The following is a 51,430-nucleotide window of genomic DNA, read 5'->3' on the forward strand; positions in this document are numbered from 1 at the left end:
ACCCGGCCCTCGCCCGGGCCGTGCGCCGCGCCGCCTTCCAGGTCCACACCGGGGGGAGCTGAGCCCTCAGCCGCCGGTCCCCGGGACGTAGGTGCCGAAGCTCCACACGTTGCCCTCCAGGTCCCGGGCCATGTAGTCCCGGCCGCCGTAGTCCTGGTCCGTCGGAGGCATCAGGATCTCCGCGCCGTGCTCCACGGCCCGCCGGTGGTGTGCGTCGACGTCGTCCACGACGACGTACACCCCGGCCGGGCCCGCGCCCTCCATCACCCGGTCGAAGGCGCTGCCGGTGCCCTTCGAGCCCAGCATCACCACGCCGCCGCCCTGCGCCAGTTCGGCGTGCGCGACCTTGCCGTCCTCGCCCTCGTACACGGCCAGTTCCGTGAAGCCGAACGCCTCCGTCAGCTGCCGGACCGCCGCCTTGGCGTCCCCGTACAGCAGCGTCGGGCTGAGACCCGGACGCCCACCGCTCGTGCCTGCCATGCCGTCACCCTTTCGTGCGCCTGCGACCTCGGGCGGCCGTCGCCGCCGCCGGTGTGATGCATGACCCGCCCCGGGTCGTCCGAACCCGGAAAAACTGTTTGCACGGCCCCGTTAGACTGGCCCCATGGCCATTCTCCTCGCGCATTAGACGGCGGGACTGTCCTCAGCCGCCCATACCGCCACCTAGCCCCGCCCTGGAGTCTGACCGTGATCTCCGCCACCGGTATCGAGCTGCGCGCCGGCGCGCGCGTCCTCATCGAGTCCGCGACCTTCCGTGTCGCCAAGGGCGACCGCATCGGCCTCGTCGGCCGCAACGGCGCGGGCAAGACGACCCTCACCAAGTGCCTGGCCGGCGAGGGCATCCCGGCCGGCGGACAGATCACCCGCTCGGGCGAGGTCGGCTACCTCCCGCAGGACCCCCGCACCGGCGACCTCGACGTCCTCGCCCGCGACCGCATCCTCTCCGCGCGCGGCCTCGACGTGCTGATCCGCAAGATGCGCGACAACGAGCAGCGCATCGCCAACGGCAAGGGCGCCACCCGCGAGAAGGCCCTCAAGCAGTACGAGCGCCAGGAGACGGAGTTCCTCACCAAGGGCGGCTACTCCGCCGAGGCCGAGGCCGCCACCATCGCCGCCGCGCTCAACCTGCCCGACCGGGTGCTCGGCCAGCCGCTGCACACCCTCTCCGGCGGTCAGCGCCGCCGTATCGAGCTCGCCCGCATCCTCTTCTCGGACGCGGACACGCTGCTCCTCGACGAGCCGACCAACCACCTCGACGCCGACTCGATCGTCTGGCTGCGCGACTACCTGAAGACCTACCGCGGCGGCTTCATCGTGATCTCCCACGACGTCGACCTGGTCGAGACGGTCGTGAACAAGGTGTTCTACCTGGACGCCAACCGCGCCCAGATCGACGTCTACAACATGGGCTGGAAGCTCTACCAGCAGCAGCGCGAGGCCGACGAGAAGCGCCGCAAGCGCGAGCGCCAGAACGCCGAGAAGAAGGCCGCCGCGCTCAACGCCCAGGCCGACAAGATGCGCGCCAAGGCCACCAAGACGGTCGCCGCCCAGAACATGGCCCGCCGCGCCGAGCGCCTGCTGTCCGGACTGGAGGAGGTCCGCCAGTCCGACAAGGTCGCCAAGCTGCGGTTCCCCGAGCCCGCCCCCTGCGGCAAGACCCCGCTCACCGCCGAGGGCCTGTCGAAGTCGTACGGCTCCCTGGAGATCTTCACCGACGTCGACCTGGCCATCGACAAGGGCTCCCGCGTCGTCATCCTCGGCCTCAACGGCGCCGGCAAGACCACGCTGCTGCGGCTGCTCGCCGGGGTGGAGCAGCCTGACACCGGCGCGGTCATCCCCGGCCACGGCCTCAAGATCGGCTACTACGCCCAGGAGCACGAGACCCTGGACCCCGGGCGCACCGTCCTGGAGAACATGCGCTCGGCGGCCCCCGACATGGACCTCGTCGAGGTCCGCAAGGTGCTCGGCTCGTTCCTGTTCTCCGGCGACGACGTCGACAAGCCGGCCGGCGTCCTCTCCGGCGGCGAGAAGACCCGTCTGGCCCTCGCCACCCTGGTCGTCTCCTCGGCGAACGTCCTGCTGCTCGACGAGCCCACCAACAACCTGGACCCGGCCAGCCGCGAGGAGATCCTCGGCGCGCTGCGCACCTACAAGGGCGCGGTCGTCCTCGTCACCCACGACGAGGGCGCCGTCGAGGCGCTCCAGCCGGAGCGGATCATCCTGCTGCCCGACGGTGTCGAGGACCTGTGGGGCGCCGGCTACGCGGATCTCGTCGCCCTCGCTTGATCGAATGCGTGATCCACGGGCTATGGATCATTCGGCCCACGGGTGATCCACCATCTGTGTGAGATCTCCTCGTACCGAGGTGTGTAGTACATCGATTTCGCGCCCCCGTCGGTTATCGGCGGGGGCGCGCGCATGCCAGGACGCTGACCTGGGAATTCACAAATGAACCCGTTCGGCTGTACGGACGCGAGCCGTCGGAATTCTCTATTCCGCATGTGGGGACGCACTCCTGTCGTCACAACCATGTCTCACGGACCTTGCCGAATGGGTGGCCATGTGGCCCCGGAGGGGTGATCATGAGGAGACCAGAGCGCACTTCCCATGAGGAGGCACGGGTGGCCGAGACTCTGAAGAAGGGCAGCCGGGTGACCGGCGCCGCGCGCGACAAGCTCGCGGCAGACCTGAAGAAAAAGTACGACTCCGGTGCGAGCATCCGGGCACTGGCCGAGGAGACCGGCCGCTCGTATGGCTTCGTCCACCGGATGCTCAGCGAATCGGGCGTCACGCTCCGTGGGCGTGGCGGGGCGACGCGAGGCAAGAAGGCCGCGTCGTCCTGACCCGGGCGGTCCATCGTCTTCGATGGTGACCACCCGGCCGGTCCTCCGCTGAGCCCTTGAGGGGCCCGGCGGGACTCCGGATCGACCGGGTGGTTACTGTGCAGTCACTTAGTGGGTGCCTCCTCGGCATCCGCAGGCTGACCGCACGCATCGGAGGCACCCATGGCTTCGCCCGCCCAGGACATCGCTCCCCTGCTCGACAAGGACCACGTCCGGCTCACCGTCGACGGCGCGATCGCGACGGTGACCCTGACCAACCCGGCCAAGCGCAACGCGCAGAGCCCCGCCATGTGGCGGACGCTCGCCGAGGCCGGGCGGGTCCTGCCGGGCAGCGTGCGCGTCGTCGTGCTGCGCGGAGAGGGCCAGTCCTTCTCCGCCGGACTCGACCGCACGATGTTCACGCCCGAGGGGATCGAGGGCGAACCCTCCTTCATCGACCTCGCGCGCAGCAGCGACGGCGAGCTCGACTCCGCGATCGCGGAGTACCAGGAGGCGTTCACCTGGTGGCGGCGCAACGACCTGGTCTCCATCGCCGCCGTGCAGGGCCACGCCATCGGGGCGGGCTTCCAGCTCGCGCTCGCCTGTGACGTGCGCGTCGTCGCCGACGACGTGCAGTTCGCCATGCGCGAGACCAGCCTCGGGCTGGTGCCGGACCTGACCGGCACGCATCCGCTCGTCGGGCTCGTCGGCTACGGCCGCGCGCTGGAGATCTGTGTGACGGGCCGCTTCGTGTCGGCCGAGGAGGCCGTGACGAGCGGGCTCGCCAACCTCGCCGTGCCCGCGGACCAGCTCGACGACGCCGTACGGGATCTGGCCGGGGCGATCGTCGCCGCGCCGCGGGACGCCGTCGTGGAGACCAAGGCGCTGCTGCGCGGTGCCACCGACCGCACCTACGACGAGCAGCGTGGCGCCGAGCGGGCCGCGCAGGCGCGGCGTCTGCGGGACCTGGCCGGCCTCGGCGAGTGAGCCGCGCGCGGATCAACCGACGGACGTGACCACCACGGCCACCGTCGGCCGGTCCGCGAGGGCCCGGCCCACCCGCTCGCGCACCTCCCGGGCCACCTCCACGGCCCGGTGGTCCGCGGCGACCGCGAGCTCGACCCGCACATGCCGGTGCGGCAGGGCGGCCCCGTCCTGCCGCGTCTCCACATGCACCGAGCGGCCGGAACCGCCCAGCGCGCCGGTCAGCGCGGTGACCCCGGGGACCGCCAGGGAGACGGCCGTGACGCGCTCCTCGTCGGGGTTCGCGGGCCGCGCCGGGGGCACCGGCCCGGACGCCCGGGCGGGCGCGGGGCTCCCGTCGCCGCCGTCCTCGTCGAACAGGGCCGTCACCCGCAGATCCACCTCGGTCACCGTCAGACCGAGTTGATCCGAGGCGGCCGACAGCGCCGCGCGCAGCCGGCCCGCCGTGACCGGCAGCGGTTCGGCGCCCGCCGCCGCGCACTCCGCCGTGATCCGCAGCGGCCCCGGCGGCAGCGCGCTCGGCGGGCGCGGCACGACCGGCTCGCCGGTGCCGTCCGGATCGGCCGGCCCGATCCGGAGCGCGCCCAGCCGGGCACCGCGCACGGGTTTCGCCGCGCGCCGCAGCACCGCCTCGGCCGCCGTCTCGAAGATCCACGCGCCGTCACGCGCGCCGCCCAGCGGCAGCAGCCGCCCGAGCCCGATCTGCTGTCGCACCGCCCGCTGCCACCGGTCCGCCGTCGTCATTCCTCCAGCCTGCCGTATCCATGGCGCGGTATCGCGTAACCGTGCTTACGGTGGTCGAGGGACGACCACCGAAAAGGACGGACGGCCATGAGCGAGATGACGGAACAGAAGATCCAGGGGGCCGGGCGCGGCGGCACGGACACCGGTGCCCGGGGCAGGACCACGATCGCCGACGGCGTCGTGGAGAAGATCGCCGGAATGGCCACCCGCGACGTCGAGGGCGTGCACGCGATGGGCAGCGGCCTGTCGCGGACCTTCGGCGCGATGCGGGACCGGGTCCCCGGCGGCGGGACGGCTTCGGTCACCCGCGGCGTCAAGGCCGAAGTCGGCGAGAAGCAGGCGGCGCTCGACCTGGAGATCGTGGTCGAGTACGGCGTGTCGATCGCCGACGTCGCCCGCGACGTGCGCGAGAACGTGATCACCGCGGTCGAGCGGATGACCGGCCTCGAGGTCGTCGAGGTCAACATCGCGGTGTCCGACGTGAAGCTCCCGGACGAGGAGGAAGAGGAACCGGAGCGTCGCATCCAGTGATCCGCCGAGGGCCGTACGACCGGAAGCGTGAAGGGCGCCGAGAAGCTGAGGAGCGCAGGATGAGCATGGCCGTGGTCGGCCTGATCGCCGGCATGGCACTGGCCTTCGCCGGATACTTCGGCGGATTCGGCGCCTTTGTGCTGGTGGCGGCCCTGGGTGCCGTCGGGTTCGCCGTGGGATGGTTCCTGGAAGGGGACTGGGAGCTCGGCGACTTCTTCCGGCACCGCGACGAACGGCGGCGGTGACGGCCGTGAGCGGCGGGACGGCGGAGGTCCGCAGACCCCCGGCCGAGATCGCGCCGGGGGAGCGCGGCTCCCTCCGGATCGCCGACCGGGTCGTCGCGAAGATCGCCTCGCAGTGCGCCCGGGAGGCCGTCGGGCCGCCGGTCCCGGGCGCCCAACGCCCCCACGCCAACGTCGTCGTCGCGCACGACACCGTCCGGGCCCGGGTCCACGTCGAGCTCGACCACCCCACCGACATCGGCGCGCGCTGCGCGACCGTGCGTCGCCATGTCACCGAACGGGTAGGCGCGTTGGTGGGCATGGAGGTGACGGAGGTCGCCGTGCACGTCGAGCGGCTGCACCCGGCGTCCGTACGGGACGCCGCACAGGGGAGGACGCGATGAGCGAGTCCCGGGGACCGGACGGCGCCACCGAGCGGCTGCCGGTCCTGGAGAAGGACACCGGGTCCGGCGACTACGGCCAGTCGTCGTCGGCGGCCGACTACGAGCCCCCGCCCCCGGCCGGCCGCGCGGGCCGCTTCTGGTCGCTGCGCCGCGTGCCCGCCGCGCTCACCGCGCTGGTGCTGTTCGCCGGCGCCGGCATCTTCCTGTACGACATCGTGTCCGTGCGCGCCGGCCGGCCCGCCATGCGCTGGCGCCGCGAACTCGCCGACCAGCTGGCGCACCGCCCCCTCGACGACACCTGGGTGCTCGTCGGCGCGGGGCTGGTCGCCGTCCTCGGCCTATGGCTGCTGCTCCTCGCGCTCACGCCGGGCCTGCGGCGGATCCTGCCGATGCGGCGCACCCATGCCGACGTCCGCGCCGGGCTGCACCGCGACCTCGCCGCGCTGGTCCTGCGGGACCGGGCGATGGAGGTCTCCGGCGTGCAGTCGGTGCGGGTCCGCATGCGCCGCTCCAAGGCCGACGTCCGTGCCGTCTCGCACTTCCGCGACCTGGACGACGTACGCGCCGAGCTGGACGCCACGCTCGCCGAGACCGTGCGGGGGCTGGGGCTGGCCCGGCGGCCCGCCCTGTCCGTGCGGGTGCGGCGCCTCGGAAGGAAGGGGTGAGGGCCGTGCTCAGGACCGTGAACCGGGTGTTCACCGGGCTCGTCGGACTGGTGCTGCTCGTGATCGGCGGCTCGGTGTTCGCCGTGGGGCTCGGCGCGCCCGCGCCCTCCTGGTGGATCCACGACGACCGGCACGACGTGCTGCTCAGCGACGCCGAGCGGACCCGCTGGCGGGACGACGGCTGGTGGTGGCCCACCGTCATCGCCGTCCTCGCGGTGCTGGTCCTGCTCGCCCTGTGGTGGCTGACGGCGAACCTGCGCCGGCGCCGCCTCACCGAGGTCCTCGTCGACACCGGCGACGGCGAGGGCGCGCTGCTGCGGGGCCGCGCCCTGGCGGACGCCCTCGCGAGCGAGACCGCCGCCCAGGAGGGCGTGCAGCGCGCCCGCGTCCATCTGCGGGGCAGGCGCACCGCGCCCGAGGCCCGCGTACGGCTGCTGCTGGAGCCGCACGTGGACCCCGGGGCGGCCCTGGACGAGTTCACCGACGGGGCCCTGGCGCACGCCCGCACCTCGGCGGGGCTGGCGTCCCTGCCCGTGGAGGTCCGCATGAAGGGCGTCAAGCACGGCGCGGAACGGGTCAGTTGACGGCCCGCGCCCGCACGCCGCTCGGAAGCCGTGGCGCGCCCGTACGGCGCTCAGAAGCCGCCCCGCGCCCGCACGCCGCTCAGAACCCGTGCCGCATCCCGCCGTCCACCGGCAGCATGATCCCCGTCAGATAGGACGCGGCCGGCGACAGCAGGAACGCCGCCGCCCGCCCGAACTCCTCCGGACGGCCGTAGCGGCGCATCGGGATGCGGGACTCGTTCGCCGCCCGGGTGGCCTCCGGGTCGGCGGACAGGGCGTCCAGCTCCCGCACCCGGTCGGTGTCGATCCGCGCCGGCAGCAGCCCCACCACGCGGATGCCGCGCGGCCCCAGCTCGTCGGAGAGGGACTTCGCGAATCCGGCGAGACCCGGCCGCAGCCCGTTGGAGATGGTCAGCCCCGGGATCGGCTCGTGCACCGAGCCCGACAGCACGAACCCGATGACCCCGCCCTCGTCGAGCTCGGCCGCCGCCGCGCGCGCCAGCCGGACCGCGCCCAGGAACACCGACTCGAACGCCGCCTGCCACTGCTCGTCCGTGTTGTCCGCGACGAACCCGGCGGGCGGGCCGCCGACGCTCACGAGGACGCCGTCGAAGCGGCCGAACGCCTCGCGCGCGGCGGCGACGAGCCGTTCCGGAGCGCCGGGGTCGGCGTTGTCCACGGCCACGCCGACCGCGTTGGGCCCCAGTTCGGCGGCGGCCGCGGCGACCCGCTCCTCGTCCCGGCCGGTCAGGACGACCTTCGCCCCGTCGGCCACGAGCTCCCGTGCCGTCGCGTTGCCCAGGCCGCGCGTGGCACCCGTGACGACGTACACCCGGTCCTTCAGTCCAAGATCCATGGTCCCTATCCTGCCCCGCCGTCCCCGGACAGGGCGAGGGCGGTGTTCACCAGACCGATGTGACTGAAGGCCTGCGGGAAGTTGCCCAGCTGGTGCCCGGCGACCGGGTCGTACTCCTCGGCCAGCAGGCCCACGTCGTTGGCGAGGCCCACCAGATGGTCGAACAGCTCGCGCGCCTCCTTGGCGCGGCCCGCCATGTGCAGCGCCTCCGCCAGCCAGAACGAGCAGGCGAGGAACGCGCCCTCGCCGCCGGGCAGCCCGTCGACCGACTGTCCCTCGGTGCCGTAGCGGCGCAGCAGCCCGTCGTGGCTCAGCTCGGCGCGGACCGCGTCGATGGTGCCGATGACCCGCGGATCGTCCGGCGGAAGGAAGCCCACGCGCGGGATGAGCAGCACGGCGGCGTCCAGCTCCCGGGAGCCGTAGGACTGGGTGAAGGTGTTGCGTTCGGCGTCGTAGCCCCGCTCGCACACCTCCCGGTGCACCTCGTCGCGGAACGCGCGCCAGCCCTCCAGGTCGCCATGGAGGCTCGGGTTGTGCTCCAGGGTGCGCACCGCCCGGTCCGCGGCCACCCACACCATCACCTTGGAGTGCACGAAGTGCCGGCGGCCGCCCCGCACCTCCCACAACCCCTCGTCGGGCTGCCGCCAGTGCTCGCGCAGCCACTCCACCAGGGCCACCTGGATCGCCCACATGTGCGGCTCGGTGGGCAGTCCCGCCTTACGGGCCAGCGCCAGGGTGTCCATGACCTCGCCGTACACGTCGAGCTGGAGCTGGTTGACCGCCTCGTTGCCGATGCGTACGGGCGCGGAGCCCTGGAAGCCGGACAGCCAGGGCACCTCGAACTCGGGCAGCCGCCGCTCACCGGCCAGGCCGTACATGATCTGCAGGTCGGCCGGATCGCCGGCGACCGCCCGCAGCAGCCAGTCGCGCCAGGCCTCGGCCTCCTCCCGGTAGCCCGCCGACAGGCCGACGTTCAGCGTGAGGGTGGAGTCGCGCAGCCAGCAGTAGCGGTAGTCCCAGTTGCGCACCCCGCCCATCTCCTCCGGCAGCGAGGTCGTGGCGGCGGCGACGATCCCGCCGGTGGGCCGGTAGGTGAGGGCCTTCAGCGTGATCAGGGAGCGGACCACGGCCTCGCGGTAGGGGCCGTCGTAGTGGCACTGCTCCACCCAGGCGCGCCAGTCCCGGACGCTGGCCTCCAGCGCCTCGTACGGGTCGACGAGCGCCGGGCGCGGCTGGTGCGAGGGGTGCCAGGTCAGGACGAACGCGACCTTCTCCCCCTCCTCGACGGTGAACTCCGCGTGGGTGCCGAAGTCCTCGCCCCAGGTGCGCACCTGCGGTTCGCTGCGCAGCCAGGCCGAGTCCGGGCCGGCGACGGCCACCCGGTGCCCGTGCGACTCGCGCACCCAGGGCATCACGGCGCCGTAGTCGAAGCGCAGCCGCAGGGTGCTGTGCACGGTGACCCGGCCGCGCAGCCCCTCGACGATGCGCACGACGTCGGGAGCCTCGTCACGCTGGGGCATCAGGTCGGTGACCCGGATCGCGCCGTCGGCGGTCTCCCACTCGGTGTCCAGCACCAGGGTGTCCTGGCGGTAGGCGCGGCGGGTGCAGGGGCCGTCGACGCCCTTCGGGGCGATCCGCCAGTGGCCGTTGTCCTCGTCGCCGAGCAGCTTGGCGAAGCAGGCGGCCGAGTCGAACCGGGGCAGACACAGCCAGTCGACCGAACCGTCCCTGCCGACCAGGGCCGCCGTCTGCTCGTCGCCGATCAGGGCGTAGTCCTCGATGCGGGGGTGCACGCAAGTGCGGATTCCCCGGGGATCACACCGCCAATCAGGCGGGAGCCCCGGGAGTGACCGGCGCCACAGCCGGCGGCCGGGCCGTCAGGCCGTCGGTGCCGCGGCGACCGGCTCCGCCTCGGCCGGCTCCGCCGCGCCCGCCGCCCGTTCCCGCGCCTCACGGCGGGCCAGGACGAACCAGCCCAGCGGGACGCCCGCGGCGAACAGCCACCACTGCAGGGCGTACGCGTAGTTCAGCGCGGCGTTCTCGTCGCCGGGCGGGCCGACCGGCTCGGGGCGGTCGCCCTGCGGCTCGGGCGCCGTCTGCACGATGTAGCCGCCGAGCACCCGGGCGTCCAGGCGCCGGGCCTCCTGCTCGCTGCTGATCAGCATGATCTGGCGGTCGGGCAGGCCCTTGAGGTCCTTGATGCCGCTGGCCTCGGTCGTCTCGTCGGGCATCAGCCGGCCCGAGACGGTGATGCGGCCGCCCGGCGGAGCGGGGATCTTCGGGAAGGCCGTCTGGCTGGGGCCGTCGGCCGGGATCCAGCCGCGGTTGACCAGCAGCACCCGGCCGTCGGTCAGCACGAACGGGGTCAGGACGTGGAAGCCGACCTTGTCGTCGGAGTTGACGCGCCGCCGGACGACCACCTCGTGGCCGGGGTCGAAGCGGCCCACGGCGGTCACGGTGCGGTAGCGCTGCCCGGTGGTCACGGAGTGCCCCGGTGAGGTCAGCCGCTCCACCGGCACCGGCTTCGCGTCGAGGGCGGCGGCGACCAGGTCGTTGCGGGCGGCGCGCTCCTCGTAGCGGTGCATCTGCCAGAAGCCCAGCCTGATCATCGTGGGGATGAGGAGCAGGGCGATCAGCGTGAGGATCACCCACTGCCGGGACAACAGGAAGCGGTACACCCCACGACCGTACAACTCGGTCGAGGGGTGCTTTCACGCGGGTACCGGGTCACACCTTGTCGACGATGCCCGCCTTTCCCTCCGCGCGGGCGCAGTGCGCGCCGCAGTACCAGTTGCCGTCGACCTCGACCCCCTGCCCGATGATCTGCACACGGCAGTGCTCGCAGATGGGTGCCATGCGGTGGATCGCACAGGAGAAGCAGTCGAAGACGTGCACCGCGCCCTGCGCGTGCACCTCGAAGGTCATGCCGTAGTCGTTTCCGCACACTTCACATGTCGCCATGGGCCACAGGGTGGGCCCCCGCCGCGGCGCGGGCGAGAGGGCTCCGGGCGAGTCGCGCGTCAATCACCCGTCCGTACGGTCACCCCTCCGTGGCCGGTTCCACGTCCTCCAGGAGCTGACCGAACGCCGCCTCGTCCACCACCGGCGTCCCGTACTGCCGCGCTTTGAGCACCTTCGAGGTGCCCGAGTCCGGGTCGTTCGTGACGAGCAGGCTGGTGAGCCGGGACAGGCTCGTCGACACATGGAGCCCGGCGTCGACCGCCCGGTCCTCCAGCAGGTCGCGCTCGGTCGACGTGTCCCCGGAGAAGGCGACCCGCATCCCCTGCTTGAGGCGCCCGCCCTCCTGGTAGCGCCCCGGGTTCGGGTGGGGGCAGGCGGGCCGCTTGCGGGACGGACGCCAGCTCGTCGGGCGGTAGCCGGCGGAGCCGCCCGGCTGCCGGCCGATCCGGGGCACCGCCGTGTCCCGCCACTCCGTCAGCGGCAGGCACTCCTGGAGCGGCAGCCGCACGCTGCCCGCCGCCGCGGCCCGCAGGCTCGGCCGGAACGCCTCCGCCAGCACCCGCGCGTCGTCCAGCGCGTGGTGCGCCCGGCGCTGCACGACGCCGAAGTGCGCGGCCAGCGTCGCCAGCTTGTGGTTGGGCAGGGGCAGGCCCAGCTCCTTGGACAGCGCGATGGTGCACAGCCGCTGCCGGACCGGCGCCCGCCGCTCGGCGCGCGCGTACTCCCGGGCGATCATCTGCCAGTCGAAGACGGCGTTGTGCGCGACGAGCACCCGCCCGTCGAGCCGGGCCGCGAACTCCTCGGCTATGTCCGCGAAGAGAGGGGCGCCCTCCAGGGTCTCGCTCGTCAGACCGTGGATCCAGACGGGCCCCGGGTCCCGCTCCGGATTGACCAGCGTGTACCAGTGGTCCTCGACCTCGCCGAGCGCGTCCAGCCGGTAGACGGCCGCGGAGATGATCCGGTCGTCCCGGGCGAGGCCGGTGGTCTCCACGTCAACGACCGCGTATCCCTGCGGATACGCGGCCGGCCACGCAGCGGGGGAGGACGCTGTGGTCGTCGGGTCTTCGAGCATGGTCACTGAGGATACGGCCCGGGACTGACACCGCCGGCCCTCAGGTGCCCTGCCCCGCCCGCCTGTTCGGGCCCGGCGAACAGACGGGCGCCAACCGGACGGCACGGACACGGTGTTGGCTGGCCCCGGCGACCCGCCGGCCACCCCTGGAGCGTCGGTACGTCCCCGATGTCCCCGGCGGTGCGATCCTCCCCATATGACCGAAGCGAAGCGCGACCAGGCCCACCGGGGCGCCCTGGGGGAGCGGTTGAACTGGCTGCGCGCGGCCGTCCTCGGTGCCAACGACGGCATCGTGTCCACGGCCGGCCTCGTCGTCGGCGTGGCCGGTGTGACCGACACCCGCCCGGCCCTGCTCACGGCGGGCCTCGCCGGACTCCTCGCCGGATCGATGTCCATGGCGGCGGGGGAGTACGTGTCCGTCTCCACCCAGCGCGACTCGGAGCGGGCCGCGCTCGCCCAGGAGCGGCGCGAGCTGAAAGAGCGTCCGCAGGAGGAACTGGAGGCGCTGGCGGACCTCCTGCGGCGCCGGGGGCTGTCGCACGAGGTGGCGCGCGAGGCCGCGGTCCAGCTGACGGAGCGGGACGCCCTGCGGGCCCACGCGCGCGTGGCGCTCGGCATCGACCCGGACGCGCTGACCAACCCCTGGCACGCGGCGTGGGCGAGCTTCCTGGCGTTCACGGCCGGCGCGCTGCTGCCGCTGCTGGCGATGGTGCTGCCCCCGGCCGACACCCGGCTGGCCGTCACCGTCGCCTCCGTCCTGGCCGCCCTCACCCTGACCGGCTGGAGCAGCGCCCGCCTCGGCGCCGCCGCCCCCGGCCGGGCCGTCCTGCGGAACATGGCGGGCGGCGCCCTGGCGATGGCCGTCACCTACGCGGCGGGCAGCGCGCTGGACGTCGCCGGGGTGTAGACGACCAGGTGACGGCACGTCGGGAGTCGCTCCCCGAAGCGCGCCGGCCGGTGACCGGGACGTACGGTGAGATGCGCGCCCGGTCATCCCGGGCGCCCACCCCGGACACGCGACGCCCCCACGAGAAGGACCCTCGTCATGCGAGCCACCACGATCCACGCCCCCTTCGACATGCGGGTCCAGGACGTGCCCGACGCCGCCGTGCAGGAGCCCACGGACGCCGTGGTCCGGGTGCTGCGCGCCTGCATCTGCGGCAGCGACCTGTGGGCCTACCGGGGCGAGTCGGCCCGCCGGCCGGGGCAGCGCATCGGCCACGAGTTCCTCGGCCTCGTCGAGGAGACCGGTTCCGAGGTGAGCGGGCTGCGGCGCGGCGACCTCGTCGTCGCCCCCTTCATGTGGTCCGACGGCGTCTGCGACTACTGCCGCGAGGGCCTCACCACCTCCTGCGAGCACGGCGGCTTCTGGGGCTCCGTCGGCTCCGACGGCGGCCAGGGCGAGGCCGTCCGGGTGCCGTTCGCCGACGCCACCCTCGTCCGGCTGCCCGGGGACGCGGCCTCCGACGACCGCCTGCTCTCGGCCCTGCTGACCCTCTCCGACGTCCTCGGCACCGGCCACCACGCCGCCCTGGGCGCGGGCGCCCGGCCGGGCGCCACGGTCGCCGTCGTCGGCGACGGCGCCGTCGGTCTGTGCGCGGTGCTCGCCGCCCGCCGGCTCGGCGCCGAACGGATCATCGCCCTCGGCCGGCACCCCGTCCGCACCGACATCGCCCGCCGCTTCGGCGCCACCGACGTCGTCGCCGAGCGCGGCGACGCGGCGGTCGAGGCCGTCCGCGAACTCACCCGCGGCCAGGGCGCGCACGCCGTCGTCGAGGCCGTCGGCACCGAGCAGTCCATGCGGACCGCCGTCGGCGTCACCCGCGACGGCGGCGCCATCGGGTTCGTCGGCGTGCCGCACGGCAGCGGCACCGGCCTCGACCTCAGTGTCATGTTCGACGGCAACATCGCCCTGCGCGGCGGTGTCGCCCCGGTGCGCACCTACATCCCGGAGCTGCTGCCCGACGTCCTGGACGGCACGATCGACCCGTCGCCCGTCTTCGACCTGACCGTCGGCCTGGACGGCGTCCCGGACGGCTACCGGGCGATGGACGAGCGCACCGCCCTGAAGGTCATGGTCACGCCCTGACGCTCACCAGCGGATCGGCACCGGCAGCGCCGTCAGCAGCCCCGACAGCGCGACCACCCCGGCCAGCGCGACGACCTCGGCACGCGCGGGCGTGCACGCCGTCAGCGGATCGGCGGCGCGGCGCAGCCGGATCCGGGCCCACAGCGCCAGCCCGGCGACGACGACCATCAGGATCACCTTCGCCAGCAGGGCCCGCCCGTAGGCCGTCTCCGTGAGCTGCGTCAGGATCGTCTCCGCCGGCATCCGGCGCAGCGAACTGCACACCCCGGTGGCCGTCAGGGCGACGAGCAGCGCGGCCGCCACGCGCGCGTACAGCCCGAGCAGGGCAGCGCCCGCATCCCCGGCACCCCGGCCGCGCAGCGTCCGCAGGACGTACAGCAGCCCACCCACCCACAGCGAGGCGCAGGTCAGATGGACCAGCGTCAGCGCGGAGCCGAGCAGCGGGTCGTACTCGGTGGTGGGGTGGGCGCGCAGCGCCTCGGCGACCACCAGCGCGCCCAGCGGCCACACCTGGGTGCCGGGCCGGCCCGACACCGCGCACAGCCCGGCCACCACGAACGCGTTGACCTCCAGGAGCGCGAGTTTGCCGTCACGCGTGGCGTAGAGCCCGCCCACGTCGAGGTCGGCGGGGCTGTGCGGCACCAGGTTCCCGGTGGAGACGACCGATGCCAGCCCGAGGGCCGCGACGAAACCCACGGCGGCGGCGTACGGCGCCCAGCTCCTCGGCAGGGCCGGCGGCGTCCCCGGCACCGACCGCACCAGCCGCCGTACGAACAGCTCGCCCAGCGGGGCGCACAGCGCCGCGAACAGCACCGTGCGCAGCAGCCCGATCCCGGCCGTGCCGGGCGCTGCCGCCTCCCCGGTGCCGTGCAGCGCGGCGGACGGCCCGAGCAGCGGGACGCCCGCGGCCGCGGCGACCAGGACCAGTACGGCGACGGCCCGGCCCACGCCGGGGCGGGGCCGGGGTCCGCCCCCCTCGGGTATGCCGGTCGAGGATCTCGTCAACGTCACCTCGAGATCTTCACAAAACATCGCAGAGGCGCACAAGCGCCGGAAAAGAACTGACGGAAGACCATTCCGCCGTTCCGTCCCCGGTGTTCACAGCCACCTGGCCGGATCGGCGCCCCACACCCCCGCAGGCCGCGCCCAGTCGCGCGGACCGCCCTCGAAGGAGAGCGGCGGCAGGGCGTACCGCAGCCGCCCCAGCGGGCTGTCCCGCTCGGCGAGCCAGGCGTCCGCGGAGTCGTACACCGTGTCCCCGGCCGGGCCCGGACCCAGCTCATGGGTCAGCCAGTGTGCCGTACGGGCCAGCGACAGGCTCAGGCGGGAGCCGTACCCGTCCTCGCCCCGGTCGGTCAGCGCCCGCAGCACGGCCGCCGCCAGCAGATAGCCCGTGCCGTGGTCGAGGGCCTGCGCCGGCAGGGCGCCCGGCCGCTCGGCCGACCCCTCGGTCACCGCGATCCCGGTGGCGACCTGGACGAGGCTGTCGAACCCGCGCCGCCCGCCCCAGGGGCCGTACGCGCCCCACGCCGACAGCTCCGCCACCACCAGTCCCGGCCAGCGCTCGGCCAGCGCCCGCGCCGACAGCCCGAGCCGGTCCAGGGCGCCGGGCCGGTACCCGGTGACGACCACGTCCGCCGCCGACAGCAGCTCCTCCAGGGCGCCCCGGTCCACCGCCGCGTCCAGCAGCGCCGAGCGTTTGCCGAAGCCCGTGTCGGTGTGCTGGTCGGCCAGTTCGGGAAGCCGCGGCGCGTCCAGGCGCAGGACGTCGGCGCCGAGCAGCGCGAGGGTGCGGGTCGCGACCGGTCCCGCGATGACCCGCGTCAGGTCCAGGACCCGCACCCCGGCGGCGGGCAGCAGGGGAGTGCCGTCGAGCGGCGGGAGGGCACGCGCGCGTGCCGGGGTCGTCCGCTCCCGTCCGACCAGCGGGCGCCGGGCCACCTCGGCCGCCTGCTCGTGCGCCGCCCACTCCGCCGGCGTGCGCAGCGCCACCGCGAGACCGCCGGCGGCGTACACGGCGTCCTCCACCTCGCGCGCGGGCCGCTCGGCGACGGCCGCGGCCACGGCGTCCGGGTCCTCCCCGGAGACGCCCAGCGCGGCCGTCAGAGCGGCCCGGTGGTGCGGATAGTTGGCGTGGGTGCGCACCCAGCCGTCGGCGGCCGGCCAGAACCTGGACAGCGGCGCGAACCAGACCGGCGCGCGCCCGTCGACCAGCAGATGCCGTTCGCTGACGAACGCCGTGGCGATCGCGCCGTCGTCCAGCCGTACGGCGGGCACCCCGGCGAGACCGGCCCGCCGGGCCCCCGCCTCCGCGGCGGCCAGGGCGCACGCGCCCACACAGGCGCGCGCCGCCTCCCGCACGGGAAGGCGCGCGGTGAGCGCGCCCTCCCGCACCACGGCCGTGACGCGTTCGAGCAGGGCGGCGTCGCCGCCCACCGCCGACCAGGCGGATTCCAGTGCGGTCATGACCGCACTATGCGCCATACGGCTCAGTCGACGGCGTCCAGGGCGTCGACGATGCCGGCTCCGTAGAAGCCGTTGAGCCGCTTGCCGCCCTCGCACAGCGCGTCCTGGGTGCCGTTGCCGTCCTGGTCGTACGACGCCGGGCAGCCCGGGTTGTCCGCCTGGGCCTTCAGCAGGGCCCTCAGCTGGGCCGGAGTCGCCTTCGGGTAGCGGGACTTCAGCAGTGCGGCGACGCCCGCGGTGTGCGGGGAGGCCATCGAGGTGCCCTGGAGGTAGCCGTAGCCGCCCTCCGGCAGCGTGGACAGGATGCGCCCGTTCTTCGACGGGGTGTCCGGCACCTGGTAGCGGCCGTCACCGCCGGGCGCGGCCACGTCGACGACCCGGTGGCCGTAGGACGAGTAGTACGACTTGAGGTTCTGGACGCCGGTCGCGCTGACCGTCACGACACCCGGCAGCTGCGTCGGGATGTCGAGGCACACCGACGGGTCGACGGTGCGCGGGCCCGGGGTGGTGTCGTTGGGGCTGGAGGTGTCCTCGATGGCGTCCGAGGCCAGGTCGTGGTTGCTGTTGCCCGCCGAGGCGACGTGCAGGGTGCCCTTGTGCTGGGCGTACAGCTGGGCGCGGTTCACCGCGTCCACGATGGCCCTCTGGTCCGGGTCGGCCTTGCAGTTGTACATCCACGGGTCGACGTAGTAGCTGTTGTTCGTGATCTCCACGCCGTGGTCGGCGGCGAACACGAAGGCGCAGACGACGTTCTCCGGGTAGAACAGCCCGCTGGCCGGGTCGCTCACCTTGATGCCGGCCACCTTGACGCCGGGCGCCACACCGGCCACGCCGACTCCGTTGCGGGCGGCGGCGATCTCACCGGCCACATGGGTGCCGTGGTAGTCCCCGCTGGTGTACGGCCGCCAGGCGCCCTCGCTGGTGTCCGCCTTGCCGCCGACGCAGTTGGCCGACTGGGAGGCGGAGAAGTTCGGGGCGAGGTCCGGGTGGGTGTCGTCGACGCCGGTGTCGATCACGGCGACGGTCACCTTGCGGCTGCCCGGGTTGATGAGCGCGGCCTTGTCGGCGCCGATCGCCCGCAGGTCCCACTGGTCCGCCTCCAGCGGCTCCGGGGTGCCCTCGGCGCCGCTCGTGGTCGTCTTGGCGGTGCCCGCGATCTTCGCGGCCTGCTGCTTCGTCAGGGGCTCGACCGGCCCCTCGTCCGTCGTGCCGGCGGCGGTCAGCGGCGCCGTACGGGTGGCTCCCGCGGACTGCACGCCGCGCACCGCCCGTATCGTGCGGGCGAATTCGGGATTCGCCGAGTGGACGACGATGACACCGATCCGGTCGTACGCGGCGACCACGGTGCCGTCCGCCGCCCGGATCGCCTTCTTCACGGACTCGATCGTGCGGTGGTCCGTCCTGGTGTTGACGACATACGCCAGGGAGGACGCGTCCGCGGCCTGAGCGGTGGGCTCCGCCTGCGGGGCCGCGGACGACGCCGTCGGCAGGAAGCCGAGCGTGGCGGTCAGCGAGAGGACCAGCGGGACCGCGAGGCCGAGACGGCGTCTGGACCGCAGATGAGTCATGGGATCTCCACATCATCCGGAACGGAACGGCCCGGGACACGGATGACGCCCGGGCAGGTACATGACGAGTGGTGCAGCCCGAAGCTATCCCCGAACTCCCTGGCCAGCAATCCGGACGCGGCATCTTCGGAAAGAAGCAGCGGGAGTTGAACCGGTCCTCACGCGGCGCCGTGACCTTGGGCAGGAGGCGCGAGCCCGGTCGTGCCCCCTTTTGGATCACTCGCCGTGGCCCTACCATCGCCAGCCGGTCACGTGATCCATGTCACTGCGAAAGACAGAGCCGTCATGTCCGAACCCACGCCGCCCCCGACGCCCGAACCGCCCCCGTCCACCGCCGCACCAGCGCCCGCAACGCGAGGAGACTCCGTGGCCACCGACGCACCGCCCCCCTCGAAAGAGACCCATCGGCTCCCCACCACCGAGGAGTTCACCGAGGTGCAGCAGAGTGCGGAGTTCGCCGAACTGCGCAGCTCCTACCGCTCCTTCGCCTTTCCGCTGACGGTCGCCTTCATCGTCTGGTACCTGCTGTACGTCCTGCTGTCCAACTACGCGGGCGGCTTCATGGGCACCAAGCTGGTCGGCAACATCAACGTCGCGTTCGTCTTCGGAATCGCCCAGTTCGTCACCACGTTCCTCATCGCCTGGTGGTACGCGCGGCACGCGAACGCCAAGCTCGACCCCAAGGCCGAGGCCATCAAGACACGTATGGAGGGCGGCGCATGAGCCCCGCGATGACCCTCGCGGCCAACGAGGCCAGCGAGCACCGGACGCTGATCATCACCCTGTTCGCGCTCTTCGTGGTCGCGACCCTCTTCATCACCGTCTGGGCCGGCCGCCAGACCAAGGACGCCGCCGACTTCTACGCCGGCGGCCGGTCGTTCAGCGCCTTCCAGAACGGCCTCGCCGTCTCCGGCGACTACATGTCCGCCGCGTCCTTCCTCGGCATCGCCGGCGCCATCGCGATCTTCGGCTACGACGGCTTCCTCTACTCCATCGGCTTCCTGGTGGCCTGGCTGGTCGCGCTGCTCCTGGTGGCGGAGCCGCTCAGGAACTCCGGCCGCTACACGATGGGTGACGTGCTCGCGTACCGGATGCGCCAGCGGCCCGTCCGCACCGCCGCCGGCACCTCCACGATCGTCGTGTCGATCTTCTACCTGCTGGCGCAGATGGCCGGCGCCGGCGTGCTGGTCTCGCTGCTGCTCGGCATCACCTCCGACGCGGGCAAGATCCTCATCGTCGCCCTCGTCGGCCTGCTGATGATCGTCTACGTCTCCATCGGCGGCATGAAGGGCACGACCTGGGTCCAGATGGTGAAGGCCGTGCTGCTCATCGGCGGCACCATCCTGATCACCTTCCTGGTGCTGCTGAAGTTCGACTTCAACATCTCCGACCTGCTGGGCAAGGCCGCCGACAACAGCGGCAAGGGCGCCGCCTTCCTGGAGCCCGGCCTGCAGTACGGCGCCAACGGCACCTCCAAGCTGGACTTCCTCTCCCTGGGCATCGCCCTGGTCCTCGGCACCGCGGGTCTGCCGCACATCCTGATCCGCTTCTACACGGTGCCCAACGCCAAGGCCGCCCGTAAGTCCGTGAACTGGGCCATCGGCATCATCGGCGTCTTCTACCTGATGACCATCGCCCTCGGCTTCGGCGCGGCCGCGCTGATCTCCCAGGACGAGATCATCGCGTCCAACCCGTCCGGCAACACGGCGGCCCCGCTGCTCGCGCTGCATCTGGGCGGCGTCGACTCGGCCTGGGGTGCCATCCTGCTCGCCACCATCTCGGCGGTCGCCTTCGCGACGATCCTCGCGGTGGTCGCCGGCCTCACCCTGGCGTCGTCCTCGTCGTTCGCGCACGACATCTACGCGAACGTCATCAAGAAGGGCACCGCCACGGAGAAGGAGGAGGTCAGGGCCGCCCGCCTCGCCACCATCGGCATCGGCGCCGTCTCCATCCTGCTCGGCGCCCTGGCCCGCGACCTCAACGTCGCCGGCCTGGTCGCCCTGGCCTTCGCGGTCGCGGCCTCCGCCAACCTCCCGACGATCCTCTACAGCCTGTTCTGGAAGAGGTTCACCACCCAGGGCGCCCTGTGGTCGATCTACGGCGGTCTGATCGTCGCCGTCGGCCTGGTGCTCTTCTCACCCGTCGTCTCCGGCGACCCGAAGGCGATGTTCCCGGACGTCGACTTCGCCTGGTTCCCGCTGAAGAACCCCGGCATCATCTCCATCCCGTTCGGCTTCCTGATGGGCTGGCTCGGCACGATCCTCTCCAAGGAGGAACCGGACGCCGGCAAGTACGCGGAACTGGAAGTCCGCTCCCTGACGGGCACGGGCGCCCACTGATCCTGTTCCCCCTGGGCGGCCACGTCGCATGATGTGCGGCGTGGCCGCTCGGCGTGCCGGAGATGAGTGGAAGCAGGGAAGCCGTGAGTTCAGGACATGCCCTGGGGGCGGGTGAGTGGCGGGCCCTGGCGGCAGCCGAGCAGGACCGTCTGGTGGGTCCGGGACGACGACGGCAGTCCGATTCCGGTCTCGAGTTCCGGGCGGCCCACCTTCCCCTACTGGTCGTCGGAGGCCCGCGCGCAGCGCGCCGCCCAGCTGTGGGGGCCCGCGTTCCGGGCTGTCCCGATGCCGCTCGACCACTGGCGGGGCGCCGCCCTGCCGGATCTCGCCGAGGACGACCTGAGGGTGGGGATCAACTGGAGCGGGCCGCGCCTGACCGGATGGGACTTCACCGTCGCCGACGTGGTCGACCGGCTCGCGCACGCCCTCGCCGAGCCGCCGTACGACGGGTAGCGGCCCGCCGTCCGGCACCGCCTCGTACGTCCCTACCACCCGCCCCGTCCCACGTCGTGGGATCGGACCCGTGTCACTGTCCGTGCGGTCACGTAGGCTCGCAGGAGACGGACGTACGTCGAGAACTGGTCATGACCAGGAGGGGGCCCACGTGCTCATCGACACCTACGGCCGGGTGGCCACCGACCTGAGGGTCTCGCTGACCGACCGCTGCAATCTGCGGTGCACGTACTGCATGCCCGAGGAGGGCCTGCAGTGGCTGGCCAAGCCCGATCTGCTGACCGACGACGAGATCGTGCGGCTCATCGACATCGCCGTCACCTCGCTCGGCATAGAGGAGGTCCGCTTCACCGGCGGTGAGCCCCTCCTGCGCCCCGGACTCGTCGGCATCGTGGAGCGGGTCGCCGCCCTGGACGCCCGCCCCCGGATGTCCCTGACGACGAACGGCATCGGTCTCAAGCGCACCGCCCCCGCCCTGAAGGCCGCCGGTCTCGACCGGGTCAACGTCTCCCTCGACACCCTGCGCCCCGACGTCTTCAAGACCCTCACCCGCCGGGACCGCCACAAGGACGTCCTGGAGGGCCTGTACGCCGCCCGCGAGGCCGGCCTCACCCCGGTCAAGGTCAACTCCGTGCTGATGCCGGGCCTGAACGACGACGAGGCCCCCGACCTGCTCGCCTGGGCCGTCGAGCACGACTACGAGCTGCGCTTCATCGAGCAGATGCCCCTGGACGCCCAGCATGGCTGGAAGCGCGACGGCATGATCACCGCCGGGGACATCCTCACCTCCCTGCGCACCCGCTTCGAGCTGACCGAGGAGGGCGCGGAGAAGCGGGGCTCGGCCCCCGCCGAGCGGTGGATCGTGGACGGCGGGCCGCACGTCGTCGGCGTGATCGCCTCCGTCACCCGCCCCTTCTGCTCGGCCTGCGACCGCACCCGCCTCACCGCCGACGGCCAGGTCCGCACCTGCCTCTTCGCCCGCGAGGAGACCGACCTGCGCGCGGCCCTGCGCTCCGGGGCGCCGGACGAGGAGATCGCCCGGATCTGGCGGCTGGCGATGTGGGGCAAGAAGGCGGGCGCGGGCCTCGACGACCCGTCGTTCGTGCAGCCGGACCGGCCGATGTCCGCCATCGGGGGATAGGGGCCCTCGGGCGTCCGGGCAGAGGCCCAGGCGCGGACAGGGGCGCAGGCGCGGACCGGGGCTCAGGCCCCCCGCGCCTCCCACTCCTCCAGCGGCACGACGTCCTTCAGGAACCCCCGCACCCCGAGGAACTGCGACAGATGCTCGCGATGCTCCTCGCACGCCAGCCACGTCTTGCGCCGCTCCGGCGCGTGGATCTTCGGGTTGTTCCACGCGAGCACCCACAGGGCGTCGGCACGGCAGCCCTTGGCGGAACAGACAGGGGTCTCGAAGGTCTCGTCACTCACGATTTCGTCTCACCGATTTGCGCACAAAAAGGCGACGCCGAGCAGCCACGGGGGGAGCTGCCCGGCGTCGGTCCGTCGCTCCGACGGGGGATGCGGAGCGCCTACGAAGTATGTCACGGGTAACCCGCCGCCCGGCACCTGAACAACAGTATCGATCTGAGGTTTTACTGAGGTTGGCGCACCCCGGTCTTCCGGAGTGCAACGCTCCGCGACATCACGTCCGGTCGCGCGGTTCGCTTTGTCCGCCGGGCCCAGCGGCGCCCGCCACATCTTCCGGAGACGGTTCCGCGAAACCGTCATTCGTCCGCGACGGATCGATCATGGGACGCGTCGGCATGGCCACGAAGGTCGACGGGAGCGACGGCGCGTTCTCCCGTCCCGCGTTGGCGATCACCACGGCGATGTACGGCAGGACCAGCCCGAGCACCAACGCCACGATGGCGACGTGCCGTTCGACGTTCCACAGCGACGCCGCGAGGATCACCGACAGGGTGCGGACCGACATGGAGATGACATAGCGGCGTTGGCGACCGCGCACGTCCTCCTGCAGCCCGGTCCGGGCTCCGGTGATCCGGAACACCTCGGCGTTGCCGCCCGCATGCAGCTTCCGCATCAGATTCCACCATCCGCCCGCATCGGACCCTCCCCCTGCTCTCACACGTCCACCGCCGGTCGGGGGGCCGGACCGGGACAACTCCCACCGTACGCCTCGCCTGCGCCGCCTACGAGACCGGGTCTCCCGGTGCCCGGACCGGACGGTCTGCGTCCTCACACGTACGGTCGTGCCCGGCATGCGGCGTACCCCGACCGGCCCAAGACTGGCCGTACTGCTCCACCCGAGCCGTACAAGGAGGCAGCCATGGGCTGGTTGTGGGCGATCATCGTGGGATTCGTGCTGGGCCTGCTGGCCAAGGCACTGATCCCGGGCAAGCAGCACAGCCCGCTCTGGCTGACCACGATCTTCGGCATCCTCGGCGCGATCGTCGGCAACTCCGTGGCCCGGGCGTTCGGCGTCGAGTCGACGCGCGGCATCGACTGGAGCCGGCACATCTTCCAGATCGTCGCCGCGGTGATCATCGTGTACGTGGGCGACATGCTCTACATGGCGACGCTGGGCAAACGCAAAGGCAGAGAGCGGGCCTGAGACCCGACACGACGAGGGGCCCCCGCGGAAACGGAGGCCCCTCGTCGCAGTAACTCGTCGCTCAGACGCCCGTGACCTCGACCGCCGCCAGGTTCTTCTTGCCGCGCCGCAGCACCAGCCACCGCCCGTGCAGCAGGTCCTCCTTCGCGGGGACCGCGTCCTCGCCGGCCACCTTCACGTTGTTCACGTAGGCGCCGCCCTCCTTCACGGTGCGCCGCGCGGCCGACTTGCTGGCCACCAGACCCACCTCGGCGAACAGGTCGACCACCGGGCCGAGCTGCTCGACCTGGATGTGCGGCACCTCGGAGAGCGCCGCCGCCAGCGTCCGGTCGTCCAGGTCCGCCAGCTCGCCCTGACCGAAGAGCGCCTTCGACGCGGCGATCACGGCGGCCGTCTGGTCTGCACCGTGCACCAGCGTCGTCAGCTCCTCGGCCAGCGCACGCTGCGCCGCCCGGGCCTGCGGCCGCTCCTCGGTCTGCCGCTCCAGCTCCTCCAGCTCCTCACGGGACCGGAAGGACAGGATGCGCAGGTACGTGGAGACGTCCCGGTCGTCCGCGTTCAGCCAGAACTGGTAGAACGCGTACGGCGTCGTCATCTCCGGGTCGAGCCAGATGGCGCCGCCCTCGGTCTTGCCGAACTTGGTGCCGTCCGCCTTGGTCATCAGCGGTGTCGCCAGCGCGTGGACCTGCGCGTGCGGCTCCAGCCGGTGGATCAGGTCCAGGCCCGCCGTGAGGTTGCCCCACTGGTCGCTGCCGCCCTGCTGGAGCGTGCAGCCGTACCGCCGGTACAGCTCCAGGAAGTCCATGCCCTGCAGCAGCTGGTAGGAGAACTCCGTGTAGCTGATGCCCTCCTCCGACTGGAGCCGGCGGGCGACCGAGTCCTTGGTGAGCATCTTGTTGACGCGGAAGTGCTTGCCGATGTCCCGCAGGAACTCGATGGCGGACAGGCCGGCCGTCCAGTCCAGGTTGTTCACCATCGTCGCCGCGTTGTCCCCCTCGAAGGAGAGGAACGGCTCGATCTGGGCGCGCAGCCGGTTCACCCAGTTCGCGACGGTCTGCGGGTCGTTCAGCGTGCGCTCGGCCGTCGGGCGGGGGTCGCCGATCTGGCCGGTGGCGCCCCCGACGAGCGCCAGCGGGCGCAGGCCCGCCTGCTGGAGTCGGCGCATCGTGAGCACCTGGACGAGGTGGCCGACGTGCAGGCTGGCCGCGGTCGGGTCGAAGCCGCAATAGAACGTGACGGGACCGTCCGCGAGCGCCTTGCGCAAGGCGTCCTCGTCGGTGGACAGGGCGATCACGCCGCGCCACTTCAGCTCGTCGACGATGTCCGTCACGGTTCTCGTGTCTCCTTGATGGTCTCGGGCAGTCGAGTGACAGCCGCCTACGAGGTTATACGCCCTGACTGACAGAGCTCATGTTGAAGTCGGGGACGCGCAGCGCCGGCATGGCCGCCCTGGTGAACCAGTCGCTCCACTCCCTGGGCAGGGTCTTCTCGGTGCGGCCCGCCTCGGTGGCGCGGCCCAGCAGATCCACCGGCGACTCGTTGAACCGGAAGTTGTTGACCTCGCCCGCCACCTCGCCGTTCTCGACCAGGTACACGCCGTCCCGGGTCAGGCCGGTCAGCAGCAGCGTCGCCGGGTCGACCTCGCGGATGTACCACAGGCAGGTCAGCAGCAGACCGCGCTCGGTGTTCGCGACCATCTCCTCCAGCGAGCGGTCCTCGCCGCCGTCGAGGATCAGGTTGTCGATGCCCGGCGCGACCGGCAGCCCGGTCAGCCCGGCGCTGTGCCGGCTGGTCGTGAGGTTCCGCAGCTCGCCCCGGTGCATCCAGTCGGTCGCGGTCAGCGGCAGCCCGTTGTCGAACACGGACTGGTCCCCGCCCGAGGAGTGGGCGATCACGAAGGGCGCGGACTCCAGGCCCGGCTCGTTCGGGTCGCTGCGCAGGCTCAGCGGCAGCTCCGTCAGCCGCTCGCCCACGCGCGTACGGCCGCCGGGCTGGGAGAAGACCGTACGGCCCTCCACCGCGTCCCGCCCCGACGCCGACCACAGCTGGTAGATCAGCAGGTCGGCCACGGCCGTCGGCGGCAGCAGCGTCTCGTACCGGCCCGCCGGCAGCTCCAGGCGCCGCTCGGCCCAGCCCAGGCGCACCGCGAGTTCGGCGTCCATGGCGGTGGGGTCGACGTCCTTGAAGTCACGGGTGGAGCGGCCCGCCCACGCCGAGCGGGTACGGTCCGGCGACTTGGCGTTCACCTCCAGCGTGCCGTTCGGCTGGTCGTGCCGCAGCCGCAGCCCGGTGGAGGTGCCCAGGTACGTCGACACGAGCTCGTGGTTGGCGAAGCCGTACAGCTCCCGGCCGCCCGCACGCGCGCGTGCGAACGCCTCGCCGAGCGCCGGGGCGAAGTCGGCGAACACGGTGGACGACGTCTCCGCCGGCGCGTCGGTGAAGTCCGGCGACGCCGGTACGTCCGTCACCAGCGGCTGCGCGTCCTCGGCGGGGCCCGCGGCGCGCGCGGCGGCCTCGGCGGCCCGCACCAGCGGCTCCAGCTCGTCCACGGTCACCGCGGCCCGGGAGACGACACCGGAGGCGGTGCCCTCCTTGCCGTCGACGGTCGCGACGACGGTGAGCGTGCGCCCGCGCGTGACGCCGTTCGTGGTGAGGGCGTTGCCGGCCCAGCGCAGGTTCGCCGTGGACTGCTCGTCGGCGATCACGACACAGCCGTCCGCCCGGGACAGCTCCAGGGCCCGCTCGACGATCTCGTGCGGCTTGTGGGTACGGGCGCTCATCGGCCGGCCTCCTGCGTGGTGTTCAGAATGTTGACGCCCTTGAAGAGGGCCGACGGGCAGCCGTGCGACACCGCCGCGACCTGCCCGGGCTGGGCCTTGCCGCAGTTGAAGGCGCCGCCGAGGACATAGGTCTGGGGGCCGCCGACGGCCGCCATGGAGCCCCAGAAGTCCGTGGTGGTCGCCTGGTAGGCGACGTCCCGCAGCTGCCCGGTGATCCGGCCGTTCTCGATCCGGAAGAAGCGCTGCCCGGTGAACTGGAAGTTGTAGCGCTGCATGTCGATCGACCAGGACCGGTCGCCGACCACGTAGATCCCGCGGTCCACGCTGCCGATCAGGTCCTCCGTCGACATCCCCGCCGGATCGGGCTGGAGCGACACGTTGGCCATGCGCTGCACCGGCACCCGGCCGGGGGAGTCGGCGAACGCGCACCCGTTGGAGCGCTCGAACCCGGTGAGCTTCGCGATGCGCCGGTCCAGCTGGTAGCCGACCAGGGTGCCGTTGCGCACCAGGTCCCAGGACTGGCCGGCGACGCCCTCGTCGTCGTACCCGATGGTCGCGAGGCCGTGCTCGGCGGTGCGGTCACCGGTGACGTTCATCAGATCGGAGCCGTACCGCAGCTTGCCGAGCTGGTCGAAGGTGGCGAAGGAGGTGCCGGCGTAGGCGGCCTCGTAGCCGAGGGCGCGGTCCAGCTCGGTGGCGTGCCCGATGGACTCGTGGATGGTCAGCCACAGGTTCGACGGATCGACGACGAGGTTGTACGACCCGGCCTCCACGCTCGGCGCGCGCATCTTCTCGGCGAGCAGCTCGGGGATCTGCGCCAGCTCGGACTCCCAGTCCCAGCCGGTGCCGGTCAGGTACTCCCAGCCACGTCCGACGGGCGGCGCGATGGTGCGCATGGAGTCGAACTCGCCGCTGGACTCGTCCACCGAGACGGCCGTCAGCTGCGGGTGCAGCCGTACGCGCTGCTGGGTGGTGACGGTGCCGGCCGTGTCGGCGTAGAACTTGTTCTCGTGGACGGTGAGCAGCGAGGCGTCCACGTGGTTGACGCCGTTCGCCGCGAGCAGCCGCCCGCTCCACTCGGCGAGCAGCCCCGACTTCTCCTCGTCGGGCACGGTGAACGGATCGATCTCGTACGACGAGACCCAGGTCTTCTCGCTGTGCACCGGCTCGTCGGCGAGCTCCACCCGCTCCTCGGAGCCGGCCGCCTTGATCACCTGCGCGGACAGCTTCGCCATCGCCACGGCCTGCGAGGCGACCTTGGCGGCGGCGTCCAGGCTGAGGTCGACACCGGACGCGAAGCCCCAGGTGCCGCCGTGCACGACCCGCACCGCGTACCCGAGGTCGGTGGTGTCGGACGACCCGGCGAGCCGGGCGTCCCGCAGCCGCCACGAGGCGCTGCGCACCCGCTCGAACCGGAAGTCCGCGTGCTCGGCGCCCAGCGCACGCGCGCGTGCCAGGGCCGCGTCGGCCAACGCGCGGAGCGGAAGCGCCGTGAAGGCTTCGTCGATGGTATGGGGCACGGGGGTCTCCCTGCTGTCGTGACCTGTCGGCACCGATCATGTCGCGCGGGCGGCGCCCGGGACCACACGTTTGCGGCTCGACCCGGCGACTTTCTGTAGAGACCCGACAGTGACTCACCCGAGCCACTGTCGGTGCCCGAATGTCGTCCGCGCAGGCACGACCGATAGGTTTTCGGAGAAGCCGCCTGTCATCCAGCTGTCCGGGCGGATCTGTCAGACCCCTATCGAAAGGGTGATCCGTTGAGCCGCTCGGTTCTCGTCACCGGAGGCAACCGGGGCATCGGCCTCGCCATCGCCCGCATGTTCGCCGAAGCCGGCGACAAGGTCGCCATCACATACCGCTCGGGTGAGCCGCCGGCCGCCCTGACGGACCTCGGCTGCCTCGCCGTCAGGTGCGACATCACCGACACCGAGCAGGTGGAGCAGGCCTACAAGGAGATCGAGGACGCGCACGGGCCCGTCGAGGTGCTCGTCGCCAACGCCGGCATCACCAAGGACCAGCTCCTGATGCGGATGTCCGAGGAGGACTTCACCTCGGTCGTCGACACCAACCTCACGGGCACCTTCCGGGTCGTCAAGCGCGCCAACCGCGGCATGCTGCGCGCCAAGAAGGGCCGCGTCGTGCTGATCTCCTCGGTCGTCGGCCTCCTCGGCGGTCCCGGCCAGGCCAACTACGCCGCCTCCAAGGCCGGCCTGGTCGGCTTCGCGCGCTCCCTCGCCCGTGAGCTGGGCTCGCGCAGCATCACCTTCAACGTCGTCGCGCCCGGCTTCGTCGACACCGACATGACCAAGGTGCTCACCGACGAGCAGCGCGCGAACATCGTGTCGCAGGTCCCGCTCGGCCGTTACGCGCAGCCGGAGGAGATCGCCGCGACGGTGCGGTTCCTCGCCTCGGACGACGCCTCGTACATCACTGGAGCCGTCATCCCCGTTGACGGCGGACTGGGAATGGGTCACTGATCACCATGAGCGGAATTCTCGAGGGCAAGCGCGTCCTGATCACCGGTGTGCTGATGGAGTCCTCCATCGCCTTCCACGCCGCCAAGCTGGCCCAGGAGCAGGGCGCCGAGATCATCCTCACCGCGTTCCCGCGGCCCACGCTGACCGAGCGCATCGCCAGGAAGCTCCCCAAGCCCACCAAGGTCATCGAGCTCGACGTCACCAACGACGAGCACCTGGGCCGCCTGGCCGACCTCGTCGGCGAGGAGCTCGGCGGCCTCGACGGCGTCGTGCACTCCATCGGCTTCGCCCCGCAGGACGCCCTCGGCGGCAACTTCCTGAACACGCCGTTCGAGTCGGTCGCCACCGCCATGCACGTCTCCGCGTACTCGCTGAAGTCGCTGACGATGGCCTGCATGCCGCTGATGCAGAACGGCGGCTCGGTCGTCGGCCTGACATTCGACGCGCAGTACGCCTGGCCGCAGTACGACTGGATGGGCCCCGCCAAGGCCGCCCTGGAGGCCACCAGCCGCTACATGGCCCGTGACCTGGGCAAGCAGAACATCCGCTGCAACCTGATCTCCGCGGGCCCGATCGGCTCCATGGCCGCCAAGTCCATCCCGGGCTTCGGCGAGCTGGCCTCCGTGTGGGACACCCGCTCCCCGCTGGAGTGGGACCTGAAGGACCCGGAGCCGGCCGGCCGCGGCATCGTCGCCCTGCTGAGCGACTGGTTCCCGAAGACCACGGGCGAGATCATCCACGTGGACGGCGGCCTGCACGCCATCGGCGCCTGATCCTCCGGCAGTCCCCGACGCCCCGTTCCCCCGCCGCGCGCGGGGGGCGGGGCGTCACCCGTTCGGCCCACCCGGCCGGGCGGGGGAGACCGGCCGGCGGGCACCCTGGAGTACGCGTTCACCACGCGAACCCCTCACCCGCAACGGCCGAGGAGGTCCCCTTGTGCGCTTGTCCCGCCGCTTGGCCTCAACGACCGTCGCCGTCGCTCTCGTGCTTCCCCTGTCGTACGGGTCGGCGGCCCACGCCCACACACGTGTGCCGGCCGGCACGGAGCCGTTCGGTGCCGAGTGCCGCATACGGGTCACCGGTTCCGAGGTGACCGCGTCGTGCCACAACCCCTATCCGAGGACGGACCGCGTGAGTCTGCACGTGGAGTGCGCCCGCTGGTGGGACCTCGACGCCGACGGCCGTCCGGTACGGGCCGAGCCCGCGCAGACCGTCCGTCTGGCCGGCCGCTGCTGGAAAGAGGTGGACTCGGCCTGGATCAGTCACCGCCGGGACCGCTGAGGCGCCCCGGCCGGCACAGGAACGGATAGCTCGCCGCCTCGGCCGCGGCTGCCTCGGCGTCGCCCGTGCGGATCGCGTCCACGAGCCGGGCGTGGTCCATGTGCGTCTCCGGGGTCAGCCGCGGTCCGATGTCGTCGCGCAGCCAGTCCCGCAGCACCTCGCCGAGGTCCGCGTACATCGCGCTCATGACGTCGTTGTGGGAGGCCGCCACGACCGCGAGGTGGAAGGTGGCGTCGGCCGTCACGAAGGCCTCCGCGTCGCCCGACTCCCACGCCTTCTCGCGCCGCACCAGCAGCGCGTCCAGCTGCTTGAGGTCCTTCTCGGTACGCCGCTCGGCGGCCAGCTTCGCCGCGGACGACTCCAGCGTGGAGCGCAGCTCCGCGATGTGCCGGGGGTCGGCGCCGGCGAAGCGGCGGTGCATCACTCCGGCCAGCTCGCTGGTCGCCGCCACATAGGTGCCGGAGCCCTGGCGGATGTCCAGCAGCCCGTTGTGCGCGAGCGCCCGGACCGCCTCACGGACGGTGTTGCGGGCGACCCCCAGCTGCTCGACGAGTTCCGGCTCGGTCGGGATGCGGGAGCCGACCGGCCATTCGCCCGAGGTGATCTGGTTGCGCAGGGCCTGGATGACCTGCTCGGACAGGGCCGAGCGGCGGGGGTGGCTCAGGGGCATGACACACCTTCGCACGACAGGGGCGGGACCGGTGAGCCCCAGGGTGGACAACCAATCATCCCATGATTCTATGATGGCTCCCATGGCACGCGAGGAGAATCGGGCGACGACGTCCACACGGATACGCACCCCCGAGACCCCCACCCCGGCGAAGCCTGCCCCGCGCGCGTGGACGACCCGTCTGCTCATCGCCGGCATCGTCCTCACCGCGCTCAACCTGCGCCCCGCCATCACCAGCCTCGGCGCACTCCTCGAAGAGGTCCGTGACGCGCTCGGCATGAGCGGCAGCGTCGCCGGGCTGCTGACCTCCGTGCCCCCGCTCTGCTTCGCCGTCTTCGGCGTCACCGCCCCCCGCCTGGCCCGCCGCTTCGGCCCCGGCGCCGTGGTCTGCGCCGGCATGGTCGCCATCACCGCCGGCCTGCTCATCCGGCCCTACGCCGGCGGCACCGCCGGCTTCCTGGCCGCCAGCGCCCTCACCCTCATGGGCATCGCCGTCAGCAACGTCCTGATGCCCGTCATCGTCAAGCGCTGGTTCCCCGACCGGGTCGGCTCCATGACCGGCCTGTACTCCATGGCCCTCGCCCTCGGCACCGCCTCCGCCGCCGCCGTCACCGTCCCCATGACCGAGGCGCTCGGCGGCAGTTGGCAGATCGGCCTCGCCGTCTGGGGAGCCCTCGGCGCGGCTGCCGTCCTGCCCTGGCTGCCCTTCGTACGGGACCGGGGCACCGCGCCCGCCGAGGACCCGCACGCGCGCGTGGACGCCCCCCGGCTGCGCGTCACCCGCAGCCGCACCGCCTGGGCCCTCGCCGTCTACTTCGGCCTCCAGGCCACCGGCGCCTACATCACCATGGGCTGGATGGCGCAGATCTTCCGGGACTCCGGCGTGCACGCCGGCACGGCCGGGCTGCTGCTCGCCGTCACCATGGTCATGGGCGTGCCCCTCGCCTTCGTCATCCCGCGCCTGGCCACCCGCCTGCCCCACCAGGGCCCCATCGTGCTCGCGCTGGGTGCCTGCGGCCTCGCCGGCTACGCCGGCCTGTACCTCGCGCCCGCCGGCGGCTCCTGGCTCTGGGCCCTGCTGCTCGGCATCTCGAACTGCTCGTTCCCGCTGGCCCTGACCATGGTCGGCATGCGCGCCAGGACCAGCGCGGGCGTGGCCCAGCTCTCCGGCTTCGCCCAGAGCACCGGCTATCTGATCTCCATCCCCGGGCCGCTCCTCGTGGGCGTCCTCTACCAGCACAGCGGCGGCTGGGGCCTGCCCATCGCCCTGATGGCGGGCCTCATGATCCCGCAGATGGCCGTGGGCGTCCTCGCCGGACGCGACCGTACGGTGGAGGCCGAGGCGACGCGCTGAGCGCACCCCCGCCGGGGGCGGGGGAGCAGAGGGTGCGAGACTGGCCGTATGCCCGTGCTCGACCCGAACCCCCAGAACGGCCAGAAGAAGCTGCTGCTGGTCCTCGGCGCGTTCCTCGCCATCTTCGTGATCATCGGAATCATCGCGACGATCGCCTCCCCCTGACCCGGCCGCCCCGCCGAACCCCACCCGCCCCCTCGGCACCTCCGGGGGTGGGGGTAGCCCCCCTGTCCCCTAGGGGGTGAGTGTCAGGGTCAACTGGGTGGATCACCGGATGGGTTGGCGGCCCCGCGCTCCGTACCTTCGAGATGTGCCCGCCCGAAGGCGGCCACGGAGGACCGAGGACCCACGGAGGCAGCATGTCGGCCCCTACGCACACCCCGCCCCGACCGGCGGCCACGGGCCGTGCCGACACCCGGCTGCCCTGGTGGGCCCTGGCCCTGCCGACGCTCGCCTTCGTGACGCTCCTGCTGCTCATCCTGAACCCGTCCGAGGCGCAGGCCGCCCAGGCCGAGCCCGGCATCAGCCTGCTCCTCGAGCGCGTCCAGCAGCTGGTCACCCGCTGAGCACCACCCGAGGCGCCCGGTCAACTCCCTGCGCCCCGTGGCCTGTTTCATGCGAAGCTGGATCTCATGAGCGTCGCAGAACCCCGCAGGATTGTGATCTTCCGGCATGCGAAAGCCGACTGGCCCCAGGTGACGGACCACGAGCGTCCCCTCGCCGAGCGGGGCCGCCTGGACGCGGCCGAGGCCGGGCGCAGGCTGGCGGACACCGCCATCCCGTTCGACCTGGCCCTGTGCTCCACCGCGGTCCGCACCCGTGAGACCTGGAAACTCGCCGTCCACGAGTTCGAGCACCGGCCGAAAACGGTCTACGAGGAGCGGATCTACGAGGCCTCGCCCGGCGAGCTGATCGCCGTGCTCAACGAGACCCCCGACGACGCGCAGAACCTCCTGCTGATCGGCCACAACCCCGGCGTCCAGGGCCTCACCGAGGTCCTCGCGGGCTCCGCCGAGGGCGACGCCCGCGACCGGATGAACCGCCGCGGCTTCCCGGCCGCCGCCTACGCGGTCCTCACCTTCACCGGCACCTGGAAGGCCCTGGAGCCGGGCGTCGCCACCCTGGTCGACTACTGGGCGCCCTCCGAGTGACCGACGCGCACGCGAAGGGCCCGGCGCCGTCACGGCGCCGGGCCCTCGTACGTCCGGCCCCCTCCAGCTGCCCGGCCCGCGTCACGGACACGGGCGCGGGGCGTCACTCCCCGTCGACGATGTCCGCCGCCTCGACCTCTTCGCGGGTGACGCCCAGCAGATACAGGACGGTGTCCAGGAAGGGCACGTTCACCGCCGTGTGCGCGGCCTCGCGGACCACCGGCTTGGCGTTGAAGGCGACACCGAGCCCGGCCGCGTTCAGCATGTCCAGGTCGTTGGCGCCGTCACCGATCGCCACCGTCTGTGCCAGGGGGACACCGGCCTCGGCCGCGAAGCGGCGCAGCAGCCGGGCCTTGCCCGCGCGGTCCACGATCTCGCCCGTGACGCGGCCCGTGAGCCGGCCGTCGACGATCTCCAGCGTGTTCGCCTGGGCGAAGTCCAGCCCGAGGCGCTCCTTCAGGTCGTCGGTGACCTGCGTGAACCCACCCGACACCACGCCCACTTGGTAGCCGAGCCGCTTCAGGGTCCGGATCAGCGTGCGCGCGCCCGGCGTCAGCCGCACCTCGCTGCGCACCTTGTCCACCACCGAGGCGTCCAGCCCCTTCAGCAGCGCCACGCGCGCGTGCAGCGACTGCTCGAAGTCCAGCTCCCCGCGCATCGCGGCCGCCGTGACCTCGGCGACCTCGTCCTCGCAGCCGGCGTGCGCCGCGAACAGCTCGATGACCTCGTCCTGGATGAGCGTCGAGTCGACGTCCATGACCACCAGGCGCTGGGCACGGCGGTGCAGGCCCGCCGCGACGACGGCGATGTCCACGCCGAGGGCCGCCGCGTCCGGCGCGAGAGCGGTGCGCAGCGGTTCCGTAGCGGCCCCGGAGACGGCGAACTCCACCGCCGTCACCGGGTACTTGGCGAGCCGGAAGATGCGGTCGATGTTGGCGCCGGACCCGGTGATCCGGGAGGCGATCGCGGCCGTCGCCTCCGCGGTGAGCGGGTGCCCGAGCACGGTCACCAGGGAGCGTCCGACGCCGCGCGGACGGTTGTCGCCCAGGCCGGAGATGATCTCCGCCTGCATCTTCATCGACTCCGCCCAGCTGTGGACGGTCGCCCGCAGATCCCCCTCGAGCCCGGCCGGCGGCTCGGTCACGAGCGCGCACAGGGTGATCCGGCCACGGGTGACGACCTGCTCGATGTCGACCACGTCGACCGCGTAGGCCGCCAGCGTGTCGAAGAGTCCGGCCGTGATGCCCGGCCTGTCCTTCCCGAAGATCTTGACGAGAAGGGTGGGGAGGTCTGGGGTCTGCGAAGCGCTCATGGTGCCTCCACCGTATCCGGCACTCCGTGCCGAGCGCCCCCGAGGTCCGCCTGACGGACACCGGACTCTCCGTGACACGCGGAGGACGCGATCCCGGCGCCCCGCCCCCGGGCGGCCTCTACCGCCTGCCCTTCGGCGTGCCCGGCGGCGGGGGAGGAGGCGGCGGCCCGTCGTCTCTCCCGGAGGGGCCCCGCCCCCGCCGCCGCGGCGGCTCGATCGGCCGTACGACCGTGGGGGCGCCGTAGACGTCCCCGACCCGGGGCGGCGGGGGCTCGCCGGGAGGCTGCGCCTCGCCTGGCTCCTGCGCCCCGCCGGGCTCCTGCGTCTCTCCGGGCCTCCGCGTCTCTCCGGGCTCCCGCGCCCCCTCGTCCGGCTCCCTGCTTCCAAAGGTCCCGGGCGCCCGTCCCCCTCCGGGCCCTTGCGCCTCCCGGGGCTCCCGTACCCCTCCGGGCCTTCGCGCCTCCCATGGCCCCCGCGCCTCGTCGGACGACCACGCCTCGTCAGACGACCACGCCGCGTCGGACAACCGCGCGCCCCCGTCAGGCTCCGCGCTTCCGGACGCTCGGGGTGCTCCGGGCGGCCGGGCGTCCTCGGGCTCGCGCAGCGCCTCCGGCACCCGCAGATACGGATTGGTCGCCGGATTCGGCGGCCGGTACGGCGTACCCGGCGTGTACGGGCCCGATGGTCCCGCGCCGCTCCCGGACCCCGGCCCGCCGTCCGAGCCCGCCCGCGCCAGGGGTGCCGTCCGCACCCCCGCCGTCCCCGCCAGGCACGCCGCCAGCGCCCCCACGGCACCGGCACCGGCACCCCAGGCGGCTCCCAGCAGCAGCGCCATGGCCAGGCTGCCGCGCAGCTCCACACTCGCACCGAAGGCGTCGAAGCCCAGCACCGACAAGGACGCGTCCGCTGACAACGCGGTGAGCCGGACGAGCAGGGCCAGGGCGAGCGCCGTAGCGGTCCCCAGCCGCAGCGCGCACCGCCCGGCGAACCGCACCGCCCCCGGATCCCGTACGTCCCCGGGACCCGTCACCGGGGTCCGGACCGCCGTGAGCACCCCGGCGAGCAGCATCATCAGCGCCGCCGCCACCCCCAGCAGCCACACCCGTCCGTCCAGCTCGGCCAGCCGGCCCAGCGTCACGGACCGCTCGTCGCCGCCGGCCAGCAGGTCGTCCAGCGGGTCGGGGAGCAGCCGGGTCAGCGGGCCCGTCGCCCGGCCGTCGAAGGGGACGAACAGGCCGAGCGGCACCCCGAGCCACACCCCGTTCGGGGCGCCGAGCAGCGCGGCCCCCGCGATCCGCTTCGGGTGGGCGTCGCCGACCGCCGCGTAGGCGGCCGCCGCGAGCCCGGCCGCGACCGCGACCAGCAACACGGTGACCAGGGCGGACACGGCGGGCCGTACGACGCGGTGCACGGCCTCCCAGCCGCGCGGCAGCGGCGTCCGGCGCGAGGCCAGCAGGGCGATCAGCAGCACACCGGCACACCAGACCAGACCGCCGAGCAGGGTCGGTGCCGTGTCCACCGTGAAGCCGACCGCGGCCTTCGCGCCGACGAGGTCGCCGATCCGGTCGGGCAGCAAGCCCCCGATGTCCCCGAGCCCCGGCACCTCGACGCTCCCGCCGCCCCCGGGCACGTCGTCGAGGCCCAGCTCACCGCCGTCGATCGTGACGACGTCGTGGCCCGCCCAGGACAGTACGCCCAGCATCGCCACGAACAGGGCGGCCACCGTGCCCACGCGCGCGAGGAGTTCGGACGGCGCGACCACCTCTCCCGCGGTCCGCAGGGACCGCAGGAACAGCCACGCCAGCAGCAGCGCGCCGACCAGGCCGACGCCCAGTGGCGCGATGTCGATGGCCGTCGCCGCCTGCGCACTGCTCAGCCCGAAGGCGGACACGTCTCCGGACGGGGTGACCGAACCACCCGCCCCGAGCGCCACCACCGCAGCGGACATCGGGCCCAGCGAGGCCGTCGCGTCCGCGCCCAGCAGATGCAGCCCGAGGGCGGCGGTGCCCGCCATCCCGATCAGCGCCCAGCTCACGGACACGACCGCGGACAGCAGGACGTCGCCCCACGGTGGCCCGGTTCCCGGCCCCGAGGTCCCGACGTTCGTGGACGCGCTCATGGCAGACCCCCCGATCCGCGGCGCGGACGGTCGCCGCGCATGTCCCCCTCGCGTGGATTACCACTCTCCGGACTGATTTCCACCCCGTCAACGGAACCAGCGGAACCGCATACGCGTGCTCCTCACAAGGTCCGACTTTCGGTCAGGGGGCGGAGCCTGAAATAGTTCCCGACGATGTTCGACATCCCTAGACTCCCTGCGACGGGGGTAACTCGGGGGACTACTCAGTGGGGCATGGAGTGCCGGAACTCGTACTGGAATTGAATGGAAGGACCTGGACGCTCGACCCGTCCAGGCCCTACACCCTGGGACGCGATCCCCAGGGAGACATCGTGCTCGACGACGCCAGGGTCTCCTGGCGGCACGCCACGATCAGCTGGAGCGGCCGCAGTTGGGTCATCGAGGACCACGGCAGCACCAACGGCACGTTCGTGCAGGGCCACCGCATCCACCACCTGGAGATCGGCCCCGGTTCGGCCGTGCACCTGGGCAACGCGACCGACGGACCGCAGCTGACCCTGTCCGGCGCGGCGGCCTCCGCCGCGCCCCAGCAGGCCCAGCCGCAGCAGCAGCCGTACGCCGCGCAGGGCGCGCAGCCCGGCTGGGGCCAGGCGCCCGCACAGCCCGCGCCGCAGCAGCAACAGGGCGGGCAGGCCGGGTGGCAGCAGCCCGAGCAGCGGGACGCGCACATCCCGCAGCAGCAGGGTGCCGGCGGTGGCGCGGGGGCGCCGCCGGTGTACGGCGACCGCAGCCCCACCACGTTCCACCAGTTCTCCATCGGCCGTGTGATGCGCATCGGCCGTGCGCTGGACAACGACCTGGTCGTCTCCGACCTCCAGGTCTCCCGGCATCACGCCGAGTTCCACTCGACACCCGACGGCCGCATGGAGATCCGCGACCTCGGCGCCCACAACGGCACCTACGTCAACGGCCAGCCGATCGGCAAGGGCGGCTCGCAGCTGCTCGGACCGACCGACATCGTCGGCGTCGGCCACTCCACGTTCCGTATCGTCGGCGACCGCCTCGAGGAGTTCGTCGACACCGGTGAGGTGTCGTTCTCGGCCCGCCACCTGACCGTCACGGTCGACGGCGGCAAGCAGATCCTCAAGGACGTCTCCTTCGGCGTCCCCGAGAAGTCCCTCATCGCGGTCATCGGCCCGTCCGGCTCCGGCAAGTCGACGCTGCTCAAGGCGCTCACCGGCTACCGGCCCGCCAACCAGGGCGACGTCCTCTACGACAACCGCAACCTCTACAAGCAGTTCGCCGAGCTGCGCCAGCGCATCGGTCTGGTCCCGCAGGACGACATCCTGCACAAGGAGCTGACCGTCAAGAAGGCCCTCAAGTACGCGGCCAAGCTGCGCTTCCCCGCCGACACCACGACCGCCGAGCGCGAGGCGCGGATCGACGAGGTGCTGCGCGAGCTGAAGCTGGACATCCACAAGGAGAAGAAGGTCACCTCCCTCTCCGGCGGCCAGCGCAAGCGCGTCTCGGTGGCCCTGGAGCTGCTGACCAAGCCGTCGCTGATCTTCCTCGACGAGCCGACCTCTGGCCTCGACCCGGGCATGGACCGCGATGTGATGCAGCTGCTGCGCGGCCTGGCCGACGACGGACGTACGGTCCTCGTCGTCACGCACTCCGTGGCCGAGCTGGCGCTGTGCGACAAGCTGCTGGTGATGGCGCCGGGCGGCGCGGTCGCCTACTTCGGCCCGCCCGAGGAGGCGCTGAACTTCTTCGGCTACGACACCTGGGCCGACGTCTTCTCCGCCTTCGAGAACTACCGCGACTACGACTGGGCGGGACGCTGGAAGGGCTCGCAGCACTACCAGATGTACGCCGCGGACATCGACGCGATAGCCCCGCAGTCCGTACAGATGCCGCCGATGCAGGCCATGAGGCCGCCGAAGCCGCAGGGCTGGATGTCGCAGTTCGTCACGCTGGTGCGGCGCTATGTGTCGGTGATCGTCTCCGACAAGGGCTTCCTCGCGCTCATGGTGATCCTGCCGGGCGTCCTCGGCGCGGTGAGCCTGCTGATCGACTCCGGCAAGGGACTGCTGCCGAACCCGGCCAACCCGCAGACCGGGCGGATCATCCCGAACGGCACGGCCACGACCGTCCTGCTGATCCTCGCCGTAGGCGCCTGCTTCGCCGGCGCCGCGAACTCGGTGCGTGAGCTGATCAAGGAGCGGGTCATCTACGAGCGGGAGCGCGCGACCGGCCTGTCGCGGTCCGCGTACCTGATGTCCAAGGTGTTCGTGCTCGGCTTCATCACCGTGCTCCAGGGCCTCATGGTCGGCGTCATCGGCTTCTCCAGCCGGGAGATCCCCGAGGAGGGGCTGGTCCTGGGGAACCTGACGCTGCTGGAGCTGTCGGTGCCGATCATGGCGCTGGGCTTCACCTCGATGATGTTCGGCCTGATCATCTCGGCCCTGGTGAAGACCGCCGAGAAGACCATGCCGCTGCTGGTCATGTTCGCGATCATCCAGGTGGTGTTCACCGGCTGCCTCTTCGCGCTCAACGGCTCGATCGGCGCGAACCAGATCTCGTTCCTGATGCCGTCGCGCTGGGCGGTGGGCGCGGCCGGCGCCACGCTGGACTTCAACAAGATCAGCCCGCCCGACAAGGGCGAGAGCGGTGATCCGCTGTGGGAGCACACCGTCGGCGCCTGGACCATGGACATGCTGGCCCTGATCGCCCTCGGCGTGATCTGCGGCATCTTCGTGGCCCGCTTCCTGCGGCGCCACGAGCCGGAGGTCATGCGGAAGTAGTCCGCGAGCGGCGGGGGCCGGTCCCGCGAGGCGAAGCGCGGCACCCCCGCCGGGGTGCCGCGCTTCGGCGTGTCGCTGAGACGGAGAGGTCCGCCGAGTGCCTCAGTACGCGCTGTTGACGTTGTCGATCGAACCGTAGCGGTGCGCCGCGTAGTTGGCGGCGGCGGTCAGGTTCGCGACCGGGTCGTACTGGCTCCAGGCGGTGCCCGGGACGTGGTAGGTGTCGAAGGTCGGCTTGATGACCTGCAGCAGGCCGATCGACGGGACGCCGTTGATGGCGTTGATGTCCCAGTCGTTGATGGCGTTCGGGTTGCCCGAGGACTCGCGCATGATGTTCTTGTGCAGGCCGTGGTAGGTGCCCGGGATGTCGTGCTTCTTCATGATGTCCAGGGCCTCACGGATCCAGCCGTCGAGGTTGTTCGGGTAGGTCTTGGCGGCGACCTGCTTGACCTCGACCCGCTTCGCGGACCGGCTGGCGGCCTCCTTCGCCTTGCGGGCGGCCTCGGCCTTCTTCGCCGCGGCGGCCTTCTTGGCGGCGGCCTCGGCGGCCGCCTTCTTCTTGGCCGCGGTCTCGGCGGCGGCCTTCTTCTTCGCGGCGGCGTCCGCGGCGGCCTTCTTCGCGGCGATCTCCTGGGCCTTCACCGACTTCGAGGCGAGCTGGTCGGTGACGCTGCCCTTGACGTCCTTGATCTGCTTGTCGCTGTACGCCACCTTGCCCGTGGGGGCCTCGGCCGTGGTCGACTCGGCGTTGCCGGGGACGGCGGCGGAGACGGCGATGGCGGCGGCACCGAGCGTGGTGACTCCGGCCATGGCGATCTTGTGGCGCTTGGTGATCGGGCGACTGAGGATGCGGTTCTTGGTGTTCTTGAGCATGGCAGTGGGGACCTCTCTGAGTTGCGGGAGGTCGCTCGCTGTCCGGCGGGGACACGGGTGCTTCCTGCACAAACGCCGCGGGCTGACCCACGGCGCTGAGCGACGAGAGCAATTCTTAGCGGCCGCAAAATCGCGTGGCAAAGGTGTGACGTACGATCCTCGATAGGAGACCCAGGAGGGGCAAAATAGGACAGTCAGGACTGTCTGGGCCGCTCAAAAGGGACACCGCTACCTACTACGGACTTTCGTACGTGACCTGCACCCTATGTGCGGGCTCACACGGCGACCGCCCCCGTCTTACGCGCAGTTGCTGCCGCAACGCTCTGCGTGAGGCCCTTCCGGGGGCAGCAGGAGATGGACGTCCCCGAACTCGTGCCACAGGTACCGCCCGTGCAGCGCCTGCGCGTAACCGCACTCGATCGCGGCCCGTCCCGCGACCGCCTCCAGCATCAGCAGATGCGACGCCTCCGGCTCGTGCAGCCCGGTCAGCAGACCGTCCACCACCCGCACCCCCCGCTCCGGGGTCACCACGAGGTCCGTCCACCCCTCACGCGCGCGGACGACGCCGTCCGCGTCCACCGCCGACTCCACGGCCCGCACGGCCGTCGTCCCCACCGCGACCACCCGGCCGGACCCCGCCCGCGCCGCCCGGATCAGCCGCGCCGAGGCCTCCGGCACCCGGAACCGCTCCGGATACGGCGGCTCGTGCGCCTCCGCCGACGCCACCCCGGTGTGCAGCGCGACCGGCGCGAACTGCACCCCCCGGCTCACCAGCTCCGTCACCATCCCCGCCGTGAAGGGCCGCGCCGCACTCGGCATCTCCGCACTGCCCGCGCCATCGGCCGACGGCAGCGCGAACACGGTCCGGTACACGGACAGCGGCTGGTCCCGCTCCGTATAGGCGTAGCGGATGGGCCGCCCGTGGGCCCGCATCACCTCCAGCACCCGCCCCGGCCCGGCCGCCTCGCCGCCCGGCGGAACGCCCTCCGCCACAGGCCGCGCCCACCACAGCCGCCCGCCCGCCCGGTCCAGGGGCTCCTCCAGCAGCAGCCGCAGGCCGCCGGGCAGACGCACCTCCGTACCCGCGGGCCCGCCCGGACGCGCGTGCGTGGTGCCCCGCCCGTCGGGATCGCGCAGCTCGACCGCCCAGCGGCCGTCGTCCCCGCACGTGGAGAAGTGCACCACCACGCGCTTGGGCCCGATCCGGCCGTCCACCGCGGCCGGCAGCGTCTCGGACGTGTTGACGACCAGCACGTCCCCGGCCCGCAGCAGCCCCGGCAGCTCACGGAAGGAGTGATGGCCCACCTCCGTGCCCCGGGACACCAGCAGCCGTACGGAGTCCCGGTCCAGCCCCGGCCCCCGCTGCTCGGCCGGCACCCGCGCCGACAGCTCCGACGGCACCCGCACCATGAGCCTCACCGCCGGCCTCCCACCAGCTCGGACGCCGCGTACCGCCCGCCGGGCGGCCGCTCGTCCAGCAACCGCAGGAACCCCGGCACCACCGCGTCCGGCTCCGGGCGCGGCTCGCCGTCGTCCGGTACGGCCGCCGCGTACAGGTCCGTGGCCATGTCCCCTGGGTCCACCGCCCACACCCGCAACCCCGGCTCCTCGACGCCGAGCACCGCCGCCAGCTGGTCCAGCGCCGCCTTCGACGCCCCGTACCCGCCCCAGGTCCCGTACGCCTCCACGGCCGCGTCCGAGCTGACCGTGACCACCGCGCCCGCCGTGGACGCCCGCAGCAGCGGCAGCGCCTCCTGGACGAGCGCCAGCGCGGCGACCACGTTCACCTCCAGCGCCCGCCGCAGCCCCTCGAGCGGCAGCGCGTCCAGCCGGACCAGCGGCTCGGCCCCCAGCGCGCTGGCGTTGCTCACCAGCAGATCGACGCCGCCCAGCCGCCGGGCCGCCCCGACCAGCGCCGCCCGGTGCTCCGCGAGCGTCACGTCCCCCGGCACCGCCGTCACGCGCGTGCCGTGCCGCCGAAGCGCGGCCGCCGTCCGCTCCAGCGCCCCGGCCGTCCGCGCGTCCAGGACCAGATCCCAGCCCCGCCCGGCCAGGCCCTCGGCGAGCGCCCGCCCCAGCCCCTTCGACGCCCCTGTGATGATCGCTACCGCCATGGCAACCGTCCCCTCGTCCCTGCGACCGCCGTGGACCCGGCGGTGCCCTCACGCTAGGAACCGGCCCGCCCCGGCCGCCTCGGACGCGAGCCGCAACCGGCGGGGCCGTTCGCCCTACGCCCCGGGCACGGGGGACCGAAGACCTACGCCGGGTCCTAGGTCCGCCGCCCCGGCCCACCGCCGCCGCCGGTCCGATCCGCGTGTCGCACCCCGCCGGTACCGTGAGGGACATGACACAAGGCCCCCGGTCCGGCCTCGCCGCCGTGAGCTCCGCGCTGCTGGCCATGAGCAGGCACCTGGAGGTGCGCGACGTCCTGAAGACGATCGTCGCCTCGGCCCGCGAACTGCTCGACGCGCAGTACGCCGCGCTCGGCGTCCCGGACGACCACGGCGGCTTCGCCCAGTTCGTGGTCGACGGCGTCAGCGACGAGCAGTGGAAGGCCATCGGCCCGCTGCCGCGGCAGCACGGCATCCTCGCCGCCATGCTCCAGGAGGCCGAGGTCGAGCGCCTCGCGGACGTCCGCAAGGACCCCCGCTTCGAGGGCTGGCCCTCCGCCCACCCCGACATGTCCGACTTCCTCGGCCTGCCGATCCGCGACGGCGAGGAGGTCATCGGCGCGCTCTTCCTCGCCAACAAGAACTGCCCGAAGGAGTACGGCGGCTGCGGCTTCACCGCCGACGACGAGGAACTGCTCGCCATCCTCGCCCAGCACGCGGCGATCGCCCTCACCAACGCCCGCCTCTACGAGCGCAGCCGCGAGCTGACCATCGCCGAGGAGCGCTCCCGGCTCGCCCACGAGCTGCACGACGCCGTCAGCCAGAAGCTGTTCTCCCTGCGGCTGACCGCCCAGGCCGCCACCGCCCTGATCGACCGCGACCCGGCCCGCGCGAAGGGCGAACTGCACCAGGTCGCCGCCCTCGCCGCCGAGGCCGCCGACGAGCTGCGCGCAGCGGTCGTCGAGCTGCGCCCCGCGGCCCTCGACGAGGACGGCCTCGTCGCCACCCTGCGCACCCAGATCCAGGTCCTCGACCGCGCCCACAGCGCGCGCGTGACCTTCACCGGCCGCGGGGTGAAGGCCCTGCCCGCCGCCCAGGAGGAGGCCCTGCTGCGCGTCGCCCAGGAGGCCCTGCACAACGCCCTGCGGCACTCCGGCGCCGAGCACGTCGACGTGACGCTCGACCGGCGCGGCGCCGGAGCCGCGCTGCGCGTCACCGACGACGGCGGCGGCTTCGACCCGAGGACGGTGCGCCGCGCCGGGCGCCATCTGGGCCTGGTCTCCATGCGGGACCGGGCGAGCGGGGTCGGCGGCACGCTGACCGTGGAGTCGGCGCCCGGCAAGGGCACCACGATCGAGATGGAGGTCCCCGGTGGCTGACGCAATCAGGGTGCTGCTCGTCGACGACCACCAGGTCGTCCGCCGGGGACTGCGCACGTTCCTGGAGATCCAGGACGACATCGAGGTCGTGGGGGAGGCCGCCGACGGCGCCGAGGGCGTGGACCGCGCCGAGGAGCTGAGGCCGGACGTCGTCCTCATGGACGTCAAGATGCCGGGCATGGACGGCGTCGACGCCCTGCGCCGGCTGCGCGAGCTCGACAACCCCGCGCGTGTGCTGATCGTCACCAGCTTCACCGAGCAGCGCACGGTGATCCCGGCGCTGCGCGCGGGCGCGGCCGGATACGTCTACAAGGACATCGACCCGGAGGCGCTCGCCGGGGCCATCCGCTCGGTCCACGCCGGCCACGTCCTCCTCCAGCCGGAGGTCGCCGGCGCCCTGCTCTCCCAGGAGGAGAACGGCGGGGGACAGGGCCGGGCGGGGTCGCTGACCGAACGGGAGCGCGAGGTCCTCGGCCTGATCGCGGACGGCCGGTCGAACCGCGAGATAGCACGGGCGCTGGTGCTGTCGGAGAAGACCGTCAAGACGCACGTCTCCAACATCCTCATGAAACTGGACCTCTCCGACCGCACGCAGGCCGCCCTGTGGGCCGTACGCCATGGCGTGACCGGCTGAAACGCTCTGCGCAAGGGGTCACGGAGGGCGAACCGGAAGGTTCCCGTCCGGGCTGAGATTCATACCGTCGTGGGAATGTCCCCCGGATGGCCGCATCCTTCCCGGACCTCCGGCGTTCTCCAGTGCGTGCTGCGGCGACTGCCGCGGCGATCGCTAGGAGGGCTTGAAAGTGAAGAACCTGAAGAAGGCAGCGGCCGTGACGATGGTGGCGGGTGGCCTGCTGGCCGCCGGTACCGGAATGGCCTCCGCCACCGACGCGCACGCCGACGGCAAGGCCGTGGGCTCCCCGGGCATCGTCTCGGGCAACCTGATCCAGGCCCCGATCCACATCCCGGCGAACGTCTCCGGCAACAGCGTGAACGTCATCGGCGTCCTGAACCCGGCCTTCGGCAACCTGGCCGTCAACAAGTGACGCCTCGCCCAACCAGGCAGTGACCTCAGGCCTCCCGGGCGCCTCCCCGGGAGGCCGATCGGTAGGCGCTGTTCCACGGGCAGGGTCCTTCACACCGCTGACGTGAGAGGACCCTCGCCCGTACCCACCTGCTCGGGCCTCAGCGGGCCTCGCGCTGCTCCACGGCCGCGTTGTACGCCGCCACCTGCGCCCGCCGGGCCACCCGCTCGACGGGCCTCAGCGCCTCCGCCCGCGCCCGCATCTCGGCCGAGCTGACGGCGCCCCCGTGCCCGTTCTCCTGCGCCAGCGAGATCAGCAGACCCACCCGCCGGGCCAGCTCCAGCACCCGGACCGCCCGCGGCGGATACCCCGGCGCCAGTACCTCCTGTCCCCGCTCGGACCGGGCCCGGTACGCGTCGATCGCCGCCTCGGCCACCGGTCCCGACGCGGCCACGTCCAGCTTCGCCAGCACCTCGGTCGCGTCCCGCAGGCCCTCCGCCAGCTCCCGCTCGGCCTCGCCCAGCGACGGCACATCGGCGGGCGGCGCCTCCCGCACCGGCAGCACATGCCAGACGACGTCCACATGGACATCACCCTCGGGCCCGGCCTCGTACACCTCCGGCACCAGCCCGAAGGCCGCCCCGTGGCAGACCACCGCCTCCTCCGCCTCCAGGGCACGCGCGTTGAACTCGGGCGGCCCGCTCAGCCCCAGCGGATGCCCCGGCGCGGGCAGCGCCACCCGCAGTCCGGAGACCCCGAGCCGCCGCAGCCGCCCGAGGGCCAGCGTCAGCCCGACGGGCGCCGACTCGCCGGGCAGCCCCTCCACCCGGTGCACGGCGTCGTCCCCGACGATCTGGAGCACAGCGTCATCTGGTGAGACAAGTCCGGCCAAAAGGGCATTACCCCAAGCGGCGAGGCGTCCTGAGCGCGGTTCCGAAAGCATGCCACCACCCTAAGGACCGGACCGATGGAAGGATGGGCCGGACCGGTGGCGTAGATTTCCTTGAGGGGCTGCGCCTGCGGGCGCACGCGACCACCGAGACGCCGAGACCGGTCACAGCAAGGGGAGACAACGCGCTCATGAGCGATGTTCTGGAGCTTCAGGACGTAACCGTGGTCCGTGAGGGCCGGGCTCTCGTGGATCAGGTCTCCTGGTCGGTCAAGGAGGGCGAGCGCTGGGTCATCCTCGGCCCGAACGGCGCCGGCAAGACCACCCTCCTGAACGTCGCGTCCAGCTACCTCTACCCGACCAAGGGCACCGCCACGATCCTCGGCGAGACCCTCGGCAGGCCGGGCACCGACGTCTTCGAGCTGCGTCCCCGCATCGGCGTCGCGGGTATCGCCCTGGCCGACAAGCTCCCCAAGCGCCAGACCGTCCTCCAGACCGTCCTCACGGCCGCCTACGGCATCACCGCCACCTGGAACGAGGACTACGAGGAGATCGACGAGCAGCGGGCCCGCGCCTTCCTCGACCGCCTCGGCATGACCGAGTTCACCGACCGGAAGTTCGGCACTCTCTCCGAGGGCGAGCGCAAGCGGACCCTCATCGCCCGCGCCCTCATGGCCGACCCCGAGCTGCTCCTCCTCGACGAGCCCGCGGCCGGCCTGGACCTCGGCGGCCGCGAGGACCTCGTCCGCCGCCTCGGCCGCCTCGCCCGCGACCCGATCGCCCCGTCGATGCTCATGGTCACCCACCACGTCGAGGAGATCCCCCCGGGCTTCACCCACGTCCTGATGATCCGTCAGGGCAAGGTCCTCGCCGCGGGCCCCATGGAGCTCGAACTCACCTCCCGAAACCTCTCCCTCTGCTTCGGCCTCCCGCTCGTCGTCGAACAGGTCGGCGACCGCTGGACGGCCCAGGGCCTTCCGCTGTCCTGATCCCGTCCGCACGACCGGCGCCCTGTCCGCGGCAGGGCCCCCGGGCCTACCATGACCATGTGGAAATCGACGCGTGGGTTTGGTGGTTGATCGGCGCGGCAGCGCTCGGCATCGGGCTCGTCATCACCGCGATGCCCGAACTCGGCATGCTGGCGGTGGGCGCCGTCGCGGCCGCCCTGGTGGCCGGTTTCCTCGGCGGTGACGCCGTCGCCCAGGTCGTGGCCTTCGTCATCGTCTCCACCGCCCTCATCGCCGTCGTGCGGCCCATCGCCAACAGACACCGCGCCCAGCGACCCCAACTCGCCACCGGCATCGACGCGTTGAAAGGCAAGCAGGCAGTCGTACTGGAGCGCGTCGACGCCTCCGGCGGGCGGATAAAGCTCGCAGGCGAGGTCTGGTCCGCCCGCGCGCTCGACACCGGCCGGACCTACGAAGTGGGCCAGGAAGTGGACGTCGTGGACATCGAGGGGGCCACGGCCATCGTCATGTGACCTCGTACGACGCAAGTGACGCGAAGCCCTCACGAGTCACGCGACGGTCTGTCAGACTCGTCACCAAGATCTTCAACAAACCTAAGATCTTCCGAAGTTGGCGCAGTTGCCGCAGTGGAGAAGGGGTACGGGGAAACGACGATGGAACCGGTCATCATCGTCCTGGTCATTCTGGTGGTGTTGGTCTTCATCGCCCTGATCAAGACGATCCAGGTCATCCCGCAGGCGAGCGCGGCCATCGTCGAGCGCTTCGGCCGTTACACGCGGACACTGAACGCGGGCCTCAACATCGTGGTCCCGTTCATCGACACCATCCGCAACCGCATCGACCTGCGCGAACAGGTCGTGCCGTTCCCGCCGCAGCCGGTGATCACCCAGGACAACCTGGTCGTGAACATCGACACCGTCATCTACTACCAGGTGACCGACGCCCGGGCCGCCACCTACGAGGTCGCCAGCTACATCCAGGCCATCGAGCAGCTCACCGTCACCACGCTCCGCAACATCATCGGCGGCATGGACCTGGAGCGCACCCTGACCTCCCGCGAGGAGATCAACGCGGCGCTGCGCGGCGTCCTCGACGAGGCCACCGGCAAGTGGGGCATCCGTGTCAACCGCGTCGAACTGAAGGCCATCGAACCGCCCACCTCCATCCAGGACTCGATGGAGAAGCAGATGCGCGCCGACCGTGACAAGCGCGCCGCGATCCTCACCGCCGAAGGTACGCGCCAGGCCGCCATCCTCACCGCCGAAGGTGAGAAGCAGTCCCAGATCCTGCGCGCCGAGGGTGAGGCCAAGGCGGCCGCCCTGCGCGCCGAGGGCGAGGCCCAGGCGGTCCGCACCGTCTTCGAGGCCATCCACGCCGGCGACCCCGACCAGAAGCTGCTCTCCTACCAGTACCTCCAGATGCTCCCGAAGATCGCCGAAGGCGACGCCAACAAGCTCTGGATCGTCCCCAGCGAGATCGGCGACGCCCTCAAGGGCCTGTCGGGCGCCATGGGCAACTTCGGCGGCCTGGGCGGCGGTTCGGGGGGCGGCGGATCGACGGGCATCCCCGGCCAGGCGACGGAACGCCGGGAGAAGCCGTCGATCGACTGAGGCGGTTTCCGCGGTACGACAAAGGGGCCCGGCTTCTCCAGGAAGCCGGGCCCCTGTGCCGCCCAGGGCACGGGGAGCCGCGTGACCAGCCGCGGACCAACGGCGGCCGACGAACAATCAAGGCCCCGACGGCGATCGGCTACGCCGCGTCCATCCCCAGCCAATCCGGCAGCGCCGCGAACTCGTCGCCCCCCAGCGAGAGCAACATCGCATCAGCGGGAGTGGGCTCGAACGGCTCCCGGAGCAACGGCATCCCCGCCTGCTCGGGCGTCCGGTCGGCCTTGCGGTGATTGTCCTCCGCACACGAGGCGACCGTGTTCAGCCACGTGTCCTGCCCCCCGTGCGACCGCGGCACCACGTGGTCCACGGTCGTCGCCCTGCGGCCGCAGTACGCGCACCGGTGCCGGTCCCTGACCAGCACACCCCGCCTCGACCACGGCGCACGTCTTCGGAACGGCACCCTCACGTACCGGCAGAGCCTGATCACCCGCGGCGCCGGTATGTCCACCGCGGCTCCGCGCATGCGCAGTTCGGGGTGGGCCTGCTCGACGACGGCCTTGTCCTGGAGCACCAGCACGACGGCTCGGTTCAACGTCACCGTCGACAGCGGCTCGAAGCTCGCGTTCAGTACCAGCGTCTCCCGCATTGCAGCCCACCTCCCGTGCACACCTGCCCACCCCCTGGCGGGCTGGGATCAACTCTGGCCGGGCACGCCGAGATGGACAACGAAATAAAAAGTGCCCGCCCCCGATCACTTCCATGACCGGGGGCGGGCAAACGTTCCATGAACGTCAGGATTGGGCGGGCACCTCGTACTCGGCGATCAGGTGCGCACGCGCGAGCGTGTGGAACCGCAGGTTGAACCCGACGACGGCCGGGCTGGCGTTGGCGTCCGGACCGAGCTTCTCCTGGTCCACGGCGTACACCGTGAACACATACCGGTGCGGCCCGTCCCCGGGCGGCGGCGCGGCCCCACCGAAGTCCTTCGACCCGTAGTCGTTCCGCGTGTGCACGGCACCTTCCGGCAGCCCGTCGAACGCGCCGCCGCCCGCACCCGCCGGCAGCTCGGTCACCGACGCCGGGATGTCGAAGAGCACCCAGTGCCAGAACCCGCTCCCCGTGGGGGCGTCCGGGTCGTAGCAGGTCACGGCGAAGCTCTTGGTGCCCTCCGGGAAGCCCTCCCAGCGCAGCTGCGGCGACGTGTTGCCCGCCGCCTGGACCTGGGCGTCCTTCAGGGTCCCGCCGTCCTGGACGTCCTCACTCGTGACCGTGAAGGACGGCACGGGCGGATGGAAGTCGTGGGGGAGCGGCCGCCGCTTGAGCTCGGACACTTCGATACCTCCTGACGAAACAGTGGAATCAGCAGTTCCGAGCCTAGAACCAGTTGCGCTTGCTGCCGACCTCGGACAGCCACTGGTTGAGGTACGCCGCCCAGTCGGTCCCGTGGAAGTCGTTCAGACCCACCTGGAAGGACCGGAAGGTGTCGCTGCCCTCGCTGAACAGCCCCGGCTTCTTGTCCATCTCCAGGATGACGTCCATCGCGTTCGAATCCGCGACGAAGCTCAGCTCGACCTGGTGGAGACCGCGGTACTGCTGCGGCGGGAAGAACTCGATCTCCTGGTAGAAGGGCAGCTTCTGCCGCGTACCGCGGATGTGGCCGCGCTCCATGTCCGCGTTCTTGAAGCGGAAACCAAGCTGGATGAACGCGTCCAGGATCGCCTTCTGCGCGGGCAGCGGGTGCACGTTGACCGGGTCCAGGTCGCTGGAGTCCACGGCCCGCGCGATCGCCAGCTCCGTCGACACACCGATGTTCATGCCGCGCAGCGCCTGCCCGTCGATCATCGTGATCGGCGTCTCCCACGGGATCTCCAGCCCGAACGGCACCGCGTGCACCGCACCGGCCTGCAGCTCGAACGCCCCGCCCAGCCGCACCTTCGCGAACTCGATGTCCTGCTTGTGCTCCGAGTCCTGCGTCTCGACCTCGACCCGCGCCTGCAGGCCGACGGCCAGACCCTCGATGTCCTGGTTCACGGACCCGCCCTGAATCCGCACCTCACCCTGGACGACACCGCCCGGGACGACGTTGACCTCGGTCAGCACCGTCTCGACCGAAGCACCGCCGGCCCCCAGGCTCGCGAGCAGCTTCTTGAACGCCATGACTCTCCTCAACTCAGAGTGGATCCCTGATCCCTACAAACGCGATCCGGCCGTGGCCGGTTCCGCGATCCCACCCTGACAAGGCGTGCGCTCCCTGACCACCCCGTGGCGACCACGCCGTCTCCACTACGCTCGGACGGCATGATCGTGAGCCCCGACCGTACGCCCCCGCCGCGCTCCCGCACCGACCGGCCCGCCCCGCACGGGGCCCGGCGGCCCGTATGAACGTCGAAGACCTGGCCCACCCCGCCGAGGAAGTCGCCCCGCGGCTGCTCGGTGCCGTCCTCACCCACAAGAGCGCGGAGGGCACCGTCAGCATCGCCATCACGGAGACCGAGGCGTATTCCGGCGCGGCGGACCCCGCCTCCCACGCCTACCGGGGCAGGACACCCCGCAACGCCGTCATGTTCGGCCCGGCGGGACACCTGTACGTGTACCGGTCCCACGGTCTCCACTGGTGCGCGAACGTCGTCACGGGCACCGACGGCATCGCCTCGGCCGTCCTCATCCGCGCCGGGCGTGTCATCGAGGGGGAGGAGCTGGCCCGCGAGCGGCGAGGCCCGAAGGTGGAGGACGCACGTCTCGCCCGGGGCCCCGGCAACTTCTGCCAGGCGCTCGGCATCACCGCGGCGCACGACGGCGCGGACCTCCTGACGGGCACCACGGTCACCCTGTCCTGGGGAGACACGGTGCCCGACGACCTCGTCCGGGTAGGCCCCCGGGTCGGCGTGAGCAAGGCCCACGACTGGCAGCACCGCTTCTACGTGGCCGGCGACCCGACGGTCTCCGCGTACCGGCTGAGCCCGAGGGCCAAGCCGCCCACCAGCCCGAGTTGACGCGGCTTGGCGGGACGCGTAACGTGGCCCAAGCCGCTGAAGCGGGTACTGCGAAGTCAGCAGCCGTAGCGGCCAACCCACTACCTAGTACAACCCCTGAAACGGGGTCGATTCTGGCGTCCCCGTATGCCCGAATTCGATTCCGCGGAGCCCGATTATGAATCGGGCGGGGGAATCGGCTAACGTAGTGAATGTCGAAAGGCCGACAGGCGAAAGCCAGAAGCCCTCGGCAGTCCCGCCGGCAGGGAATCGGATCGAGAAAAAGATCTGATAGAGTCGGAAACGCAAGACCGAAGGGAAGCGCCCGGAGGAAAGCCCGAGAGGGTGAGTACGAAGGAAGCGTCCGTTCCTTGAGAACTC

General features: G+C 72.2%; 56 protein-coding genes (1 of these 56 cut by a window edge). 31 read left to right on the forward strand and 25 right to left on the reverse strand.

Annotation, left to right across the window (positions count from 1 at the left end; all coding sequences use genetic code 11):
• A protein-coding gene (locus ADL34_RS13405; protein ID WP_199835566.1) for a hypothetical protein crosses the window boundary here: on the forward strand, positions 1-62 show its end. Its footprint begins 1,342 nt before the window's first position; the window shows 62 of its 1,404 coding nt (coding positions 1,343-1,404); the start codon falls outside the window, past its left edge; its stop codon occupies positions 60-62.
• 4 nt (positions 63-66) lie between these two features.
• Here ADL34_RS13405 and ADL34_RS13410 read toward each other — a convergent pair whose 3' ends face one another.
• Entirely contained in the window at positions 67-480 is a 414-nt protein-coding gene (locus ADL34_RS13410) for a VOC family protein (protein ID WP_062671290.1), read from the reverse strand.
• A 207-nt stretch (positions 481-687) separates the two neighbouring features.
• Between ADL34_RS13410 and abc-f the strand changes: the two genes are divergently transcribed.
• The 3 genes from abc-f to ADL34_RS13425 all read left to right on the forward strand — a co-directional run bounded on the left by abc-f (position 688) and on the right by ADL34_RS13425 (position 3,809).
• On the forward strand, positions 688-2,286 hold the full coding sequence (gene abc-f / locus ADL34_RS13415; protein ID WP_062671292.1) for a ribosomal protection-like ABC-F family protein: 1,599 nt from the start codon (positions 688-690) through the stop codon (positions 2,284-2,286).
• 335 nt (positions 2,287-2,621) lie between these two features.
• A complete protein-coding gene (locus ADL34_RS13420) occupies positions 2,622-2,843 on the forward strand; it encodes a helix-turn-helix domain-containing protein (protein WP_004002281.1) in 222 nt (73 codons plus the stop codon).
• Between the two features lie 162 nt (positions 2,844-3,005).
• Positions 3,006-3,809 carry an enoyl-CoA hydratase/isomerase family protein gene (locus ADL34_RS13425; RefSeq protein ID WP_062671294.1) on the forward strand — a complete coding sequence of 268 codons (804 nt, stop codon included), beginning with the start codon at positions 3,006-3,008 and terminating at the stop codon, positions 3,807-3,809.
• A gap of 12 nt (positions 3,810-3,821) precedes the next feature.
• Here the strand turns inward: ADL34_RS13425 and ADL34_RS13430 are convergent, their stop codons facing one another.
• Positions 3,822-4,550 (reverse strand): hypothetical protein, encoded by a 729-nt coding sequence (locus tag ADL34_RS13430; protein WP_062671296.1) that lies wholly within the window; start codon positions 4,548-4,550, stop codon positions 3,822-3,824.
• Between the two features lie 87 nt (positions 4,551-4,637).
• Between ADL34_RS13430 and ADL34_RS13435 the strand changes: the two genes are divergently transcribed.
• The 5 genes from ADL34_RS13435 to amaP are packed head-to-tail and all read left to right on the forward strand — an operon-like array spanning position 4,638 to position 6,955.
• Positions 4,638-5,081: an Asp23/Gls24 family envelope stress response protein gene (locus tag ADL34_RS13435; RefSeq protein WP_062671298.1), complete on the forward strand. Its 444-nt coding sequence runs from the start codon at positions 4,638-4,640 to the stop codon at positions 5,079-5,081.
• Positions 5,082-5,140: 59 nt separating this feature from the next.
• Positions 5,141-5,326 (forward strand): hypothetical protein, encoded by a 186-nt coding sequence (locus tag ADL34_RS13440; RefSeq protein ID WP_062671300.1) that lies wholly within the window; start codon positions 5,141-5,143, stop codon positions 5,324-5,326.
• Complete coding sequence (locus ADL34_RS13445; RefSeq protein ID WP_062671302.1) at positions 5,323-5,706, forward strand: Asp23/Gls24 family envelope stress response protein; 384 nt, start codon at positions 5,323-5,325, stop codon at positions 5,704-5,706. The genes ADL34_RS13440 and ADL34_RS13445 overlap by 4 nt, the downstream gene beginning before the upstream one ends.
• Entirely contained in the window at positions 5,703-6,371 is a 669-nt protein-coding gene (locus ADL34_RS13450; RefSeq protein ID WP_062671304.1) for a DUF6286 domain-containing protein, read from the forward strand. Before ADL34_RS13445 ends, ADL34_RS13450 begins: the two co-directional genes overlap by 4 nt.
• Complete coding sequence (amaP, locus tag ADL34_RS13455; protein ID WP_062671306.1) at positions 6,368-6,955, forward strand: alkaline shock response membrane anchor protein AmaP; 588 nt, start codon at positions 6,368-6,370, stop codon at positions 6,953-6,955. The genes ADL34_RS13450 and amaP overlap by 4 nt, the downstream gene beginning before the upstream one ends.
• A gap of 79 nt (positions 6,956-7,034) precedes the next feature.
• Here amaP and ADL34_RS13460 read toward each other — a convergent pair whose 3' ends face one another.
• The 5 genes from ADL34_RS13460 to ADL34_RS13480 all read right to left on the reverse strand — a co-directional run bounded on the left by ADL34_RS13460 (position 7,035) and on the right by ADL34_RS13480 (position 11,823).
• Positions 7,035-7,790 carry an SDR family oxidoreductase gene (locus ADL34_RS13460; RefSeq protein WP_062671308.1) on the reverse strand — a complete coding sequence of 252 codons (756 nt, stop codon included), beginning with the start codon at positions 7,788-7,790 and terminating at the stop codon, positions 7,035-7,037.
• Positions 7,791-7,795: 5 nt separating this feature from the next.
• Entirely contained in the window at positions 7,796-9,583 is a 1,788-nt protein-coding gene (locus tag ADL34_RS13465; RefSeq protein WP_062671309.1) for a glycoside hydrolase family 15 protein, read from the reverse strand.
• 84 nt (positions 9,584-9,667) lie between these two features.
• Positions 9,668-10,468, reverse strand: a complete 801-nt coding sequence (locus ADL34_RS13470; protein WP_062671311.1) for an SURF1 family protein — start codon at positions 10,466-10,468, stop codon at positions 9,668-9,670.
• A gap of 49 nt (positions 10,469-10,517) precedes the next feature.
• Positions 10,518-10,751 (reverse strand): hypothetical protein, encoded by a 234-nt coding sequence (locus tag ADL34_RS13475; RefSeq protein ID WP_079033591.1) that lies wholly within the window; start codon positions 10,749-10,751, stop codon positions 10,518-10,520.
• 79 nt (positions 10,752-10,830) lie between these two features.
• Positions 10,831-11,823: a DEDDh family exonuclease gene (locus tag ADL34_RS13480; protein ID WP_062671397.1), complete on the reverse strand. Its 993-nt coding sequence runs from the start codon at positions 11,821-11,823 to the stop codon at positions 10,831-10,833.
• A 196-nt stretch (positions 11,824-12,019) separates the two neighbouring features.
• On the opposite strand from ADL34_RS13480, the gene ADL34_RS13485 reads away from it, so the two are divergent.
• Positions 12,020-12,730 carry a VIT1/CCC1 transporter family protein gene (locus tag ADL34_RS13485; protein WP_062671313.1) on the forward strand — a complete coding sequence of 237 codons (711 nt, stop codon included), beginning with the start codon at positions 12,020-12,022 and terminating at the stop codon, positions 12,728-12,730.
• Positions 12,731-12,868: 138 nt separating this feature from the next.
• On the forward strand, positions 12,869-13,912 hold the full coding sequence (locus ADL34_RS13490; RefSeq protein ID WP_062671315.1) for a zinc-dependent alcohol dehydrogenase family protein: 1,044 nt from the start codon (positions 12,869-12,871) through the stop codon (positions 13,910-13,912).
• 3 nt (positions 13,913-13,915) lie between these two features.
• Here the strand turns inward: ADL34_RS13490 and ADL34_RS13495 are convergent, their stop codons facing one another.
• The 3 genes from ADL34_RS13495 to ADL34_RS13505 all read right to left on the reverse strand — a co-directional run bounded on the left by ADL34_RS13495 (position 13,916) and on the right by ADL34_RS13505 (position 17,946).
• On the reverse strand, positions 13,916-14,923 hold the full coding sequence (locus ADL34_RS13495; RefSeq protein ID WP_062671317.1) for a CopD family protein: 1,008 nt from the start codon (positions 14,921-14,923) through the stop codon (positions 13,916-13,918).
• Positions 14,924-15,010: 87 nt separating this feature from the next.
• On the reverse strand, positions 15,011-16,378 hold the full coding sequence (locus tag ADL34_RS13500) for a CoA transferase (RefSeq protein WP_062671319.1): 1,368 nt from the start codon (positions 16,376-16,378) through the stop codon (positions 15,011-15,013).
• Positions 16,379-16,401: 23 nt separating this feature from the next.
• Positions 16,402-17,946 (reverse strand): S8 family peptidase, encoded by a 1,545-nt coding sequence (locus ADL34_RS13505; RefSeq protein WP_062671321.1) that lies wholly within the window; start codon positions 17,944-17,946, stop codon positions 16,402-16,404.
• A 366-nt stretch (positions 17,947-18,312) separates the two neighbouring features.
• Between ADL34_RS13505 and ADL34_RS13510 the strand changes: the two genes are divergently transcribed.
• The 4 genes from ADL34_RS13510 (at position 18,313) to moaA (ending at position 21,879) form a co-directional block, all read left to right on the forward strand.
• Positions 18,313-18,669: a DUF485 domain-containing protein gene (locus tag ADL34_RS13510; RefSeq protein WP_062671323.1), complete on the forward strand. Its 357-nt coding sequence runs from the start codon at positions 18,313-18,315 to the stop codon at positions 18,667-18,669.
• Positions 18,666-20,285 carry a cation acetate symporter gene (locus ADL34_RS13515; RefSeq protein ID WP_062671325.1) on the forward strand — a complete coding sequence of 540 codons (1,620 nt, stop codon included), beginning with the start codon at positions 18,666-18,668 and terminating at the stop codon, positions 20,283-20,285. Before ADL34_RS13510 ends, ADL34_RS13515 begins: the two co-directional genes overlap by 4 nt.
• A 111-nt stretch (positions 20,286-20,396) precedes the next feature.
• Complete coding sequence (locus ADL34_RS13520) at positions 20,397-20,738, forward strand: DUF2750 domain-containing protein (protein WP_234375007.1); 342 nt, start codon at positions 20,397-20,399, stop codon at positions 20,736-20,738.
• Positions 20,739-20,889: 151 nt separating this feature from the next.
• Entirely contained in the window at positions 20,890-21,879 is a 990-nt protein-coding gene (gene moaA, locus ADL34_RS13525; protein ID WP_062671328.1) for a GTP 3',8-cyclase MoaA, read from the forward strand.
• A 62-nt stretch (positions 21,880-21,941) separates the two neighbouring features.
• On the opposite strand, the gene ADL34_RS13530 is transcribed toward moaA, so the two are convergent.
• Positions 21,942-22,166: a hypothetical protein gene (locus ADL34_RS13530; protein ID WP_062671330.1), complete on the reverse strand. Its 225-nt coding sequence runs from the start codon at positions 22,164-22,166 to the stop codon at positions 21,942-21,944.
• A gap of 214 nt (positions 22,167-22,380) precedes the next feature.
• Complete coding sequence (locus ADL34_RS13535; RefSeq protein WP_062671332.1) at positions 22,381-22,779, reverse strand: DUF3099 domain-containing protein; 399 nt, start codon at positions 22,777-22,779, stop codon at positions 22,381-22,383.
• A 246-nt stretch (positions 22,780-23,025) separates the two neighbouring features.
• On the opposite strand from ADL34_RS13535, the gene ADL34_RS13540 reads away from it, so the two are divergent.
• Positions 23,026-23,310, forward strand: a complete 285-nt coding sequence (locus tag ADL34_RS13540; RefSeq protein ID WP_062671333.1) for a GlsB/YeaQ/YmgE family stress response membrane protein — start codon at positions 23,026-23,028, stop codon at positions 23,308-23,310.
• 61 nt (positions 23,311-23,371) lie between these two features.
• Here ADL34_RS13540 and tyrS read toward each other — a convergent pair whose 3' ends face one another.
• The 3 genes from tyrS to ADL34_RS13555 are packed head-to-tail and all read right to left on the reverse strand — an operon-like array spanning position 23,372 to position 27,610.
• Positions 23,372-24,640: a tyrosine--tRNA ligase gene (gene tyrS / locus ADL34_RS13545; protein ID WP_062671335.1), complete on the reverse strand. Its 1,269-nt coding sequence runs from the start codon at positions 24,638-24,640 to the stop codon at positions 23,372-23,374.
• A gap of 55 nt (positions 24,641-24,695) precedes the next feature.
• The gene (locus ADL34_RS13550) at positions 24,696-26,090 is read right to left on the reverse strand and encodes a metallopeptidase TldD-related protein (protein WP_062671337.1); all 1,395 of its coding nucleotides are present in this window, start codon (positions 26,088-26,090) and stop codon (positions 24,696-24,698) included.
• Positions 26,087-27,610 carry a TldD/PmbA family protein gene (locus ADL34_RS13555; protein WP_062671339.1) on the reverse strand — a complete coding sequence of 508 codons (1,524 nt, stop codon included), beginning with the start codon at positions 27,608-27,610 and terminating at the stop codon, positions 26,087-26,089. Before ADL34_RS13555 ends, ADL34_RS13550 begins: the two co-directional genes overlap by 4 nt.
• A 240-nt stretch (positions 27,611-27,850) precedes the next feature.
• Between ADL34_RS13555 and fabG the strand changes: the two genes are divergently transcribed.
• The 3 genes from fabG (at position 27,851) to ADL34_RS13570 (ending at position 29,851) form a co-directional block, all read left to right on the forward strand.
• Entirely contained in the window at positions 27,851-28,570 is a 720-nt protein-coding gene (fabG, locus tag ADL34_RS13560; protein ID WP_062671341.1) for a 3-oxoacyl-[acyl-carrier-protein] reductase, read from the forward strand.
• A gap of 5 nt (positions 28,571-28,575) precedes the next feature.
• Positions 28,576-29,343: an enoyl-ACP reductase FabI gene (fabI, locus tag ADL34_RS13565; protein WP_062671343.1), complete on the forward strand. Its 768-nt coding sequence runs from the start codon at positions 28,576-28,578 to the stop codon at positions 29,341-29,343.
• A 163-nt stretch (positions 29,344-29,506) separates the two neighbouring features.
• Complete coding sequence (locus tag ADL34_RS13570; protein ID WP_062671345.1) at positions 29,507-29,851, forward strand: hypothetical protein; 345 nt, start codon at positions 29,507-29,509, stop codon at positions 29,849-29,851.
• Here ADL34_RS13570 and ADL34_RS13575 read toward each other — a convergent pair.
• Positions 29,829-30,521 carry a FadR/GntR family transcriptional regulator gene (locus ADL34_RS13575; RefSeq protein ID WP_062671347.1) on the reverse strand — a complete coding sequence of 231 codons (693 nt, stop codon included), beginning with the start codon at positions 30,519-30,521 and terminating at the stop codon, positions 29,829-29,831. The genes ADL34_RS13570 and ADL34_RS13575 overlap by 23 nt on opposite strands.
• Before the next feature lie 70 nt (positions 30,522-30,591).
• Here ADL34_RS13575 and ADL34_RS13580 point away from each other — a divergent pair, with 70 nt between their 5' ends.
• The 4 genes from ADL34_RS13580 (at position 30,592) to ADL34_RS13590 (ending at position 33,026) form a co-directional block, all read left to right on the forward strand.
• The gene (locus ADL34_RS13580) at positions 30,592-31,875 is read left to right on the forward strand and encodes a CynX/NimT family MFS transporter (RefSeq protein ID WP_107115704.1); all 1,284 of its coding nucleotides are present in this window, start codon (positions 30,592-30,594) and stop codon (positions 31,873-31,875) included.
• A 48-nt stretch (positions 31,876-31,923) separates the two neighbouring features.
• On the forward strand, positions 31,924-32,040 hold the full coding sequence (locus ADL34_RS37020) for an SGM_5486 family transporter-associated protein (RefSeq protein ID WP_086872398.1): 117 nt from the start codon (positions 31,924-31,926) through the stop codon (positions 32,038-32,040).
• A gap of 194 nt (positions 32,041-32,234) precedes the next feature.
• Positions 32,235-32,441: a hypothetical protein gene (locus tag ADL34_RS13585; protein WP_062671351.1), complete on the forward strand. Its 207-nt coding sequence runs from the start codon at positions 32,235-32,237 to the stop codon at positions 32,439-32,441.
• A gap of 66 nt (positions 32,442-32,507) precedes the next feature.
• Positions 32,508-33,026: a SixA phosphatase family protein gene (locus ADL34_RS13590; protein WP_062671353.1), complete on the forward strand. Its 519-nt coding sequence runs from the start codon at positions 32,508-32,510 to the stop codon at positions 33,024-33,026.
• A 103-nt stretch (positions 33,027-33,129) separates the two neighbouring features.
• Here ADL34_RS13590 and serB read toward each other — a convergent pair whose 3' ends face one another.
• Both serB and ADL34_RS13600 read right to left on the reverse strand, forming a co-directional pair.
• Entirely contained in the window at positions 33,130-34,338 is a 1,209-nt protein-coding gene (gene serB / locus ADL34_RS13595; RefSeq protein ID WP_062671355.1) for a phosphoserine phosphatase SerB, read from the reverse strand.
• A gap of 118 nt (positions 34,339-34,456) precedes the next feature.
• Positions 34,457-36,457, reverse strand: coding sequence for a streptophobe family protein (locus ADL34_RS13600; protein ID WP_062671357.1), 2,001 nt, complete (start codon positions 36,455-36,457; stop codon positions 34,457-34,459).
• A gap of 239 nt (positions 36,458-36,696) precedes the next feature.
• Between ADL34_RS13600 and ADL34_RS13605 the strand changes: the two genes are divergently transcribed.
• On the forward strand, positions 36,697-39,222 hold the full coding sequence (locus ADL34_RS13605) for an FHA domain-containing protein (protein ID WP_062671359.1): 2,526 nt from the start codon (positions 36,697-36,699) through the stop codon (positions 39,220-39,222).
• Between the two features lie 102 nt (positions 39,223-39,324).
• Here the strand turns inward: ADL34_RS13605 and ADL34_RS13610 are convergent, their stop codons facing one another.
• From ADL34_RS13610 to ADL34_RS13620, 3 genes are all read right to left on the reverse strand, one after another.
• On the reverse strand, positions 39,325-40,095 hold the full coding sequence (locus ADL34_RS13610) for a transglycosylase SLT domain-containing protein (RefSeq protein ID WP_062671361.1): 771 nt from the start codon (positions 40,093-40,095) through the stop codon (positions 39,325-39,327).
• A 297-nt stretch (positions 40,096-40,392) separates the two neighbouring features.
• The gene (locus ADL34_RS13615; protein WP_062671363.1) at positions 40,393-41,505 is read right to left on the reverse strand and encodes an S-adenosylmethionine:tRNA ribosyltransferase-isomerase; all 1,113 of its coding nucleotides are present in this window, start codon (positions 41,503-41,505) and stop codon (positions 40,393-40,395) included.
• A gap of 5 nt (positions 41,506-41,510) precedes the next feature.
• Positions 41,511-42,209 carry an SDR family NAD(P)-dependent oxidoreductase gene (locus ADL34_RS13620; protein ID WP_062671365.1) on the reverse strand — a complete coding sequence of 233 codons (699 nt, stop codon included), beginning with the start codon at positions 42,207-42,209 and terminating at the stop codon, positions 41,511-41,513.
• 230 nt (positions 42,210-42,439) lie between these two features.
• Between ADL34_RS13620 and ADL34_RS13625 the strand changes: the two genes are divergently transcribed.
• The 3 genes from ADL34_RS13625 to chpE all read left to right on the forward strand — a co-directional run bounded on the left by ADL34_RS13625 (position 42,440) and on the right by chpE (position 44,631).
• Entirely contained in the window at positions 42,440-43,585 is a 1,146-nt protein-coding gene (locus ADL34_RS13625) for a GAF domain-containing sensor histidine kinase (RefSeq protein ID WP_062671367.1), read from the forward strand.
• The gene (locus ADL34_RS13630; protein ID WP_062671369.1) at positions 43,578-44,219 is read left to right on the forward strand and encodes a response regulator; all 642 of its coding nucleotides are present in this window, start codon (positions 43,578-43,580) and stop codon (positions 44,217-44,219) included. Before ADL34_RS13625 ends, ADL34_RS13630 begins: the two co-directional genes overlap by 8 nt.
• Positions 44,220-44,388: 169 nt before the next feature.
• A complete protein-coding gene (gene chpE, locus ADL34_RS13635) occupies positions 44,389-44,631 on the forward strand; it encodes a chaplin ChpE (RefSeq protein ID WP_062671371.1) in 243 nt (80 codons plus the stop codon).
• Positions 44,632-44,770: 139 nt separating this feature from the next.
• Here chpE and ADL34_RS13640 read toward each other — a convergent pair whose 3' ends face one another.
• On the reverse strand, positions 44,771-45,553 hold the full coding sequence (locus ADL34_RS13640; protein WP_079034338.1) for a hypothetical protein: 783 nt from the start codon (positions 45,551-45,553) through the stop codon (positions 44,771-44,773).
• A gap of 137 nt (positions 45,554-45,690) precedes the next feature.
• Here ADL34_RS13640 and ADL34_RS13645 point away from each other — a divergent pair, with 137 nt between their 5' ends.
• From ADL34_RS13645 to ADL34_RS13655, 3 genes are all read left to right on the forward strand, one after another.
• Positions 45,691-46,488, forward strand: coding sequence for an ABC transporter ATP-binding protein (locus ADL34_RS13645; protein ID WP_062671375.1), 798 nt, complete (start codon positions 45,691-45,693; stop codon positions 46,486-46,488).
• Between the two features lie 59 nt (positions 46,489-46,547).
• Positions 46,548-46,979 carry an NfeD family protein gene (locus ADL34_RS13650; RefSeq protein ID WP_079034339.1) on the forward strand — a complete coding sequence of 144 codons (432 nt, stop codon included), beginning with the start codon at positions 46,548-46,550 and terminating at the stop codon, positions 46,977-46,979.
• Between the two features lie 141 nt (positions 46,980-47,120).
• Positions 47,121-48,077 carry an SPFH domain-containing protein gene (locus ADL34_RS13655; protein ID WP_062671379.1) on the forward strand — a complete coding sequence of 319 codons (957 nt, stop codon included), beginning with the start codon at positions 47,121-47,123 and terminating at the stop codon, positions 48,075-48,077.
• A 139-nt stretch (positions 48,078-48,216) separates the two neighbouring features.
• On the opposite strand, the gene ADL34_RS13660 is transcribed toward ADL34_RS13655, so the two are convergent.
• From ADL34_RS13660 to ADL34_RS13670, 3 genes are all read right to left on the reverse strand, one after another.
• Positions 48,217-48,723 carry an HNH endonuclease gene (locus tag ADL34_RS13660; RefSeq protein ID WP_062671381.1) on the reverse strand — a complete coding sequence of 169 codons (507 nt, stop codon included), beginning with the start codon at positions 48,721-48,723 and terminating at the stop codon, positions 48,217-48,219.
• Between the two features lie 145 nt (positions 48,724-48,868).
• A complete protein-coding gene (locus tag ADL34_RS13665; RefSeq protein ID WP_062671383.1) occupies positions 48,869-49,408 on the reverse strand; it encodes a YbhB/YbcL family Raf kinase inhibitor-like protein in 540 nt (179 codons plus the stop codon).
• Between the two features lie 43 nt (positions 49,409-49,451).
• Positions 49,452-50,234 (reverse strand): sporulation protein, encoded by a 783-nt coding sequence (locus ADL34_RS13670; RefSeq protein WP_062671385.1) that lies wholly within the window; start codon positions 50,232-50,234, stop codon positions 49,452-49,454.
• 221 nt (positions 50,235-50,455) lie between these two features.
• Between ADL34_RS13670 and ADL34_RS13675 the strand changes: the two genes are divergently transcribed.
• Positions 50,456-51,070, forward strand: coding sequence for a DNA-3-methyladenine glycosylase (locus tag ADL34_RS13675; RefSeq protein ID WP_062671387.1), 615 nt, complete (start codon positions 50,456-50,458; stop codon positions 51,068-51,070).
• The last annotated feature ends 360 nt before the right edge of the window (positions 51,071-51,430 follow it).

The sequence above is a fragment of the Streptomyces sp. NRRL WC-3605 genome (genome assembly GCF_001509795.1).
Lineage (GTDB): Bacteria > Actinomycetota > Actinomycetes > Streptomycetales > Streptomycetaceae > Streptomyces > Streptomyces viridochromogenes.

Coding starts and splice junctions, on each gene's coding strand:
- ADL34_RS13500 (WP_062671319.1), bottom strand. CDS start 16,378: ATGACCGCACTGGAATCCGCCTGGTCGGCGGTGGGCGGCGACGCCGCC.
- ADL34_RS13645 (WP_062671375.1), top strand. CDS start 45,691: ATGAGCGATGTTCTGGAGCTTCAGGACGTAACCGTGGTCCGTGAGGGC.
- ADL34_RS13540 (WP_062671333.1), top strand. CDS start 23,026: ATGGGCTGGTTGTGGGCGATCATCGTGGGATTCGTGCTGGGCCTGCTG.
- ADL34_RS13655 (WP_062671379.1), top strand. CDS start 47,121: ATGGAACCGGTCATCATCGTCCTGGTCATTCTGGTGGTGTTGGTCTTC.
- ADL34_RS13575 (WP_062671347.1), bottom strand. CDS start 30,521: ATGCCCCTGAGCCACCCCCGCCGCTCGGCCCTGTCCGAGCAGGTCATC.
- ADL34_RS13480 (WP_062671397.1), bottom strand. CDS start 11,823: ATGCTCGAAGACCCGACGACCACAGCGTCCTCCCCCGCTGCGTGGCCG.
- serB (WP_062671355.1), bottom strand. CDS start 34,338: ATGAGCGCTTCGCAGACCCCAGACCTCCCCACCCTTCTCGTCAAGATC.
- ADL34_RS13450 (WP_062671304.1), top strand. CDS start 5,703: ATGAGCGAGTCCCGGGGACCGGACGGCGCCACCGAGCGGCTGCCGGTC.
- ADL34_RS13550 (WP_062671337.1), bottom strand. CDS start 26,090: ATGAGCGCCCGTACCCACAAGCCGCACGAGATCGTCGAGCGGGCCCTG.
- ADL34_RS13440 (WP_062671300.1), top strand. CDS start 5,141: ATGAGCATGGCCGTGGTCGGCCTGATCGCCGGCATGGCACTGGCCTTC.
- ADL34_RS13515 (WP_062671325.1), top strand. CDS start 18,666: ATGAGCCCCGCGATGACCCTCGCGGCCAACGAGGCCAGCGAGCACCGG.
- ADL34_RS13670 (WP_062671385.1), bottom strand. CDS start 50,234: ATGGCGTTCAAGAAGCTGCTCGCGAGCCTGGGGGCCGGCGGTGCTTCG.
- ADL34_RS13475 (WP_079033591.1), bottom strand. CDS start 10,751: ATGGCGACATGTGAAGTGTGCGGAAACGACTACGGCATGACCTTCGAG.
- ADL34_RS13485 (WP_062671313.1), top strand. CDS start 12,020: ATGACCGAAGCGAAGCGCGACCAGGCCCACCGGGGCGCCCTGGGGGAG.
- ADL34_RS13600 (WP_062671357.1), bottom strand. CDS start 36,457: ATGAGCGCGTCCACGAACGTCGGGACCTCGGGGCCGGGAACCGGGCCA.
- ADL34_RS37020 (WP_086872398.1), top strand. CDS start 31,924: ATGCCCGTGCTCGACCCGAACCCCCAGAACGGCCAGAAGAAGCTGCTG.
- ADL34_RS13660 (WP_062671381.1), bottom strand. CDS start 48,723: ATGCGGGAGACGCTGGTACTGAACGCGAGCTTCGAGCCGCTGTCGACG.
- ADL34_RS13585 (WP_062671351.1), top strand. CDS start 32,235: ATGTCGGCCCCTACGCACACCCCGCCCCGACCGGCGGCCACGGGCCGT.
- ADL34_RS13625 (WP_062671367.1), top strand. CDS start 42,440: ATGACACAAGGCCCCCGGTCCGGCCTCGCCGCCGTGAGCTCCGCGCTG.
- ADL34_RS13590 (WP_062671353.1), top strand. CDS start 32,508: ATGAGCGTCGCAGAACCCCGCAGGATTGTGATCTTCCGGCATGCGAAA.
- ADL34_RS13610 (WP_062671361.1), bottom strand. CDS start 40,095: ATGCTCAAGAACACCAAGAACCGCATCCTCAGTCGCCCGATCACCAAG.
- ADL34_RS13615 (WP_062671363.1), bottom strand. CDS start 41,505: ATGGTGCGGGTGCCGTCGGAGCTGTCGGCGCGGGTGCCGGCCGAGCAG.
- ADL34_RS13640 (WP_079034338.1), bottom strand. CDS start 45,553: ATGCTTTCGGAACCGCGCTCAGGACGCCTCGCCGCTTGGGGTAATGCC.
- ADL34_RS13435 (WP_062671298.1), top strand. CDS start 4,638: ATGAGCGAGATGACGGAACAGAAGATCCAGGGGGCCGGGCGCGGCGGC.
- ADL34_RS13675 (WP_062671387.1), top strand. CDS start 50,456: ATGAACGTCGAAGACCTGGCCCACCCCGCCGAGGAAGTCGCCCCGCGG.
- ADL34_RS13505 (WP_062671321.1), bottom strand. CDS start 17,946: ATGACTCATCTGCGGTCCAGACGCCGTCTCGGCCTCGCGGTCCCGCTG.
- ADL34_RS13430 (WP_062671296.1), bottom strand. CDS start 4,550: ATGACGACGGCGGACCGGTGGCAGCGGGCGGTGCGACAGCAGATCGGG.
- ADL34_RS13410 (WP_062671290.1), bottom strand. CDS start 480: ATGGCAGGCACGAGCGGTGGGCGTCCGGGTCTCAGCCCGACGCTGCTG.
- ADL34_RS13620 (WP_062671365.1), bottom strand. CDS start 42,209: ATGGCGGTAGCGATCATCACAGGGGCGTCGAAGGGGCTGGGGCGGGCG.
- ADL34_RS13425 (WP_062671294.1), top strand. CDS start 3,006: ATGGCTTCGCCCGCCCAGGACATCGCTCCCCTGCTCGACAAGGACCAC.
- ADL34_RS13580 (WP_107115704.1), top strand. CDS start 30,592: ATGATGGCTCCCATGGCACGCGAGGAGAATCGGGCGACGACGTCCACA.
- ADL34_RS13460 (WP_062671308.1), bottom strand. CDS start 7,790: ATGGATCTTGGACTGAAGGACCGGGTGTACGTCGTCACGGGTGCCACG.
- ADL34_RS13490 (WP_062671315.1), top strand. CDS start 12,869: ATGCGAGCCACCACGATCCACGCCCCCTTCGACATGCGGGTCCAGGAC.
- fabI (WP_062671343.1), top strand. CDS start 28,576: ATGAGCGGAATTCTCGAGGGCAAGCGCGTCCTGATCACCGGTGTGCTG.
- ADL34_RS13535 (WP_062671332.1), bottom strand. CDS start 22,779: ATGCGGAAGCTGCATGCGGGCGGCAACGCCGAGGTGTTCCGGATCACC.